General features: G+C 64.4%; 56 protein-coding genes and 1 pseudogene (1 of these 57 cut by a window edge). 29 read left to right on the forward strand and 28 right to left on the reverse strand.

Annotated features, from left to right (window positions below; genetic code table 11):
- Positions 1-190, forward strand: a pseudogene (locus AC25ND_RS10590) (IS256 family transposase); the annotation flags it as partial.
- A gap of 161 nt (positions 191-351) precedes the next feature.
- Here AC25ND_RS10590 and hisC read toward each other — a convergent pair.
- From hisC to AC25ND_RS10640, 10 genes are all read right to left on the reverse strand, one after another.
- Positions 352-1,401, reverse strand: coding sequence for a histidinol-phosphate transaminase (gene hisC, locus AC25ND_RS10595; protein WP_182322518.1), 1,050 nt, complete (start codon positions 1,399-1,401; stop codon positions 352-354).
- Between the two features lie 2 nt (positions 1,402-1,403).
- Positions 1,404-2,726: a histidinol dehydrogenase gene (hisD, locus tag AC25ND_RS10600; protein WP_028689668.1), complete on the reverse strand. Its 1,323-nt coding sequence runs from the start codon at positions 2,724-2,726 to the stop codon at positions 1,404-1,406.
- A gap of 126 nt (positions 2,727-2,852) precedes the next feature.
- On the reverse strand, positions 2,853-3,488 hold the full coding sequence (gene hisG, locus AC25ND_RS10605) for an ATP phosphoribosyltransferase (protein ID WP_011532429.1): 636 nt from the start codon (positions 3,486-3,488) through the stop codon (positions 2,853-2,855).
- Positions 3,489-3,573: 85 nt separating this feature from the next.
- Positions 3,574-4,839: a UDP-N-acetylglucosamine 1-carboxyvinyltransferase gene (gene murA / locus AC25ND_RS10610; protein ID WP_028689667.1), complete on the reverse strand. Its 1,266-nt coding sequence runs from the start codon at positions 4,837-4,839 to the stop codon at positions 3,574-3,576.
- Positions 4,840-4,862: 23 nt separating this feature from the next.
- The gene (locus AC25ND_RS10615; RefSeq protein ID WP_028689666.1) at positions 4,863-5,102 is read right to left on the reverse strand and encodes a BolA family protein; all 240 of its coding nucleotides are present in this window, start codon (positions 5,100-5,102) and stop codon (positions 4,863-4,865) included.
- A gap of 118 nt (positions 5,103-5,220) precedes the next feature.
- The gene (locus AC25ND_RS10620) at positions 5,221-5,523 is read right to left on the reverse strand and encodes an STAS domain-containing protein (protein WP_028689665.1); all 303 of its coding nucleotides are present in this window, start codon (positions 5,521-5,523) and stop codon (positions 5,221-5,223) included.
- Positions 5,520-6,173, reverse strand: a complete 654-nt coding sequence (locus tag AC25ND_RS10625) for an MlaC/ttg2D family ABC transporter substrate-binding protein (RefSeq protein WP_028689664.1) — start codon at positions 6,171-6,173, stop codon at positions 5,520-5,522. The genes AC25ND_RS10620 and AC25ND_RS10625 overlap by 4 nt, the downstream gene beginning before the upstream one ends.
- A gap of 9 nt (positions 6,174-6,182) precedes the next feature.
- A complete protein-coding gene (gene mlaD, locus AC25ND_RS10630) occupies positions 6,183-6,668 on the reverse strand; it encodes an outer membrane lipid asymmetry maintenance protein MlaD (protein ID WP_028689663.1) in 486 nt (161 codons plus the stop codon).
- A complete protein-coding gene (mlaE, locus tag AC25ND_RS10635) occupies positions 6,668-7,465 on the reverse strand; it encodes a lipid asymmetry maintenance ABC transporter permease subunit MlaE (RefSeq protein WP_028689662.1) in 798 nt (265 codons plus the stop codon). Before mlaE ends, mlaD begins: the two co-directional genes overlap by 1 nt.
- Positions 7,465-8,274 carry an ATP-binding cassette domain-containing protein gene (locus AC25ND_RS10640; RefSeq protein WP_028689661.1) on the reverse strand — a complete coding sequence of 270 codons (810 nt, stop codon included), beginning with the start codon at positions 8,272-8,274 and terminating at the stop codon, positions 7,465-7,467. Before AC25ND_RS10640 ends, mlaE begins: the two co-directional genes overlap by 1 nt.
- A 244-nt stretch (positions 8,275-8,518) precedes the next feature.
- Between AC25ND_RS10640 and AC25ND_RS10645 the strand changes: the two genes are divergently transcribed.
- The 10 genes from AC25ND_RS10645 to AC25ND_RS10690 all read left to right on the forward strand — a co-directional run bounded on the left by AC25ND_RS10645 (position 8,519) and on the right by AC25ND_RS10690 (position 15,523).
- Complete coding sequence (locus AC25ND_RS10645; protein WP_028689660.1) at positions 8,519-9,493, forward strand: KpsF/GutQ family sugar-phosphate isomerase; 975 nt, start codon at positions 8,519-8,521, stop codon at positions 9,491-9,493.
- Entirely contained in the window at positions 9,494-10,018 is a 525-nt protein-coding gene (locus AC25ND_RS10650) for a KdsC family phosphatase (protein ID WP_028689659.1), read from the forward strand.
- Between the two features lie 8 nt (positions 10,019-10,026).
- Entirely contained in the window at positions 10,027-10,599 is a 573-nt protein-coding gene (gene lptC / locus AC25ND_RS10655; RefSeq protein WP_028689658.1) for an LPS export ABC transporter periplasmic protein LptC, read from the forward strand.
- Entirely contained in the window at positions 10,586-11,110 is a 525-nt protein-coding gene (gene lptA / locus AC25ND_RS10660) for a lipopolysaccharide transport periplasmic protein LptA (RefSeq protein WP_011532418.1), read from the forward strand. The genes lptC and lptA overlap by 14 nt, the downstream gene beginning before the upstream one ends.
- The gene (gene lptB / locus AC25ND_RS10665; RefSeq protein ID WP_011532417.1) at positions 11,111-11,836 is read left to right on the forward strand and encodes an LPS export ABC transporter ATP-binding protein; all 726 of its coding nucleotides are present in this window, start codon (positions 11,111-11,113) and stop codon (positions 11,834-11,836) included. It begins immediately after the preceding gene.
- A 173-nt stretch (positions 11,837-12,009) separates the two neighbouring features.
- The gene (locus AC25ND_RS10670) at positions 12,010-13,509 is read left to right on the forward strand and encodes an RNA polymerase factor sigma-54 (protein WP_028689657.1); all 1,500 of its coding nucleotides are present in this window, start codon (positions 12,010-12,012) and stop codon (positions 13,507-13,509) included.
- 78 nt (positions 13,510-13,587) lie between these two features.
- A complete protein-coding gene (gene hpf, locus AC25ND_RS10675) occupies positions 13,588-13,896 on the forward strand; it encodes a ribosome hibernation-promoting factor, HPF/YfiA family (RefSeq protein WP_011532415.1) in 309 nt (102 codons plus the stop codon).
- A gap of 12 nt (positions 13,897-13,908) precedes the next feature.
- Positions 13,909-14,373 (forward strand): PTS IIA-like nitrogen regulatory protein PtsN, encoded by a 465-nt coding sequence (gene ptsN / locus AC25ND_RS10680; protein ID WP_028689656.1) that lies wholly within the window; start codon positions 13,909-13,911, stop codon positions 14,371-14,373.
- Positions 14,374-14,375: 2 nt separating this feature from the next.
- The gene (gene rapZ, locus AC25ND_RS10685; protein ID WP_028689655.1) at positions 14,376-15,230 is read left to right on the forward strand and encodes an RNase adapter RapZ; all 855 of its coding nucleotides are present in this window, start codon (positions 14,376-14,378) and stop codon (positions 15,228-15,230) included.
- 20 nt (positions 15,231-15,250) lie between these two features.
- Positions 15,251-15,523, forward strand: coding sequence for an HPr family phosphocarrier protein (locus AC25ND_RS10690; RefSeq protein WP_028689654.1), 273 nt, complete (start codon positions 15,251-15,253; stop codon positions 15,521-15,523).
- A 45-nt stretch (positions 15,524-15,568) separates the two neighbouring features.
- Here AC25ND_RS10690 and AC25ND_RS10695 read toward each other — a convergent pair whose 3' ends face one another.
- The 6 genes from AC25ND_RS10695 to pmbA form a co-directional block, all read right to left on the reverse strand.
- Positions 15,569-16,462 carry a ZIP family metal transporter gene (locus AC25ND_RS10695; protein ID WP_088852393.1) on the reverse strand — a complete coding sequence of 298 codons (894 nt, stop codon included), beginning with the start codon at positions 16,460-16,462 and terminating at the stop codon, positions 15,569-15,571.
- 11 nt (positions 16,463-16,473) lie between these two features.
- Complete coding sequence (locus AC25ND_RS10700) at positions 16,474-17,085, reverse strand: superoxide dismutase (protein ID WP_028689652.1); 612 nt, start codon at positions 17,083-17,085, stop codon at positions 16,474-16,476.
- Between the two features lies 1 nt (position 17,086).
- Positions 17,087-17,548, reverse strand: a complete 462-nt coding sequence (locus tag AC25ND_RS10705) for a DUF2753 family protein (protein WP_028689651.1) — start codon at positions 17,546-17,548, stop codon at positions 17,087-17,089.
- Positions 17,549-17,573: 25 nt separating this feature from the next.
- Positions 17,574-18,950, reverse strand: a complete 1,377-nt coding sequence (locus AC25ND_RS10710; protein ID WP_182322516.1) for a class II fumarate hydratase — start codon at positions 18,948-18,950, stop codon at positions 17,574-17,576.
- A complete protein-coding gene (locus AC25ND_RS10715) occupies positions 18,943-19,344 on the reverse strand; it encodes a hypothetical protein (RefSeq protein ID WP_028689649.1) in 402 nt (133 codons plus the stop codon). Before AC25ND_RS10715 ends, AC25ND_RS10710 begins: the two co-directional genes overlap by 8 nt.
- Before the next feature lie 219 nt (positions 19,345-19,563).
- Positions 19,564-20,910 (reverse strand): metalloprotease PmbA, encoded by a 1,347-nt coding sequence (gene pmbA, locus AC25ND_RS10720; protein ID WP_028689648.1) that lies wholly within the window; start codon positions 20,908-20,910, stop codon positions 19,564-19,566.
- A gap of 109 nt (positions 20,911-21,019) precedes the next feature.
- Between pmbA and yjgA the strand changes: the two genes are divergently transcribed.
- Complete coding sequence (yjgA, locus tag AC25ND_RS10725) at positions 21,020-21,541, forward strand: ribosome biogenesis factor YjgA (protein WP_028689647.1); 522 nt, start codon at positions 21,020-21,022, stop codon at positions 21,539-21,541.
- A gap of 77 nt (positions 21,542-21,618) precedes the next feature.
- Here the strand turns inward: yjgA and tldD are convergent, their stop codons facing one another.
- The 8 genes from tldD to mreB all read right to left on the reverse strand — a co-directional run bounded on the left by tldD (position 21,619) and on the right by mreB (position 32,718).
- Positions 21,619-23,058, reverse strand: coding sequence for a metalloprotease TldD (gene tldD / locus AC25ND_RS10730; protein WP_028689646.1), 1,440 nt, complete (start codon positions 23,056-23,058; stop codon positions 21,619-21,621).
- A gap of 2 nt (positions 23,059-23,060) precedes the next feature.
- Positions 23,061-23,912, reverse strand: a complete 852-nt coding sequence (locus AC25ND_RS10735; protein WP_028689645.1) for a carbon-nitrogen hydrolase family protein — start codon at positions 23,910-23,912, stop codon at positions 23,061-23,063.
- A gap of 12 nt (positions 23,913-23,924) precedes the next feature.
- Positions 23,925-27,740, reverse strand: a complete 3,816-nt coding sequence (locus AC25ND_RS10740; RefSeq protein ID WP_486976298.1) for a YhdP family protein — start codon at positions 27,738-27,740, stop codon at positions 23,925-23,927.
- Positions 27,741-27,822: 82 nt separating this feature from the next.
- Positions 27,823-29,280 carry a ribonuclease G gene (gene rng / locus AC25ND_RS10745; RefSeq protein ID WP_028689643.1) on the reverse strand — a complete coding sequence of 486 codons (1,458 nt, stop codon included), beginning with the start codon at positions 29,278-29,280 and terminating at the stop codon, positions 27,823-27,825.
- Positions 29,281-29,361: 81 nt separating this feature from the next.
- Positions 29,362-29,961, reverse strand: a complete 600-nt coding sequence (locus tag AC25ND_RS10750; RefSeq protein WP_028689642.1) for a Maf family protein — start codon at positions 29,959-29,961, stop codon at positions 29,362-29,364.
- 32 nt (positions 29,962-29,993) lie between these two features.
- Positions 29,994-30,482 carry a rod shape-determining protein MreD gene (gene mreD / locus AC25ND_RS10755; protein WP_028689641.1) on the reverse strand — a complete coding sequence of 163 codons (489 nt, stop codon included), beginning with the start codon at positions 30,480-30,482 and terminating at the stop codon, positions 29,994-29,996.
- Positions 30,482-31,459, reverse strand: a complete 978-nt coding sequence (mreC, locus tag AC25ND_RS10760) for a rod shape-determining protein MreC (RefSeq protein WP_028689640.1) — start codon at positions 31,457-31,459, stop codon at positions 30,482-30,484. The genes mreD and mreC overlap by 1 nt, the downstream gene beginning before the upstream one ends.
- 221 nt (positions 31,460-31,680) lie before the next feature.
- Positions 31,681-32,718 (reverse strand): rod shape-determining protein MreB, encoded by a 1,038-nt coding sequence (gene mreB / locus AC25ND_RS10765; RefSeq protein WP_003255163.1) that lies wholly within the window; start codon positions 32,716-32,718, stop codon positions 31,681-31,683.
- Between the two features lie 203 nt (positions 32,719-32,921).
- Here mreB and gatC point away from each other — a divergent pair, with 203 nt between their 5' ends.
- The 6 genes from gatC (at position 32,922) to AC25ND_RS10795 (ending at position 38,095) form a co-directional block, all read left to right on the forward strand.
- The gene (gene gatC, locus AC25ND_RS10770; protein WP_028689639.1) at positions 32,922-33,209 is read left to right on the forward strand and encodes an Asp-tRNA(Asn)/Glu-tRNA(Gln) amidotransferase subunit GatC; all 288 of its coding nucleotides are present in this window, start codon (positions 32,922-32,924) and stop codon (positions 33,207-33,209) included.
- Positions 33,210-33,224: 15 nt separating this feature from the next.
- On the forward strand, positions 33,225-34,676 hold the full coding sequence (gatA, locus tag AC25ND_RS10775) for an Asp-tRNA(Asn)/Glu-tRNA(Gln) amidotransferase subunit GatA (RefSeq protein WP_028689638.1): 1,452 nt from the start codon (positions 33,225-33,227) through the stop codon (positions 34,674-34,676).
- 11 nt (positions 34,677-34,687) lie between these two features.
- Positions 34,688-36,133, forward strand: a complete 1,446-nt coding sequence (gatB, locus tag AC25ND_RS10780) for an Asp-tRNA(Asn)/Glu-tRNA(Gln) amidotransferase subunit GatB (RefSeq protein ID WP_028689637.1) — start codon at positions 34,688-34,690, stop codon at positions 36,131-36,133.
- Between the two features lie 55 nt (positions 36,134-36,188).
- Positions 36,189-36,593: a septal ring lytic transglycosylase RlpA family protein gene (locus tag AC25ND_RS10785; protein ID WP_486976299.1), complete on the forward strand. Its 405-nt coding sequence runs from the start codon at positions 36,189-36,191 to the stop codon at positions 36,591-36,593.
- A gap of 61 nt (positions 36,594-36,654) precedes the next feature.
- The gene (locus tag AC25ND_RS10790; RefSeq protein WP_062364517.1) at positions 36,655-37,698 is read left to right on the forward strand and encodes a calcium/sodium antiporter; all 1,044 of its coding nucleotides are present in this window, start codon (positions 36,655-36,657) and stop codon (positions 37,696-37,698) included.
- Between the two features lie 10 nt (positions 37,699-37,708).
- Positions 37,709-38,095 (forward strand): carboxymuconolactone decarboxylase family protein, encoded by a 387-nt coding sequence (locus AC25ND_RS10795; protein WP_028689634.1) that lies wholly within the window; start codon positions 37,709-37,711, stop codon positions 38,093-38,095.
- Positions 38,096-38,488: 393 nt separating this feature from the next.
- Here AC25ND_RS10795 and AC25ND_RS10800 read toward each other — a convergent pair whose 3' ends face one another.
- Together AC25ND_RS10800 and AC25ND_RS10805 are read right to left on the reverse strand one after the other, a co-directional pair.
- Complete coding sequence (locus tag AC25ND_RS10800; protein WP_028689633.1) at positions 38,489-39,844, reverse strand: amino acid permease; 1,356 nt, start codon at positions 39,842-39,844, stop codon at positions 38,489-38,491.
- A 48-nt stretch (positions 39,845-39,892) separates the two neighbouring features.
- Positions 39,893-40,834 carry an AEC family transporter gene (locus tag AC25ND_RS10805; protein ID WP_028689632.1) on the reverse strand — a complete coding sequence of 314 codons (942 nt, stop codon included), beginning with the start codon at positions 40,832-40,834 and terminating at the stop codon, positions 39,893-39,895.
- Positions 40,835-41,023: 189 nt separating this feature from the next.
- Between AC25ND_RS10805 and AC25ND_RS10810 the strand changes: the two genes are divergently transcribed.
- The gene (locus AC25ND_RS10810; protein WP_486976300.1) at positions 41,024-42,658 is read left to right on the forward strand and encodes a phospholipase; all 1,635 of its coding nucleotides are present in this window, start codon (positions 41,024-41,026) and stop codon (positions 42,656-42,658) included.
- A 14-nt stretch (positions 42,659-42,672) separates the two neighbouring features.
- On the forward strand, positions 42,673-42,861 hold the full coding sequence (locus AC25ND_RS10815; RefSeq protein ID WP_062364522.1) for a hypothetical protein: 189 nt from the start codon (positions 42,673-42,675) through the stop codon (positions 42,859-42,861).
- A 119-nt stretch (positions 42,862-42,980) separates the two neighbouring features.
- On the opposite strand, the gene AC25ND_RS10820 is transcribed toward AC25ND_RS10815, so the two are convergent.
- Entirely contained in the window at positions 42,981-43,541 is a 561-nt protein-coding gene (locus AC25ND_RS10820) for a response regulator transcription factor (RefSeq protein ID WP_028689629.1), read from the reverse strand.
- The gene (locus AC25ND_RS10825; RefSeq protein WP_028689628.1) at positions 43,541-44,797 is read right to left on the reverse strand and encodes an ATP-binding protein; all 1,257 of its coding nucleotides are present in this window, start codon (positions 44,795-44,797) and stop codon (positions 43,541-43,543) included. Before AC25ND_RS10825 ends, AC25ND_RS10820 begins: the two co-directional genes overlap by 1 nt.
- Positions 44,798-44,998: 201 nt before the next feature.
- Between AC25ND_RS10825 and AC25ND_RS10830 the strand changes: the two genes are divergently transcribed.
- The 9 genes from AC25ND_RS10830 to AC25ND_RS10870 form a co-directional block, all read left to right on the forward strand.
- On the forward strand, positions 44,999-45,721 hold the full coding sequence (locus AC25ND_RS10830) for an SIMPL domain-containing protein (protein ID WP_028689627.1): 723 nt from the start codon (positions 44,999-45,001) through the stop codon (positions 45,719-45,721).
- Between the two features lie 311 nt (positions 45,722-46,032).
- Entirely contained in the window at positions 46,033-47,658 is a 1,626-nt protein-coding gene (locus AC25ND_RS10835; RefSeq protein WP_236247772.1) for an ABC transporter substrate-binding protein, read from the forward strand.
- A 213-nt stretch (positions 47,659-47,871) separates the two neighbouring features.
- Positions 47,872-49,464 (forward strand): ABC transporter substrate-binding protein, encoded by a 1,593-nt coding sequence (locus AC25ND_RS10840; RefSeq protein ID WP_062364526.1) that lies wholly within the window; start codon positions 47,872-47,874, stop codon positions 49,462-49,464.
- A 156-nt stretch (positions 49,465-49,620) separates the two neighbouring features.
- A complete protein-coding gene (locus AC25ND_RS10845) occupies positions 49,621-51,000 on the forward strand; it encodes an OprD family porin (RefSeq protein WP_036985906.1) in 1,380 nt (459 codons plus the stop codon).
- A 72-nt stretch (positions 51,001-51,072) separates the two neighbouring features.
- Positions 51,073-52,668, forward strand: coding sequence for an ABC transporter substrate-binding protein (locus AC25ND_RS10850; protein WP_028689624.1), 1,596 nt, complete (start codon positions 51,073-51,075; stop codon positions 52,666-52,668).
- Between the two features lie 76 nt (positions 52,669-52,744).
- On the forward strand, positions 52,745-53,755 hold the full coding sequence (locus AC25ND_RS10855) for an ABC transporter permease subunit (protein ID WP_028689623.1): 1,011 nt from the start codon (positions 52,745-52,747) through the stop codon (positions 53,753-53,755).
- A gap of 10 nt (positions 53,756-53,765) precedes the next feature.
- Positions 53,766-54,692, forward strand: coding sequence for an ABC transporter permease subunit (locus tag AC25ND_RS10860; protein ID WP_028689622.1), 927 nt, complete (start codon positions 53,766-53,768; stop codon positions 54,690-54,692).
- A gap of 10 nt (positions 54,693-54,702) precedes the next feature.
- The gene (locus AC25ND_RS10865; protein WP_028689621.1) at positions 54,703-55,671 is read left to right on the forward strand and encodes an ABC transporter ATP-binding protein; all 969 of its coding nucleotides are present in this window, start codon (positions 54,703-54,705) and stop codon (positions 55,669-55,671) included.
- A protein-coding gene (locus AC25ND_RS10870; RefSeq protein ID WP_028689620.1) for a peptide ABC transporter ATP-binding protein crosses the window boundary here: on the forward strand, positions 55,671-56,233 show its 5' portion. 406 nt of this gene lie beyond the right edge of the window; the window shows 563 of its 969 coding nt (coding positions 1-563); the start codon lies at positions 55,671-55,673; its stop codon lies beyond the right edge, outside the window. Before AC25ND_RS10865 ends, AC25ND_RS10870 begins: the two co-directional genes overlap by 1 nt.

Genomic DNA, 56,233 nt, shown 5'->3' on the forward strand with positions numbered 1-56,233 from the left:
CAATGCCCAGCTGCGCAAGATCATCAAGACCCGAGGCCATTTCCCGAACGATGATGCAGCTACCAAGCTGATCTGGCTGGGGCTGCGAAACATCACGGCGAACTGGGGCTCAGCGGCGCATGATTGGAAAAGTGCGATGAATCAATTCGCGATTTTGTACGGAGATCGGTTCATCAGGCCGACCTGGTGAAAGTCAGGGCCTGCCTGATGGCAGGCCGTTACCGGCCCGCACACAAAAAATCTGACACTTCCGAATGCGCATACAACTTCCAAAACCACCAAACAACAACAAGGGGCGAATCAGAAGTCAAAATAACCAACCCCAATCCGCCCCCAGTCAAACCCCTGAAATCAATTCAAAGCATCAAGCAAAGCCTGGTTCATCTCCGGCGTCCCAACGGTAATCCGCAGGAACTGCGCAATCCGCTCCTGTTTGAAGTGCCGAACAATCACCCCCTGCTCACGAAGGCGCGCCGCGATCCCGGCAGCATCCTGCCCGGGATGCCGGGCAAAGATGAAGTTCGCCGCCGAAGGCAACACCTCGAACCCACGCGCCACCAACTCGGCAACCAGCACGTCCCGGCTTTCGATAACCTTGCGGCAGGTCTCATCGAAATACTCACGGTCGTCGAACGCAGCCGCCGCCCCGACAATCGCCATGCGATCCAACGGATAGGAGTTGAAGCTGTTCTTGATCCGCTCCAACGCCTCGATCAGGTCAGGATGTCCCACCGCCAGGCCAACCCTGAGCCCCGCCAGCGACCGTGACTTGGACAAGGTCTGGGTCACCAGCAGGTTGTCGTAGCGATCGACCAGGCTGATAGCCGTCTCGCCACCGAAATCGATATAGGCCTCATCGACCACCACCACCGAATCCCGGTTGGCCTGCAGCAGTTGCTCGACCGCCTCAAGCGGCAACAGGCAACCGGTCGGCGCATTGGGGTTGGGGAAGATGACCCCGGCATTGGGCTTGCTGTAATCAGAAACCCGAATCTGGAACTGCTCATCCAGCGCCACCTGCTCGAACGCGATACCGTACAGGCCGCAATACACCGGGTAGAAGCTGTAGCTCACGTCCGGGAACAGCAGCGGCCCACGGTCATGCTGGAACAGGCCGTGGAAGATGTGCGCCAGCACCTCGTCCGATCCATTGCCAACGAACACCTGCGCCGGCGTCACGCCGTAATACTCGGCCACCGCCTGCTTGAGGCGGTCACCGTTCGGGTCCGGATACAGCCGCAGGTTGTCGTTAAGCTCGCCGCGCATGGCCTCCAGCGCCTTGGGCGACGGTCCATAAGGGTTCTCGTTGGTGTTCAGCTTGACCAGCCGCGCAAGCTTGGGCTGCTCGCCCGGCACGTAAGGCACCAAGTCCTTGACGAAGGGACTCCAGAAACGACTCATGCTCAGTTCCCCTTCTCGTTGAGGATGCGGTATTCGGCGCTGCGCGCATGAGCGGTCAGCGATTCGCCCCGGGCCAGCACCGAAGCGGTGTGACCCAGCTCGGACGCGCCCTGCTCGGAGCAGAAGATGATCGACGAACGCTTCTGGAAGTCATACACGCCCAGTGGCGAAGAGAAGCGCGCAGTGCCGGAAGTCGGCAGCACGTGGTTGGGGCCGGCGCAGTAGTCGCCTAGCGCCTCGCTGGTGTGGCGGCCCATGAAGATCGCGCCGGCGTGGCGGATCTGCGGCAACCAGGCCTGTGGATCAGCCACCGACAGCTCCAGGTGCTCGGGGGCGATGCGGTTTGCCACCTCGATGGCCTGCTGCATGTCACGCACCTGGATCAGCGCGCCTCGGCCGTTGATCGACTTCTCGATGATCTCGGCGCGCTCCATGGTCGGCAGCAGCTTGTCGATGCTGGCGGCCACCCGATCGAGGAACTCGGCATCCGGGCTAACCAGGATGGCCTGGGCGTCCTCGTCGTGCTCGGCCTGGGAGAACAGGTCCATGGCGATCCAGTCCGGATCGGTCTGGCCGTCGCACACCACCAGGATCTCCGAAGGGCCGGCGATCATGTCGATGCCGACCTGGCCGAACACATGGCGCTTGGCGGTGGCCACGTAGATATTGCCCGGACCGACGATCTTGTCGACTTGCGGCACGCTTTCGGTGCCGTAGGCCAAGGCCGCGACCGCCTGGGCGCCACCGAGGGTGAACACCCGGTCGACCCCGGCGATGCAGGCCGCGGCCAGCACCAGCTCGTTGACCTCGCCACGCGGGGTCGGCACGACCATCACCACCTCGGCCACACCGGCGACCTTGGCCGGAATCGCGTTCATCAGCACCGACGACGGGTACGATGCTTTTCCGCCCGGCACGTACAGGCCGGCGCGGTCAAGCGGGGTAACTTTCTGGCCGAGCACAGTGCCGTCGGCCTCGGTGTACTGCCAGGAATCCTGCTTTTGCCGTTCGTGGTAGATACGCACACGGTTGGCGGCTTTTTCCAGGGCTTCGCGCTGCACCGGGGTAATGCGGGTCAGGGCCAGCTCCAGGCGTGCGCGGTCCAGGATCAGATCATTGATCGATGTGGCATCGACACCGTCGAAACGCTGGGTGAACTCCACCAACGCCGCGTCGCCGCGCTCGCGCACGGCCTTGATGATGTCGAGCACGCGCTGGTTGACCGCGTCATCGGACACGCTTTCCCAGCTCAGCAGATGATCCAGATGTCGGGCGAAATCCTGGTCAGCGGCGTTGAGACGGGCAATTGCAGTGGACACGGTCATGGCGAGGGCCTCGTTATTAGCGGATGTTCAGGCGCCCTAAAGCTACCACTCCATCCGCGCGGGCACCTGAGAAAATTGGCTATGACGCGGATAGACGGGCGCGACAGCGGAGGTCGCGCGCAGAGGTCAGCCGCGGTGTCGCGATTCGACGGCGTTGCGCAGGGTGTCGATCAGGCTCTGGATACGGGCGTGCTGCATTTTCATGGAAGCCTTGTTGACCACCAGGCGCGAGCTGATCGTGGCGATCAGTTCCTGGGGCTCGAGGCCGTTGGCGCGCAGGGTGTTGCCGGTGTCGACCACGTCGATGATCTTATCGGCGAGGTTGATCAGCGGGGCCAGCTCCATGGAGCCGTACAGCTTGATGATGTCGACCTGGCGGCCCTGCTCGGCGTAGTAGCGCTTGGCTACGTTGACGAACTTGGTGGCCACGCGCAGGCGGCCCTTGGGCTCGGGCGCGCCGGTCACGCCGGCGGTCATCAGCTTGCACTGGGCGATCTGCAGGTCCAGGGGCTCGTACAGGCCCTGGCCGCCGTATTCCATCAGCACATCCTTGCCGGCCACACCGAGGTCGGCGGCGCCATGCTCGACATAGGTCGGCACGTCGGTGGCACGCACGATGAGCAGGCGGACATCATCCTGGGTGGTCGGGATGATCAGCTTGCGGCTCTTGTCCGGATTCTCGGTCGGCACAATACCGGCTTCGGCCAGCAGTGGCAGGGTATCGTCGAGAATCCGGCCTTTGGATAGCGCGATGGTCAACATTGGAACGTCGGTCCTTAAGCAGCTATAGCCAGCCGGGCACTGCCCGGCCGCATAAAATTCGGGGCGCGTCCCTGCGCCATGCAGACTAGCCCGGTACGCGACGGATCTTCGCGCCCAGCATCTGCAGTTTTTCCTCGATGCACTCGTAGCCACGGTCAATGTGGTAGATGCGGTCGATCAGGGTGTCGCCTTCAGCGACCAGCGCCGACAGTACCAGGCTGGCGGAAGCGCGCAAGTCGGTGGCCATCACCGGAGCACCTTTGAGCGCCTTGACGCCAGTGACGATGGCGGTGTTGCCCTCGACCTGGATCTGCGCGCCCATGCGGTGCATCTCGTAGACGTGCATGAAGCGGTTTTCGAAGATGGTCTCGATCACCGCGCCGGTGCCTTCGGCGATGGCATTGAGCGAGATGAACTGCGCCTGCATGTCGGTCGGGAACGCTGGGTACGGGGCGGTACGCAGGTTCACGGCCTTCGGACGCTTGCCGTGCATGTCCAGCTCGATCCAATCTTCACCGGTGGTGATATCGGCGCCGGCTTCCTTGAGTTTCTCGAGGACGGCTTCGAGGATGGTCGGATCGGTGTCCTTGACCTTGACGCGGCCGCCGGTCACGGCAGCGGCGACCAGGTAGGTGCCGGTTTCGATACGGTCAGGCATGACCCGGTAGTTGGCCGAGTGCAGGCGCTCGACGCCATCGATGGTGATGGTGTCGGTGCCAGCGCCCTGAATCTTCGCACCCATGGCGATCAGGAAGTTGGCCAGGTCGACCACCTCCGGCTCGCGGGCGGCGTTCTGCAGCACGCTGCGGCCCTTGGCCAGGGCGGCGGCCATCATGATGTTCTCGGTACCGGTGACGCTGACGGTGTCGAAGAAGAAGTGTGCGCCGCGCAGGCCGCCCTCGGGTGCCTTGGCTTTGATGTAGCCGCCTTCAACGTCGATTTTCGCACCCATAGCCTCCAGGCCACGGATGTGCAGGTCCACCGGACGCGAACCGATGGCGCAACCGCCCGGCAGCGCCACTTCGGCCTCACCGAAGCGGGCGACCATCGGACCGAGCACCAGGATCGAGGCGCGCATGGTCTTGACCAGCTCATAGGGCGCGACGAGGGTCTTGATGGTGCGCGGATCGATTTCCACCGAGAGCTTCTCGTCGATCACAGGCTCGATGCCCATGCGACCGAACAGCTCGATCATGGTGGTGATGTCGTGCAGGTGCGGCAGGTTGCCGACCGTAACCGGACCATCGGCCAGCAGGGTGGCCGAGAGAATCGGCAGGGCAGCGTTCTTCGCGCCGGAAATGCGGATCTCGCCGTCGAGGCGCGGGCCGCCAGTGATAATCAGTTTGTCCATACGTATCTCGCCGCCAAGTTGGCTCAGGTGCGCTCAGCCCAGGCTGCGCTGCTGAAGAATTTCATGGTTACCGCGTGAATGCTGCCGTTGGCGATCCACGGATTGAGGTGAGCATAGATCGCCTGCTGGCGCTTGACCGGGCTCTGGCCGGCCAGCTCATCGCTGATCACGTTCAACTGGAAGTTGCAGCCTTCGCCTTCAACTTCGACCCGGGTTCCCGGCAATTTCTCTTCCAGAAAGCTTTTGACTTCTACGGCCTGCATGCTCAACCTCGATCGGCGCCCAACGCGCGCGGGTCGGCCATCATACAAAAAAGCCCCTCGCCTGCGAAGCCCATGAGTGGGCGCGCTGACCGAGGGGCCTTTCGCGAACGGCAGGGCATCAGCCTGCCAGCACTTCATCAAGGTCATAGACCCCGGCGATTTCCCGCATATCCTCCGGGATACCGCGCAGTTCCCAGGTCTTGCCGGCCGCCTGCGCATCGCGCATGAAGCCCAGCAGCAACGACAGGCCGACGCTGCTGGACTTCTCCACCGCGGAGCAGTCGAGCACCAGGCGTGGTTCGCGGCACGCCGTGACCAGCGCCTTGCCCTGCTTGCGCAGGGCCGGACCGCTGCGATAGTCCAGCACGCCTGCCAGGGAGAGGACGCCCGGCTCGGCCATGCTCACGGCGGCGTCACTCATTTGACTTCCTTATCCGGCGAGCTGTCCGCCGCTTCCTTGGCCTTGGCCACTTCGCCGGCCCAGCCGTCGATGGTCTTGTCCAGGTTGTTGCCGTTGCGCTGCATGGCGTCCTGGAACTGGTCGCGGAACAGCTTGCCGATGTTGATGCCGTTGACGATGACGTTACGCACCTTCCACTCGCCGTCCAGCTTGACCATGGTGTATTGCACCGGATAGACCGCGCCGTTGGTGCCGGTGATCTTCATGCCGACGCTGGTTCGATCATCACCCTCGGCCTTGGCCGGATCGACGGTGATGCCCTGGTTGTTGTACTCCAGCAAGGCGTTGCCGTAGAACTGCATCAGGCTGCGCTTGAAGTTCTCCTGGAAGCGCTGCATCTGCGCAGGGGTCGCCTTGCGCGAGTACTTGACGGTCATGATGCTCTTGGAAATACCGTCGGCATCGACCACCGGGCCAAGGTTGCTGTTAAGCGCGCTGTAAAAGGCCTCGGGGTTGGCCTTGTACTGCTCCTTGTTGGCCTTCAGGTCGCTGAGCAACTGCGTGGTGGTGCCCTGGATCACATCACGGGCGGATTGCCCCGGCGCCGCCAGGGCCAGCAGGGGGAAGGCCGCCAGCAGAACCAGCAAGCCACGTCGCAGGATCGAAATCATGGAAACTCCTTAATTAGCCGGTTGCGCTTCTTTCGGTTCCTTGCCCACCGAGTTGAGCAGGAACTTGCCGATCAGGTCTTCCAGCACCAGTGCCGACTGGGTGTCGTGGATGGTGCTGCCATCCTTGAGTACCGCGTCCTCGCCGCCCACGCTGATACCGATGTACTTCTCGCCCAGCAGGCCTGCGGTCAGGATCGAGGCAGTGGAGTCGGTCGGCAGGTTGTCGACATGCTTGTCCAGCTGCAGCGTAACCCGGCCAGTGTAGGAATCGCGGTCCAGATCGATGGCCGTGACCTTGCCGATGGTCACACCGGCCATGGTCACCTTAGCTCTGACCGTCAAACCGGCGATATTGTCAAAATAAGCATAAACTTTATACGTGTCGCTGCTCGGGCTGGCCGACAGCCCGCTGACACGCAGGGCCAGCAGCAGCAGCGCCAGGATCCCGGCCAGGAGGAACAGGCCGACACCGATTTCCAGGGTGCGGTTTTGCATCAGAAATCTCCAAACATCAAGGCGGTCAGAATAAAGTCCAGACCCAGGACTGCCAGCGAGGCATAGACCACGGTCTTGGTGGTGGCACGGCTGATCCCTTCTGAGGTGGGCTCACAGTCGTACCCCTGGAATACGGCGATCCAGGTGACGACGAAAGCGAACACCAGGCTCTTGATCAGCCCGTTGATCACGTCGTCGCTGAACGAAACGCTGTTCTGCATGTTGGCCCAGAACGAACCTTCATAGACGCCCAGCCAGTCCACGGCGACCCACGAGCCACCCCAGATGCCGACCACGCTGAAGATAAGCGCCAGCAGCGGCAGCGAGATGAAACCGGCCCACAGCCTGGGGGCGACGATGTACTTGAGCGGGTCGACGCCGATCATCTCCAGGCTCGACAGCTGCTCGGTGGACTTCATGTTGCCGATCTCGGCGGTTAGCGCGGAGCCCGCGCGGCCGGCGAACAGCAAGGCGGTGACCACCGGCCCCAGCTCGCGCAGCAGGGTCAGGGCGACCATTTGCCCCACAGCCTGCTCCGAGCCGTACTTGGTGAGGATGCTGTAGCCCTGCAGGGCCAGTACCATGCCGATGAACACGCCGGACACGACGATGATTGCCAGCGACAATACGCCCACCGAGTACAGTTGCTTGACCAGCAGCTGGAAACCGCCGCCGATGCCGCTGCGTCCACCCAGCGAATGGCCGAGGAACAGGCACGAGCGTCCCAGCACGGCCAGTACATCGATGGCCGAACGGCCGAACAGACGGATACGTTCGAGTAAGGATTTTCTGCGCATCAACGCGTCCCCAACAGATCGGCGCGGTAGTCAGGCGCAGGGAAGTGGAAAGGTACCGGGCCGTCCGGGTCGCCTTTCATGAACTGGCGGATGCGCGGGTTGTCCGAGCCCATCAGTTCGTCCGGCGTGCCCTGCCCCAGCACCTGGCCGTCGCCAACCACATAGATGTAGTCGGCGATGCTCGCGGTTTCCGCGAGATCGTGGGAAACCACGATACTAGTGATGCCCAGGGCGTCGTTGAGCAGGCGGATAAGGCGCACCAACACGCCCATGGCGATGGGGTCCTGCCCGACGAACGGCTCGTCGTACATGAGGATCTGCGGATCGAGGGCGATCGCCCGTGCCAGCGCCACGCGGCGCTTCATGCCGCCGGACAACTCGTCGGGCATCAGGTCGATGGCGCCGCGCAAGCCCACGGCCTGCAACTTCATCAACACGATGTCACGGATCATCTCGTCCGACAGCTGCGTATGAACCCGCAGCGGGAAGGCCACGTTCTCGAACACATCCAGGTCGGTGAACAGCGCACCACTCTGAAAGAGCACGCCCATCTGCTTACGCGCGTCGAACAGGTCGCTGCGCGACAGCGCGGGAAGGTTCTGCCCGTTGACCCAGACCTCGCCACCGGACGGGCGCAACTGCGCGCCCATCAGGCGCAGCAAGGTGGTCTTGCCGCATCCCGAAGGCCCCATGATGCCGGTGACCTTGCCGCGGGGAATGCGTATGTCCACGTTGCTGAAAATGCTGCGCGAACCGCGCTTGAAGGTGACACCCTTCAACTCGACCGCGTAGGCGCTATCCACACTCATCTAGACTCCTTGCTAGTGCAGCCTCGTCATGTGGACGCCTGCCTTCATCTTGAAGGCACACAGGTCCCCTGCGGGCCGAATAGCGGCGAACTATAGCACCGCTGATAGGCCCGCCCCAAGGGCGTCCCCCCACTCGTTCAGGCCGCAGACAGGCTGGTGTGGCATCCATATGACATTCGAAGGATGAGCCTTTCACACATTACGGCTATAATCGCCGCCTTTTCATCAGGCATTGCGTTTCAACATGACCCAATCCAGCGAGCTGATCCAATCCGCCCAGCGCACCCTGCGCCTCGAACTCGAGGCCGTGGAGGCCCTGCTGGCCCGCATCGACGGTGACTTCGTCAAGGCCTGCGAGCTGATCCTGGCCAGCAAGGGACGGGTCGTGGTGGTGGGCATGGGCAAGTCGGGGCATATCGGCAACAAGATCGCCGCCACCCTGGCCAGCACGGGCACCCCGGCGTTCTTCGTGCACCCGGCCGAGGCCAGCCACGGCGACATGGGCATGATCACCCGGGACGATGTCATTCTTGCCCTGTCCAACTCCGGCAGCACCGCCGAGATCGTCACCCTGCTGCCGCTGATCAAGCGCCTGGGCATCCAGATGATCAGCCTGACCGGCAACCCGGGCTCGCCCCTGGCCCAGGCCGCCGAGGTCAATCTCGACGCCAGCGTCGCCCAGGAGGCCTGCCCGCTCAACCTGGCGCCGACCTCCTCCACCACCGCCGCGCTGGCGCTGGGCGACGCCCTGGCCATCGCCCTGCTCGAGGCCCGCGGCTTCACCGCCGAGGATTTCGCCTTCTCCCACCCCGGGGGCGCGTTGGGTCGTCGCCTGCTGCTGAAGGTCGAGAACGTCATGCATGCCGGCGAGGAGCTGCCCCTGGTGAAGCGCGGCACCCTGCTCAAGGACGCGCTGCTTGAAATGTCTCGTAAGGGTCTGGGCATGACCGTGGTCCTGGGTGACGACGGCAAGCTCGCCGGCGTGTTCACCGACGGTGACCTGCGCCGCAGCCTGGACCGCAACATCGACGTGCACAAGACCCTCATCGACGAGGTCATGACCGTGCACGGCAAGACCGCCCGCGCCGAGATGCTCGCCGCCGAGGCGCTGAAGATCATGGAAGACCACAAGATCAGCGCGCTGGTGGTCGTCGATCAGGAAGACCGCCCGACCGGCGCCCTGAACATGCACGACCTGCTGCGCGCCGGAGTGATGTAAATGAACCAGGACCTGATGCAACGCGCCAAGGCCATCAAGCTGGCGGTGTTCGACGTCGACGGCGTGCTCACCGACGGCCGCCTGTACTTCCTCGAGGACGGCAGCGAGTTCAAGACCTTCAACACCCTCGACGGCCACGGCATCAAGATGCTCATGGCCGCGGGCGTGACCACCGCGATCATCAGCGGGCGCAAGACCCCGGTGGTCGAGCGCCGGGCGAAGAACCTCGGCATCCCGCACCTGTTCCAGGGCCGCGAGGACAAACTGGTGGTGCTCGACGGCCTGCTCGCCGAACTCAATCTAAGCTATGAACAGGTCGCCTACCTCGGCGACGACCTGCCCGACCTGCCGGTGATCCGCCGCGTCGGCCTGGGCATGGCGGTGCACAACGCCGCGGCATTCGTTCGCCAGCACGCCCATGGCGTTACCCAGGCTCGCGGCGGCGAAGGCGCCGCCCGCGAGTTCTGCGAACTGATCATGCAGGCCCAGGGCACCCTGGACGCTGCCAACGCCCATTACCTGTAAGGCTGCCCATGCTCAGCAAGAAGATCAGAAATGTCGCGCTGCTAGGCGGGATCGCCGCCGTGCTCGTTGCAGTAGGCTATTGGAATATCAGCCCGGAGAGCTTCCTCGACCAGCCGCAGGCCCAGGTCGACCAGAGCGCCATCGACTACTATGCGATCAACGCCCACAGCCTGCAGTTCCTGCCCGACGGCAAGCTGCAGTACGAGATGACCGCCGCCAAGGTCGAGCATTTGAAGGCCAGCGAGGTCACCCTGGTGACCACGCCCGACCTGCACATGTACCGTGGCACCGAGTATCCCTGGCACGTGCAGAGCAAGCGCGCCGAGGTCAATCCGGACGGCACCGAGGTCGAGCTGATCGACGATGTGCGCGTGGCGCGCACCGACGAGAAGCAACGTGAAACCATCATCACCAGCACACGCATGACCGTGTTCCCGCAGAAGCAATATGCGCAGACCGAGCAAGCCGTTAGAATCGACGGCGCCGGTGGCACGACTACGGGCAAAGGAATGAAAGCGTATTTGAAAGAAGGCAGGATGGACCTGCTCTCTAACGTAAGAGGACAGTATGAGGCTCGTTAAAACCATCCCCCTTCTGCTCAGCCTGGGCGTAGCACTGGGAAGCGCGAGCGCCTTCGCCCTGCCGAACGACCGTGACCAGCCGATCCGCATCCAGGCGGACAACGCCCACCTGGACGACAAGCAGGGCGTTGCCACCTATACCGGCGACGTGATCATCACCCAGGGTTCGATGATGATCAAAGGCAACACCGTGACCATGACCCGCGCCGCCTCCGGCGACATCGACGTGGTCACCTCGGTGGGCAACCTGGCCTACTTCGAGCAACAGCAGAGCGCCGCCAAGCCCGACAAGATGAAAGGCTGGGCCGTGACCATCCAGTACCAGGCGCAGAAAGACATGGTGATCCTCACCGATCGCGCCAAGGTCGAGAACGAAGGCAACACCACCGAAGGCGAGAAGATCGTCTACAACACCAAGACCCAGGTGGCTACCGCCGGTCGCGGTGGCAACGTGACTGCACCACGTCAGCGCATCGACATGGTCATTCAACCGAAGAAAAAGGCCGAGTAAATGGCAACCCTCAAAGCCCAGCACCTGGCCAAGAGCTACAAGGGCCGGCAGGTCGTTCGCGACGTCAGCCTGTCCATCGACAGCGGCCAGATCGTCGGCCTGCTAGGCCCCAACGGCGCCGGCAAGACCACCTGTTTCTACATGATCGTCGGCCTGGTCCAGGCCGACCAAGGTCGCGTGCTGATCGACAGCCTCGACGTCAGCCACCAACCCATGCACGGGCGCGCCCAGGCCGGTATCGGCTACCTGCCGCAGGAAGCCTCGATCTTCCGCAAGCTGTCGGTGGCCGACAACATCATGGCCATCCTCGAGACACGCAAGGACCTCGACCGTGACGGTCGGCGCAAGGAGCTGGAAAGCCTGCTGCAGGAGTTCCACATCAGCCATATCCGCGACAACCTCGGCATGAGCCTCTCCGGCGGCGAACGCCGCCGCGTCGAGATCGCCCGTGCCCTGGCCACCGCGCCCAAGTTCATCCTGCTGGACGAACCTTTTGCCGGTGTCGACCCGATCTCTGTCGGCGACATCAAGCAGATCATCCACCACCTCAAGAACAAGGGTATCGGCGTACTGATCACCGACCACAACGTTCGCGAGACCCTGGACATCTGCGAGACCGCCTACATCGTCAACGATGGCCAGCTGATCGCCGAAGGCGACGCCGAGACCATCCTGGCCAACCAGCTGGTCAAGGAAGTATACCTGGGGCACGAGTTCCGACTCTGACCCTGGCCTGCCCGGAGCACTGGCGCAGGCGCCTGTTCGAGGCTTAAGTTGTTACAGTGCTCTAGGCAAACGCTGCAATTTCAGGCATATAACTTGCTTAAAATCGGCGCCCAGGCGCCCTCCGTGTAGTGGATGGCGCATGCGCGCCGGCAACAAGGTATCAAGCCCCAGCCATGAAACCATCGCTCGTCCTAAAAATGGGCCAGCAACTGACGATGACCCCGCAGTTGCAACAGGCCATCCGTCTGCTTCAGCTCTCCACCCTGGACCTCCAGCAGGAAATCCAGGAAGCGCTGGAGTCCAATCCGATGCTCGAACGTCAGGAAGACGGCGAGGACTTCGACAACAGCGACCCGATGGCGGACAACGCCGAGAACAAGCCGGCCGCCGAAGTCCAGGACAACAGCTTCCAGGAAACCAGTACCAGCAGCACCGCGGAAAACCTCGAAGACGGCGAATGGGCCGAGCGCATCCCCAACGAACTGCCGGTCGACACCGCCTGGGAGGACATCTACCAGACCAGCGCCAGTAGCCTGCCGAGCAATGATGACGACGAGTGGGACTTCACCACCCGCACCTCGGTCGGCGAGAGCCTGCAGAGTCACCTGCTGTGGCAGCTCAACCTGGCGCCGATGTCCGACACCGACCGCCTGATCGCCGTCACCCTGATCGACAGCATCAACGGCCAGGGCTACCTGGAGGACTCCCTCGAAGAAATCTGCGCAGGCTTCGACCCGGAACTCGACATCGAGCTGGACGAGGTCGAGGCGGTGCTGCACCGCATCCAGCAGTTCGAACCCGCCGGCATCGGCGCCCGCTCCCTGGGCGAATGCCTGCTGCTGCAACTGCGCCAACTGCCGGCCTCGACGCCTTGGATGGGTGAGGCCCAGCGCCTGGTCACCGACTTCATCGACCTGCTCGGCAGCCGCGACTACAGCCAGCTGATGCGCCGCATGAAGCTCAAGGAAGACGAGCTGCGCCAGGTCATCGAACTGGTGCAGACCCTCAACCCGCGCCCCGGCTCGCAGATCGAGTCCAGCGAGCCCGAGTACGTCGTGCCCGACGTCATCGTGCGCAAGGACAGCGAGCGCTGGCTGGTCGAGCTCAACCAGGAAGCGGTACCGCGCCTGCGGGTCAACCCGCAGTACGCCGGCTTCGTTCGCCGCGCCGACACCAGCGCCGACAACACCTTCATGCGCAACCAGCTGCAGGAAGCGCGCTGGTTCATCAAGAGCCTGCAGAGCCGCAACGAGACGCTGATGAAGGTGGCGACACAGATCGTCGAGCACCAGCGCGGCTTCCTCGACCATGGCGACGAGGCCATGAAGCCGCTGGTGCTGCACGATATCGCCGAGGCGGTGGGCATGCACGAGTCGACCATTTCCCGGGTGACCACGCAGAAATACATGCACACCCCGCGCGGCATCTACGAACTGAAATACTTTTTCTCCAGCCACGTGAGCACCGCCGAAGGCGGCGAATGCTCGTCCACGGCGATTCGCGCGATCATCAAGAAACTGGTGGCGGCGGAAAATCAGAAAAAGCCATTGAGTGACAGCAAGATCGCTGGTTTACTGGAGGCACAAGGCATCCAGGTAGCCCGTCGCACCGTCGCCAAGTACCGCGAATCGTTGGGCATCGCCCCATCAAGCGAGCGCAAGCGACTGATGTAGCCCCAGGATGTGCCACAGCGTTTCAGTGGCAGGTGCAAGACCTGCCTCTTTATGCACGGGCAACAAAGGAGAAGCTGTATGCAAGTCAACATCAGTGGACAGCATGTAGAAGTCACCCAACCACTGCGCGATTACGTGCTCGAGAAGCTCGCCCGCGTGGAGGGTCATTTCGACAAGATCACCAATGCGACGGTGATCATGAAGGTCGAGAAGCTGCAGCAGAAGGTGGAAGCCACACTCCAGATTCCCGGTGGCGAAGTCGTCGCCAACGCCGAACACCAAGACATGTACGCGGCGATCGACGCCCTGGCCGACAAACTCGATCGCCAACTGAAAAAACACAAGGAAAAACAGCAAAGCCTGCTGCAAGGCGCAGCCGCCCGCTGATCCCCCTCATCCATGATCCGACTTGAAACCATCCTGACCCCCGGCCGTTCACTCGTGAACGTGCCGGGCGGCAGCAAGAAGCGCGCCCTGGAAAAGGTCGCCACCCTGATCGCCGAGCAAGTACCCGAGCTGGAGATGCAAGATGTCTTCGACAAGCTCATCGCTCGGGAAAAACTCGGCTCCACCGGTTTTGGCAATGGCATCGCCATTCCGCACTGCCGGCTTGTGGGTTGCAGCGCGCCAGTAAGCGCCCTGCTGCACCTGGATGCCCCCATTGATTATGACGCCATCGATGGTGCCCCGGTCGACCTGCTGTTCGTCCTGCTGGTCCCGGAAGCTGCCACCGATGCCCACCTTGAACTGCTGCGTCAGATCGCCAGCATGCTAGATCGCAAGGAGGTCCGCGATCGCCTACGTGCCGCCGACAGCAGCGAGACCCTTTACCAGGTCGTCCTGGACGTACAGAACGAGCACTGAACATGCGCCTGATCATCGTCAGCGGCCGCTCCGGCTCCGGTAAGAGTACCGCCCTCGACGTGCTGGAAGACAACGGCTACTACTGCATCGACAACCTGCCCGCCGGGCTGCTGCCGCAGCTGGCGGAAAACGCGCTGCTCAACACCGAGCTGCTGCAACCGAAGGTCGCTGTGTCCATTGATGCGCGCAACCTGCCCAGCCACCTGTCACGCTTCCCCGAACTGCTGACAGATGCACGTTCGCGCCATATCCAGTGCGACGTGCTGTACCTGGACGCCGACGAAGACACCCTGCTCAAGCGCTTCTCGGAAACCCGCCGCCGCCACCCGCTGACCAACGACAGCCGTTCGCTGGCCGAGGCGATCCGCGTGGAAAGCGAGCTGCTCGGCCCGATCGCCGACCTCGCCGACCTGAAGATCGACACCACCAGCCTGAACCTCTATCAACTGCGCGATTCGATCAAGCTGCGCCTGCTCAACCAGCCCGAGCCAGGCACCGCGTTCCTGGTCGAGTCATTCGGTTTCAAGCGTGGCATGCCGGTGGACGCCGACCTGGTGTTCGACGTGCGCTGCCTACCCAATCCGTACTGGAAGCCGGAACTTCGTGAGCATTCCGGCCTCGAACAGCCGGTAATTGATTACCTGGCCGCCCAGCCGGACGTCGAGGAAATGTTCCAGGACATCTCCGGCTACCTGCTCAAGTGGCTGCCGCGCTTCGCCGCCAGCAACCGCGCTTACGTCACCATCGCCATCGGCTGTACCGGCGGCCACCACCGCTCGGTGTACATCACCGAACGGCTTGGCCAACTGCTCCAGCAATCCCTGAAAAACGTCCAGGTCCGCCACCGCGACCTCTAGCCCACAGGATCCGCCCCACGATGCCCGCCCGCGAAATCACCATCATCAACAAGCTGGGCCTGCATGCGCGGGCGGCCGCCAAGTTCGTCGGCGTGGCCGGTCGCTTTCCCTGCCAGGTACGGGTCGGCCGCGCACCGGACAAGCTGGTGGACGGCAAGAGCATCATGGCGGTGATGATGCTCGCCGCCGGCAAGGGCACGCCGGTGCACCTGCACACCGAGGGCGAACAGGACGGTGAGGCCATGGATGCACTGGTCGCGTTGATCGAGAACTTCTTCGACGAAGGCGAGTAAGCGCCGTTAACGACTGCGCACGCTCCTACAGGGAATGTGCCGGGCTCAAGACAGCGCCGTGTCCATCACCATCATCAGGCAGAACCCGGCACACAGCCCCAGGCTCGCCAGGCGGTGATGCCCGTTGCTGCGCGATTCGGGAATGATCTCCTGGGTCACCACCAGCAGCATCGCCCCCGCCGCACAGGCCAAGCCCAGCGGTAGCAACAGTTCGGCGATGTTCACCAGCCAGGCGCAGATCACCGCGGCCAGCGGTTCGACCAACCCGGACGCCGCGCCGATCAGGAACGCCTTGAACCGCGACATGCCGGCCCCGGCCAGCACCAGCGCGATTACCAGACCCTCCGGCACATCCTGAAGCGCGATGCCCATGGCCAGGCTGTCGGCATCGGGCATGCCACCGCCAGCAGACACGCCAATGGCCATGCCTTCGGGGATGTTATGGGCAATGATGGCGATGACGAACAACCAGATTCGCGCCGCGATCACCGGTTGCTGATCGCTGCCGACCAGGGCTTCTGGCGAAGCACCAGAGACCTTGAGGTCGACCAGGAACAGGCACAGCGCGCCGAACAGCAGGCCGCCGCTGATCAGGCCACCGGCGCCCCACGGGCTGAAACCGATGGATTGGGCCGCATCCAGCCCGGGCATGATCAGCGAGAACGCGGTGGCCGCCAGCATCACGCCGGCACCGAAGCCAAGCAAGGTATCGGCCACGGCCACCGGCATGTTGCGGATCACCAGCACCGGTACCGCGCCCAACGCCGTCCCCAGTGCGCACAATGCGCCGCCCTCAAGGGCACGCAACATGCGCGGTTCCAGGTCCAGCCAGGCGATGCCGCGTGCCACCAACAATGCGGTGCCAACCAGCAACAGCATGGTCCCAAGCGCCAGGCGGAACAGGCGCACACTGCTGACAGACATCACCTCGGCACGCATACCGGTCAGGCTCACTTCAGGGCTTCAAGGTAGCGACGTTCCACTTCGGCCCAGTCGACCACGTTGTAGAAAGCGCCAATGTATTCCGGACGACGGTTCTGATACTTCAGGTAGTAGGCGTGCTCCCACACGTCCAGGCCAAGGATCGGCGTGTTGCCGTGCATCAGCGGGCTGTCCTGGTTGCCGCTGCTCTCAACTACCAGCGTGTTCTGCGGGGTCACGCTCAACCAGGCCCAGCCGCTGCCGAAACGGGTCAGCGCGGCCTTGGTGAAGGCCTCCTTGAACGCCTCGAAACCGCCGAGCTGCGCATCGATGGCCTTGGCCACCTGCCCTGCCGGCTGGCCGCCGCCCTTGGGCGACATGACGGTCCAGAACAGGGTGTGGTTGGCATGCCCACCGCCCTGGTTGATCACCGCGCCCTGGAGCTTCTCGGGCAGTTGCCTGACCGCGCCCACCAACTGCTCCACGGGCCACTCGGCCCACTCGGTGCCCTCGATGGCGGCGTTGAGATTGTTGATATAGGTCTGGTGATGCTTGCTGTGGTGAATCTCCATGGTCTGGGTGTCGATGTGCGGCTCCAGCGCATCGTAGGCATAGGGCAACGCAGGCAAGGTATGCGGCATGTCAGTGGATTCCGTAGGCAGGTGTGCGATCAGTGATATCCGTATATACGACCAGCTCGCTGGTCACCGGAGCCTGCCGATTGAGCAGGCGCTCGGTACGCGGGTATTGGCCGTATTCGGCGATGAAGCTCAGCAACTCGGTGTAGGTGCGCCCGCTATGGCGTAACGCGGCGTCGCGCAGGGCCTGGGGCAGGCGCGGGTCCTGACTGGCCTGGAGCAGCCGCTGGTGCGCCGCGCACAGATAGTCGGCGCTTTCCTGCGGCTGGTTCAGGCGCAGGTGCAGGTCGGCCAGGTTGTGATGGGCGATGACCAGTGCGGCCACCGCCTCGTCGACGTCATGCCAGCGCTCGAACAGCACCTGGGCCAGGGCCAGGGCTTGCAGGTAGTGTTCTCGGGCATCGACCAGCTCGCCCTGCTCGAACAGGCGGTTGGCGTCTTGCGTGGTGTGTTTCCAGTGCTGCATGACGTGTCTCCTGGGCGGCCCGGGCTCAGATGCCGCCGGCAGTGAGTTTTTCCGGATCCAGCAGCGCCTCGAGCTGGTCACGCGACAAGTCGGTGTGCTCCAGCGCCACGTCGATGATCGGGCGCCCCTGCTTGTAGGCGGTCTTGGCGATCTCGGCGGCCTTGAGGTAGCCGATGATCGGGTTCAACGCAGTGACCAGGATCGGGTTGCGCGACAGCGCCTCCTTGAGCTTGGTTTCGTTGACCTTGAAGCTGGCGATGGCCTTGTCGGCCAGCAGGCGGCTGACGTTGGCCATCAGCTCGATGCTTTCCAGCAGGTTGCGGGCGATCACCGGCAGCATCACGTTGAGCTCGAAGTTGCCCGACTGCCCGGCCACGGCGATGGTGGCATCGTTGCCGATCACCTGGGCCGCGACCATGGCGGTGGCCTCCGGGATCACCGGGTTGACCTTGCCCGGCATGATCGACGAGCCCGGCTGCAGACCCTGCAACTCGATTTCACCGAGGCCGGCGAGCGGGCCGGAGTTCATCCAGCGCAGGTCGTTGGCGATCTTCATCAGCGCCACGGCGGCGGTCTTGAGCTGGCCGGACAGGGCCACGGCGGTGTCCTGGGAGCCGATCAGGGCGAACAGGTTCTCGCCGGGGGTGAACTTGACCTGGGTCAGGCCACTTAACTGGCGGGCAAAGCCTGCGGCGAACTGCGGGTGGGCGTTGATGCCGGTGCCCACGGCAGTACCGCCCTGAGCCAAGGCCTGCAGGCTCGGCAGGGTGGCTTCGATATGCGCCTGGGCGCCCTTGACCTGCGCGGCCCAGCCTTCGAGCACCTGGCTCATGCGCACCGGCATGGCATCCATCAGGTGGGTGCGGCCGGTCTTCACGTGCTTGTGCACTTCGACCGCCTTGGCCTCGATCACCTGGGTGAGGTGGCGCAGGGCCGGTAACAATTGCTCGTGCAGGGCCAGGGCGGCGCTGACGTGGATGGTGGTGGGGATGATGTCGTTGCTGCTCTGGCCACAGTTGACGTGGTCGTTGGCATTGACCGGCTCGCCCAGCACGCGGCTGGCCAGGGTGGCGATGACCTCGTTGGCGTTCATGTTCGAACTGGTGCCGGAACCGGTCTGGAACACATCCACCGGGAAGTGCTGGATGAAGTCGCCGGCCAGCAGTTGCTCCACCGCCCTGACGATGGCCTCGCCCTGCCCCGCGCTCAGCTGGGACAGCTCGACGTTGGCCTTGGCCGCAGCCGCCTTGGCCAGCAGCAAGGCACGGATGAACTGGGCCGGCATCGGCTTGCCGCTGACCGGGAAGTTGTCGACCGCGCGCTGGGTCTGGGCACCGTACAGGGCCTGGGCCGGCACCTGCAGTTCGCCCATGCTGTCACGCTCGATACGGGTATCACTCATCTTCAAGTCCTTGCATCAGTTCTTCGGGAGAAATCGACGGCAGCAGCACGCTGTTGGCGAGCTGCATCGCGTAGGGCTGCCAGCGCAGGTTTTGTTCGCGGCGATCGAGGTTGCGCAGGTCGAGCAAGGGCCGCCAGGCCTGGTCCAGGCACAGGCAGCGCCAATGCCACGGCAGCATGCGATCGTTGGCGGTATCCAACAGCAGGCGGAAGGCGGTCAGCGCCACGGTCCAGGGCGAGGTTTCGGTGCAGCACACCAGGTAGCGGCCTTCGGCCAGGTAATGCTCGATCAGACGCGGCTCGTCGGGTTCGAGCGCGCAGCGGATGCGCCGGCTGAGCCAGCGCCAGTTTTCCAGGTAAGGCAGTTCGTGGAGGACGGATTTCATGAACATCATCGCCGGGTTACTGGATAATGATATTCATTATTATGTGATAACTAGAATCAGTTCAAGTCGAGCAATGGGCAAAAGAAACCCGGCGCGATGGCCGGGTCTTTTACAAGGTATGAGCAGGGCAGCGTGGGAGCGAGCTTGCCTCGCGATTGCAGGTAAGATTACCGCGGGACAAGCCCGCTCGCACGCACCGCTAATTCCCTGCTGATGACAGAGCGCCGATCAGCTGCCTGCCACCGTCATCCGTTCGATCAGCACCGAGCCACTGTGGATATTGCTGCGGGTCTCGATATCGCTGCCGATCGCCACGATCTGCTGGAACATATCCTTCATATTGCCGGCGATGGTCACTTCCTGGACCGGGAACTGGATCTCGCCGTTTTCGACCCAGAAGCCCGCCGCACCACGAGAATAGTCACCGGTCACCATGTTCAGGCCATGCCCCATCAGCTCGGTCACCAGCAGGCCGCGACCCATGCGGCGAATCAATGCCGCCTGGTCTTCCACACCGTGGGTGACGAACAGGTTATGCACGCCCCCGGCGTTGGCGGTGCTCGGCAGGCTCAGCTTGCGCCCGGAATAGGTGCCCAGGATGTAGGACACCAGCTCGCCCTTGTCGACGAACGGCTTGGCGTAGGTGGCCAGGCCATCGCCGTCGAACGCCGCGCTGCCCAGCGCACGCGGGATGTGTGGACGCTCATCAAGGGTCAGCCAGGTGGGGAACAGGCGCTGGCCGAGGGTGCCTTCGAGGAACGACGACTTGCGGTACAGGTTGCCGCCGGAAATCGCCGACAGGAAGCTGCCGAACAGGCCGCCGGCAAGCTCCGCCGAGAACAGCACCGGCACCTCGCAGGTCGGCACCGGACGCGCGCCCAGACGGCTGGCGGCGCGTTGCGCGGCGCGCTGGCCGATGCTGCGCGGGTCGGCCAGCAGGTTGCCCTGGCGATTGACGTCGTACCAGTAGTCGCGCTGCATCTGCCCTTCGGCCTCGGCGATCATCACGCAGCTCAGGCTGTGCCGGGTGGACGCGTAGCCGCCGATGAAGCCGTGGCTGTTGCCATAGACCCGCACGCCCTGATGGGTATTGAGGGTGGTGCCATCAGCGTTGAGGATGCGCTTGTCGGCGTCGAACGCCGCCGCCTCGCAGGCCAGCGCCATCTCGATGGCCTTCTCCGGCTCGATGTCCCAGTCGTGGTACAGGTCCAGATCAGGGATCTCGCGGGCCATCAAGGCGGCATCGGCCAGCCCCGAACACGCGTCCTCGGAGGTATGCTTGGCGATTGCCAGGGCCGCCGCGACGGTCTCGCGGATCGCCTCAGGGCCGCTGGCCGAGGTGCTGGCCGAACCCTTGCGCTGGCCAACGTAGAGGGTGATGCCGAAGCCCTGGTCGCGGTTGAACTCGACCGTCTCGACTTCGCGCTGGCGCACCGTGGTGGACAGGCCCTGCTCCAGCGACACCGCCACTTCGCACGCGCTGGCGCCCTGGCGGCGCGCCTCGGCGACGATCGCCTCGACCTGTTCCTGCAACGCCGGCAGGTCCTTGGGGCCTACGCTCTGGACTGCACTCATGGTTCTCTCCACTGAAAATTCTGCGTACGGCGTGGGTCATTCTACGACCGGGCCGGACAAGCGGCCCCCGACTGGTTATCATGGCGGCGATTTCCTGCGGACTGCCCCCATGGTTGATTCTTACGACGACGCCTTCGACGGCGAAAAAAGCAAAACCCAGATCAAGCGCGAGCTGCATGCGCTGGTCGAGCTCGGTGAGCGCCTCACCACCCTCAAGGCCGACACCCTGGCCCGCCTGCCGTTGACCGACGAGCTGCGCAAGGCGCTGGAAGAGGCCAGCAAGCACACCGCCCACGGCGCCCGCAAACGCCACATGTCGTTCGTCGGCAAGCTGATGCGCGTGCAGGACCTTGACGCCATCCATGCCGTGCTCGAGCAGGTCGACAGCTCGACCCGCCAGTACAACGAGCGCTTTCACGGCCTCGAGCGCTGGCGCGATCGCCTGATCGACGGCAACGACGAGGACCTCGAACGCTTCGTCAACGAGTTCCCCGACACCGATCGCCAGCACCTGCGCTCGCTGATCCGTCATGCCCAGCACGAGAAGGCGCGGAACAAGCCGCCTGCGGCTGCGCGTAAAGTGTTCAAGTACATCCGCGACCTCGACGAGGTCCAGCGCGGTCTGCGTTGAGGCCATCGCGGGGCAAGCCCGCTCCCACGCTGCCTTTGCAGGCATCTGTGGGAGCGGGCTTGCCCCGCGATTGATCATCAAGCCCCTGTACCACCGACAGTGATCGCATCCAGCTTCAGGGTCGGCTGGCCAACGCCTACCGGCACCGACTGCCCATCCTTGCCGCACGTACCCACGCCGCTGTCCAGCGCCAGGTCGTTGCCGACCATCGACACACCCCTCATCGCCTCCGGACCATTGCCGATCAGCGTCGCGCCCTTCACCGGCGCGGTAATCTTGCCGTCCTCGATCAGGTAGGCCTCGCTGGTGGAGAACACGAACTTGCCGCTGGTGATGTCCACCTGGCCACCGCCAAGGTTGGCGCAATAGATGCCCTTCTTCACCGAGCGGATGATTTCCTCCGGGTCGCTGTCGCCAGCACGCATGTAGGTGTTGGTCATGCGCGGCATCGGCAGGTGGGCGTAGGATTCACGCCGGCCGTTGCCCGTCACCGCCATGCCCATCAGGCGGGCGTTGAGCTTGTCCTGCATGTAGCCCTTGAGGATGCCGTTCTCGATCAGCGTGGTGCATTCGGTCGGGGTGCCTTCGTCGTCGATGCTGAGCGAGCCGCGGCGGCCCTCCAGGGTACCGTCGTCGACAATGGTGCACAGCTTCGAGGCCACTTGCTCGCCGATACGCCCACTGAACGCCGAACTGCCCTTGCGGTTGAAGTCGCCTTCCAAACCGTGACCGACCGCCTCGTGCAGCAGCACCCCGGACCAGCCCGGGCCAAGCACCACCGGCAGCGTGCCGGCCGGCGCCGGAATGGCCTCGAGGTTGACCAGCGCCTGGCGCAACGCCTCGCGGGCATAGCCCATCACCCGCTCCTCGGTGAAGTAGCGGTAGTCGGTACGCCCGCCACCGCCCTGCCCGCCGCGCTCGCGACGACCGTTCTGCTCGACGATCACGCTGACGTTGAAACGCACCAGCGGACGTACATCGGCGGCCAGGCTGCCATCGGCGGCGGCGACCAGGATCCGCTCCCAGACCCCGGCCATGCTCACGCTGACCTGCTGGATGCGCGGATCGAGGGCGCGGGTGGCGGCATCGACGCGCTTGAGCAGGTCGACCTTCTCGGCGCGGCTCAGCACATCCAGGGGATTGTCAGACGCATACAGGGCAGTCACATCCTGGCTGCGGAACGCCTGCACCTTGCCATCCTGCCCGGCACGGGAGATCGAACGGGCGGCGCGGGCCGCCGAGGTCAGGGCTTCGAGGTTGATCGCGTTGCTGTAGGCGAAGCCGGTCTTCTCGCCGGACTGGGCGCGCACGCCCACGCCCTGGTCGAGGTTGAAGCTGCCCTCTTTGACGATGCCGTCCTCCAGCGCCCAGGTTTCCGAGATCTGGCCCTGGAAATACAAGTCGGCGGCATCGATGCCGGGGCCGGCCAGCTCGCCCAGCACCGTCTGCAGGCTGTCGAGGGTCAGGCCGCCCGGGACCAGGAGCTGCTCGCTGACGGTGGATAAAATCTCGCTCATAGTCACTCCGAGGTGTGCGCAGGCCGCAAGGCGTCCTGCGAGAAAAAGCGCCGGTGCGTAACCACCGGCATGCGCGCCCGGATGGACGCCTGTTCTTCACTGTCGCGCGTGGCGAGCAATACCGCTTCGCCCCGCGCCTGTTGCGCGACGATCCGCCCCCAGGGGTCGACGATCGCCGCCTGGCCGTGGGTTTCCCGCGGCCCCGGATGCAGGCCGCCCTGGGCGGCCGCCAATACATAGCACTGGGTCTCGATGGCCCGTGCGCGAATCAGTACTTCCCAATGCGCCGCTCCGGTCACCGCGGTGAACGCCGCCGGCGCGCTGATCAGTTCGGCCCCGGCGGCACGCAAGGCGCTGTACAGCTCAGGGAAGCGCAGGTCGTAGCACACCGACAGGCCCAGCCGGCCCACGGGCGTGTCGGCCACCACCACCTGGCTGCCGTGGGCGTAGTCGTCCGACTCGCGGTAACGACCGCGGTTGTCGGCCACATCCACATCGAACAGGTGCAGCTTGTCGTAGCGGGCGGCGATCTCGCCGTGCTCATCGACCAGCAGCGAACAGGCGTGGGCCTTGGCTTGCGGCTGGCCGACCGGGGGCAGCGGCAAGGTACCGGCGACTATCCATAACCTGAGGTCGCGGGCGGTGCGTTTCAACCAGGGCAGGATCGGCCCCTCGCCCAGCGCTTCGGCCCGACCGATGGCCGCCGCGTCGCGACGGCCCATGGCGGCGAAGTTCTCCGGCAGCACCGCCAGGCGCGCGCCACCTGCGGCGGCCTGCTCGAGCAGTGCCGTGGCACGTTGCAGGTTGGCCAGCACATCGTCCTGGCTGACCATCTGGATCACAGCTGACGTCATGACCACCCCAGGTTATTTGTCGAAAGGTTTCACAAAGGTGATTTTAGGCTCTTTGACCGGACCTTCGACGCGATAGTGCACACTGGCGAAACGCGCCACCCGGTCACCGATCAGGCGGTCGACCAGGAACAACGCGCCACCGATCGCCGGCGCGCCGACGATCAGCGCGGCCAGCGGCAAGTTGTTGGTCACCGGCAGCGTCACCAACAGCTTGGCATCGATCCGATCACGGACAAAATCCATGGTGCCGTCGAGCTCGAAGTTGCTCGACGGCCCGGTGACGGTGATCGGCTCACGGGTCACGTAGACCCCTTCGCTGGCCACCAGCAACCCCTTGACCCGGTCATAGGCCAGGCCCTTGCTGAACAGGTCGGAGAAGTCCAGGCGCAGGCGCCGGCCGATGGAGTTGAAGTTGAGCAGCCCGAACACCCGCAAGGCCTGGGCGCTGCCCTCGACCTCGACGAACTGGCCACTGCGCAACGCCGCGTCGAGGCTGCCGGAGTAACGGTTGAGGCTGACCCAGGCCGGCGAGCCCGGCCAGCGGCCGTCCACGTCCATGCGGAAGTCGCGGCTGGTGACGGTAGGCGCGAAGCCCCAGGCCTTGAGCACATCCCCCAGGTTCTTGCCATCCAGCCGGCCCTTGTACCAGCTCGAACTGCTGCCCGGCTCCCCTTCCCAGCCACCGCTGCCATCGATGTGCAGGCCCTTGAGGTCCAGGTCGATATCGTTCATGGCCATGCCTTTGGGCGTCTGGCGCAGCTTCAGGTTGGCGCTGCCGAACAGGTCGTCACCGCGGTACAGCTTGTCGATGGTCAGGTCCAGCGGCGGCACCTTGCGCGGGTCGACCCCGGCCAACGGATCCGGCGCATGTTCGTCCTGGGCTTCGTTCGGGTCGGCGGGCGGCAGACGCAGGCTCTGCAGGCGGATGGTCATGGGCGTGACCTTGGCATCGGGAATGCGCGCGTTGCCGATGACTTCCTTGCTGTCCAGGCGCAGGTCCCAGGCCGGACCGCCGCGCATCAGGCGGATCACCGCCTGGTTGAGGTCCATGCCGAAGGCCTTGAGCTGGCCGATGCTCAGGTCCACGCTCTGCAGGTTCTGCCGGGCGCTGCCGCCCGGGTCCTTGCCGGCCAGGCGCTCCATCTGTTGCTGCCAGGGCGCCAGGTCCAGGGTCTCGAGCCGGCCACGCACACGCAGGCCCTGGCCACTTGGGAGGCTGGCGTCGCCCGTACCCAGCAACAGTTCGCCACGCCCCTGGGCCAGCTTGTCGGCGGGCGCGGCGTAGGCGAAGCGGGCAAGGTCGGCGTAGCTGGCGTCGATGCGCCGCTCGGGGCCTTGCAGGGTCAGGCCGAAGCGGCTGTCACGGGTTTCCCCGGCGGCCTTGCCAAAGGGGGCCGGCAAGTCGATGGCCAGGCCCTTGAGCGAGGAGCTGACACTCAAGCGGTTGTCTCGGCCGCCGAATGTCACCTGCAACTGATAGGGCAACTCGCCCGAGGCCGGCAGCGGCTGCTGGTACTGCAACCAGTCAGTCAGGACCTTGAGGCCGACCTGGCCGTTGGCGTTGATGCGGGTCTGGATCTGCCCGCCCTGTCCTTCGGCGGTGATCTGCGCGGTCACCGGCTTGCCGAAGGCATGCAGGCTAATGCCGTTGCCGCTAAGGCCCTTGTCGAAATCGAACGTGAAATCGCCTTTGAGCTGAGTCAGTTCCAGGCTTGGCGGCGCCACTTTCAGGGTTGCGTCGCTGGTCGAGAAGTCCACCAGCACCTTGGGCCGTTGCCCATGGGCCAGGGGGATATCGAGCTTGACCTTGCCTTTGAGCGGGCCTTCACCCTCCCAACCTGCAAAGATCTCTCCCGTGCCGATGGGCGCCTCCTTGAGGATCTTCAGGCCATCGCCAAGGCTGCCGTCGAAGTCTCCGTCGAGGAACAGGTGGCTGTGCTGGTCGCCCTCGACATGGGGAATGTCGACACTGACATCGCTGACCCGGGTGTCCAGCAGCAGCCCTTTGCGGGCGTGGATGCGCACGCCGGTGTCTTCGATGTAGACATTGCCGTCGACCTGCTGCACCTGCGGCCAACCCGGCTGGAAATCCAGCGCGGCGTCGTGGACCTTGAAGAACAGGCTGATATCGCGGGCATGGGGCGGCGCATTGTGGTGCAGCGAGCCCTGGTACTGGAAGTAGCCCTCGTCGACATTGCCCTTGACGATGGCGCTGCGCAGCCATTCGTCCAGGGCCGGGCTGAGCACCTCGGGCAGGTACTTGGCGGTGTAGCGACCGTCGCCCTCGGTGAGGCCGACGCGCAGGTCCATGTAGTCTTCATGGCCCGGTTGCAGATGGATGCGAATCAGGAAGTCCGCGGCGATCTTGCCCTCGTCACCCAGCACCTTGATGTAGGGGGCGACCAGGGTGAAGGCTTCCTTGTCCAGGGTCCAGGTCAGCCGCGCGTTGGCTTTCGGGTAATGCCAGGGTTTGCCGAAGATCGGATACAGATGCAGCATGAAGGCCTGGGTATCCAGGCGCAGTTCGCCGTGCCCGAGATCACCGCTGATGGCGCCGCTGACGTTGCCGGCGGCCGGCGCGCCGTGATAGGCGTCGAAGCCGACTTTCTCCAGGTTGGCGGCGAACTGCAACCGCTGGTCGCCCTCGGCCTTGGGGCGGATGTCCAAGCGCACGTTGCGCAGGGCGCCGGTCACCTTGAGCGCGTCGACCACCGTCATCAGCTTGTCCGGCAACGGCGCCAGGGCGTCGATCACCGAGGTCAGCGGGGTCAGGTCGAGGCGATCGGCCTGCACCTGCCAGCTTTCCTCGGCCGGGCTCTGGCCAGGACGCTGCGCCAGCTGCAGGTGCGACTCCCAGCGGGTCTTGCCCAGGCTCATGGCCAGGGAGTCGACGACGACGTCAAAGCCCTGGTCCTGGCGCTGGAACCAGGCCGACAGAGCCAGGTTGTCCAGGGTAATGGCCTTGCGCCCGGTGTAGGCGCCCTTGAGCTGTGGGGCGTTGAGGCGAACCATCGCCTGCTGCAACTGCCCCTTGCTCCAGTCGATCCAGAACTCGCCACCGGCACGCAGGGTGTCGGCCTGCCACTGGCCCAGCAGCTGCGGCGGCAGCCAGCGCGCCCAATCGCTTTGTGGCAGGCTCAGGTAGGCCTGCACGCGGCCGTCGCGCCAGGTCTTGGCGGTGGCACGACTGTTCAGGCTAAGGGCCAGGGGCTGGCCATCGGGCAGCGTGGCGCGCAGGTCGACGCTCTGGCGCGACGCTCCGGCCTGCAATCCCAGGCTGACATAGGTGAGGGTCAGAGGATCGCGCTGCCAGGGATGCAGGGTGACCTGGCTGTCGAATACATCGATCCGCCCCAGTTGGCGCAGGCGCTTGAGCACATCGGCCGGGTCGAGCGGCGCATCATCCTGCTGCGGCAGGCCTTCGAGGGTCCAGGCGCCCTGCTCGCGTTCGCGCAGGATCAGTTGCAGCCCACTGAGCTGGATGCGCGCCAGGCGCACTTCGCGGGCCTTGAGGCTGGCCCACAGGTCGGGCACCAGCTTGACGTCGTCCAGGCGCAAGGCCGCCTTGCCTTCGCCCAGCTGCAGGTCGCGCACGCGCAACACCGGCGCCAGGCCACTCCAGCGCCCTTCCAGGGCACCGACGTGCACGGGCATGCCCAAGGCCTGTTCGGCCTTGAGTTCGGCGTCGGCACGGTATTCGGCGACCAGGGGTACCAGTTGCCGACCGAGGCTGACATACAGCGCCACCAGCACCGCCAGCAGGGCGCAGATCCCCAGCCCCCAGCGGGTCAAGGCGCCCAGAACGCGGGTCAGACGTTCCATGGCCATGGCCCTCCAAGTCGTCCCTTAACTATGGCCGGTGAATAGCGATTTGCCAGCCCGTCCATGGGGCGACCGCCTTTAGCGAAGGTCAGAGCAGCACCACATCATATTGTTCCTGGGAATACATGGACTCCACCTGGAAGCGGATGGTTCGCCCGATGAACGCTTCCAGCTCGGCGACGTTGCCCGACTCTTCATCGAGCAGGCGGTCCACCACTTTCTGGTTGGCCAGTACCCGATAGCCCTCGGCCTGATAGGCGCGGGCCTCGCGCAGGATCTCGCGGAAAATTTCGTAACAGATCGTCTCGGGGGTTTTCAGCTTGCCGCGCCCCTGGCACGCCGCGCAGGGCTCGCACAGCACCTGCTCGAGGCTTTCGCGGGTGCGCTTGCGGGTCATCTGCACCAGGCCCAACTCGGTGATGCCGATGATGTTGGTCTTGGCATGGTCGCGTTCGAGCTGCTTTTCCAGGGTGCGCAGGACCTGACGCTGGTGCTCCTCGTCCTCCATGTCGATGAAGTCGATGATGATGATCCCGCCGATATTGCGCAGGCGCAGTTGTCGGGCAATGGCGGTAGCAGCCTCGAGGTTGGTCTTGAAGATGGTCTCTTCGAGGTTGCGATGGCCGACGAACGCCCCGGTATTGACGTCGATGGTGGTCATCGCCTCGGCCGGGTCGACCACCAGGTAGCCGCCCGACTTGAGCGGCACCTTGCGCTCGAGGGCGCGCTGGATCTCGTCTTCCACGCCATACAGGTCGAAGATCGGCCGCTCGCCGGGGTAATGCTCCAGGCGATCAGCGATCTCCGGCATCAGCTCGGCGACGAACTGCGTGGTCTTCTGGAAGGTTTCCCGCGAGTCGATGCGGATCTTCTCGATCTTGGGGTTGACCAGGTCACGCAGGGTGCGCAGGGCCAGGCCAAGGTCCTCGTAGATGACCACGGGCGCCCCGCAGGTCTTGATCTGCGAACCGATCTGCTCCCACAGGCGGCGCAGGTAGCGGATGTCCTGGAGGATGTCCTCGGCGCGGGCGCCCTCGGCGGCGGTGCGCAGGATGAAACCACCGGCGTCCTTCATGTCTTCCTGGGCCATGCAGTCGGTGACCACCTGCTTGAGGCGCTCGCGCTCGGCTTCTTCCTCGATCTTCAGGGAAATGCCGACATGGCTGCTGCGTGGCATGTACACCAGGTAGCGCGACGGAATCGACAGCTGGGTGGTCAGGCGCGCGCCCTTGCTGCCGATGGGGTCCTTGGTGACTTGCACCACCAGCGCCTGGCCTTCGTGCACCAGCGCGGTGATGTTCTCCACCGCCGAGCCTTCGCGCTGGGAGATCTCCGAGGCATGGATGAACGCCGCCCGCTCCAGGCCGATGTCGACGAATGCCGCCTGCATGCCCGGCAGGACCCGCACCACCTTGCCCTTGTAGATGTTGCCGACGATGCCACGGCGTTGGGTGCGCTCAACGTGCACCTCCTGCAGGACGCCGTTCTCCACCACCGCCACGCGTGACTCCATCGGGGTGATGTTGATCAGGATCTCTTCACTCATGGCAGGCTCTCGTCAAAGGTCTTGGGTAATGATGGATCGCTGCGGGATGGCTGGCTAGGCTCGGTACGAAATGTAAAGGCCCTAACGCGGTGTCGTGTCCTCTTGCTGCTGCCAACAGGGGATGGCGAACTGTTCGAGCAGCTCGGCAGTCTCGCTCAGGGGCAGGCCGACCACGGCCGAGTAGCTGCCTTCGATAGCGCTGACGAACACCGCGCCCAGGCCCTGGATGGCATAGCCGCCGGCCTTGTCGACCGGTTCGCCGCTGTCCCAGTAGCGCAGTGCTTCCTCGAAGGAGATGGTGCGAAAACGCACGGTGGTGCTGACGCAGCGGCTGATGCTGCGCTGGCCGTCGGTCAGCGCCACGGCGGTGAGCACCTGGTGCTCGCGCTTGGACAGGTCGCCAAGCATGGCCAGCGCCTGCTCGCGGTTCTCCGGCTTGCCGAGGATCTGGCCATCGAGCACCACGGTAGTGTCGGCGCCCAATACCACCCCGGCGCCGTCGGTGTGGGCGAAGCCCGCCACGGCCTTGGCCTGGGCCAGGCGCTCGACATAGGCCGCCGGGGCTTCGCCCGGCAGCGGGGTTTCATCGATGGGCGCGCTGACGACGGTGAACGGCACGCCGATCTGGGTCAGCAGTTCACGCCGGCGCGGCGAACCGGAGGCCAGGTACAGCTGAGTCATATGGACATCTCCCTGTCAGTGGCGGCGGGCCGTCAATGAATGTGCAGGCGAACGCGCAGGCCGCGCAGGGCGAAACTCACCCAGGGCCAGAGCAGGGCACTGATCACCGCCGACCAGACCAGGGCCAGGGTCGGCAGGCGATTGCCGGTGAGCGCGCTCAGCCACAGCTGGATCAGCTGGGCGATGCCGAAGATCACCAGGATCACCAGGCTCTGCTGCCACATGGGGAACATGCGCAGGCGCTGCTGCAACGACAGCACCAGGAAGGTGATCAGGGTGAGAATCAGGGCATTCTGGCCAAGCAGGGTGCCGTACAGCACGTCCTCGGCCAGGCCGAGCAGGAATGCCGTGGTCATGCCGACCTTGCCGGGCACGGCGAGGGTCCAGAAGGCCAGCAGCAGGGCCAGCCACATGGGCCGGAATACTTCCATGAACTGCGGCATGGGCGAGACGCTGAGCAACAGGCCGATGGCGAAGGTCAGCCAGATGGCCCAGCCGTTTCTGCTACGGGTGCTGGCCATTATTGTCTCCGGGGTTGAGCCGGCGCGGCGGCCGGTTGGGCCGACGCCGGGCTGGCCGTCGTTGGCGCAGCCGCAGGCGCCGTACCTGGCGCGGGCTGCGCGGCATGGGCCGGCGCGGGTGTCGCGGGCGTGGCCGCTGGCGGAGTGTGGCCGGCGCCTTGGCGGTCGGCCTCTTCCTGGGCAATCGCCGCCTCGGTAGCGCGCTCTTCCGGGGTGCGTCGGTCGCTGAACACCAACAGCATGTAGCGGCTGCGGTTGAGCGCGGCGGTCGGAATGGCACGGACGATGGCGAACGGCTGGCCGGAGTCGTGGATCACTTCGTTGACCGTAGCCACCGGGTAACCGGCCGGGAAACGCTGGCCCATGCCGGAGCTGACCAGCAGGTCGCCTTCCTTGATGTCGGCGGTGTCGGCCACATGGCGCAGCTCGAGGCGCTCCGGGTTGCCGGTGCCGCTGGCGATAGCGCGCAGACCGTTGCGGTTGACCTGTACCGGAATGCTGTGGGTAGTGTCGGTGAGCAGCAGCACCCGCGAGGTGTACGGCATCAGCTCTACCACCTGGCCCATCAGGCCGCGGGCATCGAGCACCGGCTGGCCGAGGAACACGCCGTCGCGCTCGCCCTTGTTGATCAGGATGCGGTGGGTGAAGGGATTGGGGTCTACACCGATCAGCTCGGCGACCTCGACCTTCTCGTTGACCAGCGCCGAGGAGTTGAGCAACTCGCGCAGGCGCACGTTCTGCTCGGTCAGGGCCGCCAGCTTCTGCAGGCGCCCCTGCAACAGCAGGGCCTCGGTCTTGAGTTTCTCGTTCTCGGCGATCAGCTCGGTGCGGCTGCCGAACTGGCCGGCCACGCCTTGCCACATGCGCTGCGGCAGATCGGTGATCCAGTAGGATTCCATCAGCACCAGGCCCATCTGGCTGCGCACCGGCTTGAGCAGGTCGAAACGCGAATCGACCACCATCAGCGCGACCGACATCACCACCAGCACGAGCAGGCGAACGCCCAGCGAGGGGCCCTTGGAGAAAAGCGGTTTAATGGGCCGTTCCTCGTGGACGACTCAGAAGGTCATGGGACATGGAGCAATGCACCGGCCTGCTGCGGGTTGACGGAAACGGCGCCCGGGCGGGCGCCAGCACAGCGCATACAGGTAGCACTGTGCGTGCCACCTGTAAACCTGAGGATGCTACTGCGCAGCGATCACTCGCTGGAGAGCAGGTCCATGGCGTGCTTGTCCATCATCTCCAGGGCACGACCACCGCCGCGGGCGACACAGGTCAGCGGGTCTTCGGCGACGATCACCGGCAGGCCGGTTTCCTGAGCCAGCAGCTTGTCGAGGTCGCGCAGCAGCGCGCCACCACCGGTCAGCACCAGGCCACGCTCGGCGATGTCCGAGGCCAGCTCGGGCGGCGATTGCTCCAGGGCGCTCTTGACCGCCTGGACGATGGTCGCCAGGGACTCCTGCAGCGCTTCGAGCACTTCGTTGGAGTTCAGGGTGAAGGCACGCGGTACGCCTTCGGCCAGGTTGCGGCCACGGACGTCGACTTCGCGCACTTCGCCGCCTGGGTAGGCAGTACCGATTTCCTGCTTGATGCGCTCGGCGGTGGATTCGCCGATCAGGCTGCCGTAGTTGCGGCGCACGTAGGTGACGATGGCTTCGTCGAAGCGGTCGCCGCCGACGCGCACGGATTCGGCGTAGACCACGCCGTTGAGCGAGATCAGGGCGATCTCGGTGGTACCGCCACCGATATCGACGACCATCGAGCCGCGAGCCTCTTCGACCGGCAGGCCGGCACCAATGGCAGCGGCCATCGGCTCTTCGATCAGGAACACTTCGCGGGCACCGGCACCGAGAGCCGATTCACGGATAGCACGACGCTCGACCTGGGTCGACTTGCACGGCACGCAGATCAGCACGCGAGGGCTAGGCTGCAGGAAGCTGTTTTCGTGCACTTTGTTGATGAAGTACTGCAACATTTTTTCACAAACGCTGAAGTCGGCGATCACGCCATCTTTCATCGGGCGGATGGCCGCGATGTTGCCAGGCGTACGGCCCAGCATGCGCTTGGCTTCGGTCCCGACTGCGACGACGCTTTTCTGGTTGCCGTGGGTACGGATGGCAACCACCGAGGGCTCATTCAGGACGATACCGCGCTCACGCACGTAAATAAGGGTGTTGGCAGTACCCAGGTCGATGGACAGATCGCTGGAAAACATGCCACGCAGTTTCTTGAACATGGGAAAGTGACCCTGGGGAAAGCGTGGGTAAAAAAGTGCGGCAAACTCTAACAATGGCAGGGATTTTGGGCAAGGAGCCAATATGTTAAATTGGCTGTTTTTCCGAGCATGCCTGCCGATGATCGCGGCCCTTTGACCGCCAGAATCCCAGCATGTTCCTCATTTGCGGACTCATTCCGTCTGTCGTTTTCCTGGAGATCCCCATGGCGCTTCAACGCTCCGACGTGGAAAAGATCGCCCATCTGGCCCGCCTGGGCCTGAATGAAGGCGAATTGCCACGCACCACCGATGCCTTGAACAGTATTCTCGGGCTGGTCGACCAGATGCAAGCCGTCGACACCACCGGCGTGGAACCCCTCGCCCACCCGCTGGAGACCACCCAGCGCCTGCGTCCCGACCAGGTCACCGAAAGCAACCAGCGCGACCGCTACCAGGCCGTTGCTCCGTCGACCGAGAACGGTCTGTACCTGGTTCCGAAAGTCATCGATTAAGGGATAGCGCCTGCCATGCATCAACTCACTCTGGCCGAGATCGCCCGTGGCCTCGCCGACAAGTCGTTCTCCTCGCAAGAACTGACCGGCGCCCTGCTGTCGCGTATCAAGCAGCTCGACCCGCAGCTCAACAGCTTCATCACCGTCACCGAGACCCAGGCCCTGGAGCAGGCGCGCGCCGCCGACGCCCGTCGCGCCGCCGGTGAAACCGGTGCGCTGCTCGGCGCGCCGATCGCCCACAAAGACCTGTTCTGCACCAACGGCGTGCGTACCAGTTGCGGCTCGAAGATGCTCGACAACTTCACCGCCCCGTATGACGCCACCGTGGTCGCCAAGCTGGCCGAGGCTGGCATGGTCACCCTGGGCAAGACCAACATGGACGAATTCGCCATGGGCTCGGCCAACGAGTCCAGCCACTACGGCGCGGTTAAGAACCCGTGGAACCTCGAGCACGTGCCGGGCGGCTCGTCCGGCGGCTCGGCCGCCGCCGTGGCCGCGCGCCTGCTGCCGGCCACCACTGGCACCGACACCGGCGGCTCGATCCGCCAGCCGGCGGCGCTGACCAACCTCACCGGCCTGAAGCCGACCTACGGCCGCGTGTCGCGCTGGGGCATGATCGCCTACGCCTCGAGCCTCGACCAGGGCGGCCCGCTGGCCCGCACCGCCGAGGACTGCGCCCTTCTGCTGCAAGGCATGGCCGGCTTCGACGCCAAGGACTCGACCTCGGTCGACGAGCCGGTGCCGGACTTCAGCGCCAACCTGAACGCCTCGCTGCAAGGCCTGCGCATCGGCCTGCCGAAGGAATACTTCGGCGCCGGCCTCGACCCGCGCATCGCCGACCTGGTCCAGGCCAGCGTCAAGGAGCTGGAGAAGCTCGGCGCGGTGGTCAAGGAAATCAGCCTGCCGAACATGCAGCACGCCATCCCGGCGTACTACGTGATCGCCCCGGCGGAAGCCTCCTCCAACCTGTCGCGTTTCGACGGCGTGCGCTTCGGCTACCGCTGCGAGGCCCCCAAGGACCTCACCGACCTGTACAAGCGATCCCGTGGCGAAGGCTTCGGCGCCGAAGTGCAGCGCCGCATCATGGTCGGTACCTACGCCCTGTCGGCCGGCTACTACGACGCCTACTACGTCAAGGCGCAGCAGGTCCGCCGCCTGATCAAGAACGACTTCATGAGCGCCTTCGAAGAAGTCGACGTGATCATCGGCCCGACCACGCCGAACCCGGCGTGGAAGATCGGCGCCAAGGCCGGCGACCCGGTCGCCGAGTACCTTGAAGACCTCTACACCATCACCGCCAACCTGGCGGGCCTGCCGGGCCTGTCGATGCCGGCCGGCTTCGTCGACGGCCTGCCGGTGGGCGTGCAACTGCTGGCCCCGTACTTCCAGGAAGGCCGCCTGCTCAATATCGCGCACCGTTACCAGCAAGTCACCGACTGGCACACCCGCGCCCCCAACGGCTTCTGAGGAGTTCACACATGCAATGGGAAGTTGTGATCGGGCTGGAGATTCATACCCAGCTCGCCACCCAGTCGAAGATCTTCTCCGGCAGCGCCACCACCTTCGGCTCCGAGCCGAACACCCAGGCCAGCCTGGTCGACCTGGGCATGCCCGGCGTGCTGCCGGTGCTCAACCAGGAAGCCGTGCGCATGGCGTGCATGTTCGGCCTGGCGATCAATGCCGAGATCGGCCCGCGCAACGTGTTCGCGCGCAAGAACTACTTCTACCCCGACCTGCCCAAGGGCTACCAGATCAGCCAGATGGACCTGCCGATCGTCGGCAAGGGCCACCTGGACATCGCCCTGGAAGACGGCACCATCAAGCGCATCGGCGTGACCCGCGCGCACCTTGAAGAAGACGCCGGCAAGAGCCTGCACGAAGACTTCAACGGCGCCACCGGCATTGACCTGAACCGCGCCGGCACCCCGCTGCTGGAAATCGTCTCCGAGCCGGACATGCGCAGCGCCAAAGAGGCGGTGGCCTACGTCAAAGCCATCCACGCCCTGGTGCGCTACTTGGGCATCTGCGACGGCAACATGGCCGAAGGCTCGCTGCGCTGCGACTGCAACGTCTCGATCCGCCCGAAAGGCCAGACCGAGTTCGGCACCCGCTGCGAGATCAAGAACGTCAACTCGTTCCGCTTCATCGAGCGGGCGATCAACAGCGAGATCCAGCGCCAGATTGACCTGATCGAGGACGGCGGCAAGGTGGTGCAGGAAACCCGCCTGTACGACCCGAACAAGGACGAGACCCGTTCCATGCGCAGCAAGGAGGAAGCCAACGACTACCGTTACTTCCCCGACCCGGACCTGCTGCCGGTGGTCATCGAGCCGAGCTTCCTCGACAGCGTGCGCGCCGCCCTGCCGGAGCTGCCGCCGCAGAAGGTCGAGCGCTTCCAGAGCCAGTACGGTCTGTCGGCCTACGACGCCAACGTGCTGGCCTCCAGCCGCGAGCAGGCCGACTACTTCGAGCAAGTGGTGAAGATTGGCGGCGACGCCAAGCTGGCCGCCAACTGGGTCATGGTCGAACTGGGCAGCCTGCTGAACAAGCTGGGCGTCGAGATCGACCAGTCGCCGGTCAGCGCCGAGCACCTCGGCGGTATGCTGCTGCGCATTCGCGACAACACCATCAGCGGCAAAATCGCCAAGACCGTGTTCGAGGCCATGGCCGCCGGTGAAGGCGATGCCGACGGCATCATCGCAAGCAAAGGTCTCAAGCAGGTCACCGACACCGGCGCGATCGACAAGATGCTCGACGAGATGCTCGCCGCCAATGCCGAACAGGTCGAACAGTACCGCGCCGCCGACGAGGCCAAGCGCGGCAAGATGTTCGGTTTCTTCGTCGGCCAGGCGATGAAAGCCTCGAAAGGCAAGGCCAACCCGGGGCAAGTGAACCAATTGCTCAAGGCCAAGCTCGAAGGGTGATCCCGATCGCGGGGCAAGCCCGCTCCCACGCCAGTGGGAGCGGGCTTGCCCCGCGATGATCAGCGGCAACAGCGGAGCATCCGACTTGCTAAGACGCGCCATCACCTCCCTCACCCTCTTCTCGCTCCTGGCCGGCTGCGCCAGCCATGACATCGACCCTCGCGGTTACGACCAGACCGGCACCGCCTCCTACTACGGCGCCCGCCACCACGGCAAACGCACCGCCAGCGGCGAACCCTTCAACCAGCATGGCCTCACCGCCGCCCACCGTAGCCTGCCCTTCGGCAGCCAGGTGCTGGTCACCAACCTTGCCAACCAGCGCAGCGTCGTGGTGCGCATCAACGACCGCGGCCCGCATACCCGAGGCCGGCTGATCGACCTGTCACGCGCCGCCGCAGAAAAAATCGGCATGCTCCGTAGCGGAACCGCGCGAGTCCGGGTACAAGGTCTGAACGATTGACCTGACTGGAGCCCTCGCCATTTTCGACCTGGCCACCCTTCCCGCCTTCAGCCTGCTGCAACTGGGCCTGGGCCTCGTGCTGCTGATCATCGGCGCCGAACTGCTGGTGCGCGCCGCCCTGCGCCTGGCCGGTCGCCTGCATGTGCGCCCGCTGATCATCGGCCTGAGCCTGGTGGCCTTCGGCAGCACCGCGCCACAGCTGACCGTGAGCCTGCAGGCCGCCTACCAGGGCGCACCGGACGTGGCGGTGGGCAGTGTCGTGGGCAGCAACATCTTCAACGTGCTGGTGATTCTCGGCCTGGCGGCGTTGATCATTCCGCTGCGCGTGTCGCGCCAACTGGTGCGCCTGGACATCCCGCTGATGATCCTGGCCAGCGCCCTGGTGTACCTGCTCGCGCTCAACGGCCAGCTGGGGCGCCTGGAAGGTGGCCTGCTGCTGCTCGGCCTGCTGGCTTACCTGGCCATGCTCTGGCATCAGTCGCGCCACTACGCCCGCACCTACCCCGCGCCGAGCACCCTGCATGCCAGCCCGCTGCGCTTCTGGAGCGCTGCGGTGTTGCAGATCGTCGTGGGCCTGGTCCTTCTGAGCCTGGCTGGCCACCTGTTGCTCGAGGCGGTGGTGGAGGTGGCCACCGACCTGGGCCTGTCCGAACGCATCATCGGCCTGACCGTGGTGGCCGTATGCACCTCGCTGCCGGAGCTGGCCGCCGCGCTGATCGCGGCCCTGCGTGGCGAACGGGAGATCGCCGTGGGCACGGTGATCGGCAGCAACCTGTTCAACCTGCTGGCGGTGCTGGGGCTCACGGCGGTGATCACCCCCGAGCCCTTGTCGATCTCACCCAACGCTCTGGACTTCGACCTGCCGGTAATGCTCGGCGTCGCCGCCCTGTCCCTGCCGGTGTTCTATTCCGGCTACCGGGTCACCCGCGCCGAAGGCCTGGTGTTCCTGTGCCTGTACCTGGTCTACGGCCTGCATGTGGTGGCCTTCACCACTGGCATGCCGCTGGCCGGACGCCTTGAACGACTGATGCTGTTCTATGTGATGCCCGTGCTCGGGGTCGTGCTGCTGTACACCACGGCCCGCGCCTGGCGCCGCCAACACTAAGGAAAACAACATGGCTGACACGAAACAGACCGGCGAAGGCATTCGCCGCCAGGTGATGGGCGATGCCTTCGTCGATCGCGCCCTGGGCAACGCGACTGCGTTCACTCAACCGCTGCAGGACTTCGTCAACGAGCATGCCTGGGGGAGTGTCTGGGCCCGTGACGGGTTGCCGCTGAAGACCCGCAGCCTGATCACCCTGGCGGCCCTGACCGCGCTCAAGTGCCCGCAGGAGCTCAAGGGGCACGTACGCGGGGCGCTTAACAACGGTTGCACCGTTGAGGAGATCCGCGAGGCGCTGCTGCATTGCGCGGTGTATGCCGGGGTGCCGGCGGCGATTGATGCGTTTCGGGCGGCGCAGGAAGTAATTGATAGCTATCAGGCGAGTTCTAGCGATTAAGGGCAGGCGCCCTGGCCTCGTGACTGTTACCTATGTGGGTGAACTACTGTGTAACCCATGTGGGTGATCCATACAGCTTGGCGATCAGAAGATTAACCACCCCGTCCACTAGCGACAGCTGCGCCAGTCCAGGCGCCGCCCGTACCTTCGCGACTTCAGGAGGCCTGCGTTCGGCCTCCTGAAGTCGCAATTGGCGTCGCCTGAACTATCGCGCATTTAGAAGCAAGATCAAGATCAAATGATGCGAATTCGGAGATTAGACAGTTGGCAATATTTTGACTGCCTGTGATGGCAACCGAAAGATTGAAAACAGACTTGAATGACGATATTACGTCATCCAAGCCTGCTCGGCTTCAGGACACCATAAGCCTCCCGAAACCGAACTAGATAAAATCAGGCCTGCCGCGCCTTCTTGATCCGGAACGCTACCCACAACACAGCAATCCACGCCGGAATCAACATCACCGAAATACGAATCGGCGGCGTCAGGTACATCACCACCAGGATCAGCACGATGAACGCCAGGCACAGGTAGTTGGTCAGCGGATGCCCCAGGCTACGGTAGAACGGCTGGATACCTGCCGCCAGCTTGGCCTTGCGGAATTTCAAGTGGGTGATACTGATGCTCGCCCAGTTGATCACCAACGCCGACACCGCCAAAGCCATGAGCAGGCCGAAGGCCTCACCCGGCATCAGGTAGTTGATCACCACGCACAGGCCGGTGGCGAAGGCCGACACGCCCAGCGCGGTGAGCGGCACGCCACGACGGCTGACCTTGAGCAGTTGGCGCGGCGCGTCACCCTGCGTGGCCAGGCCGAACAGCATGCGACTGTTGGCGTACACGCAGCTGTTGTAGACCGACAGCGCGGCGGTCAGCACCACGACGTTGAGGATCGTCGCCACCAGGTCGCTGTCCAGCTCGTGGAAGATCATCACGAACGGACTGCCGCCCTGCACCACCTTCTGCCACGGATACAGCGACAGCAGCACGGCCAGCGCGCCGATGTAGAAGATCAGGATGCGATAGACCACCTGGTTGGTGGCCTTCGGAATGCTCTCACGCGGGTTGGCCGCCTCGGCGGCGGTGATACCCACCAGCTCTAGGCCACCGAACGAGAACATGATCACCGCCAGCGCCATGATCAGCCCGGTGACGCCATTGGGGAAGAAGCCACCGTACTGCCACAGGTTGGCGACGCTGGCATCCGGTCCGCCGTGGCCACTGGTCAGCAGCCAGGCACCGAAACCGATCATGCTGACGATCGCCACCACCTTGACCAGGGCGAACCAGAACTCCATTTCGCCGTATACCTTCACCTGAGTCAGGTTGATGGCGTTGATCACCACGAAGAAGATCGCCGCCGTAGCCCAGGTGGGGAAGTCCGGCCACCAGTACTGCACGTAGATGCCCACCGCGGTGAGTTCGGCCATGCCGACCAACACGTAGACCACCCAGTAGTTCCAGCCCGAGACGAAACCGGCGAACTCGCTCCAGTACTGGTGGGCAAAGTGGCTGAAGCTGCCGGCGACCGGCTCCTCGACCACCATCTCGCCCAGCTGGCGCATGATCAGGAAGGCCATCAGGCCGGCGATCGCGTAGCCCAGCAACACCGACGGGCCGGCCAGCTGGATGGTCTGGGCGATGCCCAGGAACAGCCCGGTGCCGATGGCCCCGCCCAGCGCGATCAGCTGGATATGGCGATTCTTCAGCCCGCGCTGCAAGCGCTCGGGCGTGCTCTGGTCTTGCATGAAGTGTCCTTTAGGTGAGGCAGTGTTATTGGTTTTGCTTGCAATGGACTAGATCCATCCACCCCATTGCAAGAAGAAAATCCCGATGTTCGTGGTGACGGCGGCCATCAGCGTGGTGATCACGATGATCGACGCCGCCAGCTCATGGTTGCCGTTGGCTTCCCGCGCCATCACATAACTGGCCGCCGCGGTGGGGCTGCCGATGTAGAGGAACAGGATGCCAAGCTCGGCACCGCGAAAACCGCACAACCAGGCGCCAAGCGTTCCCAGCACCGGCAGCCAGACCATCTTCACCAGGCTGACATCGATGGCCAACCGGCCACTGTCGCGCAGCGCCGTCAGTGACAGGGTGCCGCCGATGCAGATCAACGCCAGCGGCAAGGTCATCTGTGCCAGGTAGTCCCCCGAGGTCAGCAGCCAGTTGGGCAGCGGCACCTGACCGTAGGCCATGGGCGTGGCCAGCAGCACGCTGATGATCAACGGGTTGCTGAGGATGCTCTTGCAGATGCTCCACGGGTCGGACTTCAGGTCCGGGCTGTACACCGCCAGGACCACGGTCGACAGCGAGTTGTACAGCAGGATCACCAGCCCGGCCAGCAGCGCGCCGAGGGATATACCGTAGTCGCCATACAGGCTGGCCGCCAGTGCCAGGCCGATCACGCCGTTGTTGCCGCGAAATGCGCCCTGCGTGTAGACGCCCCGGTCCGCCCGCGGACAGCGCCAGATCGCCAAGCCCCAGGCCAGGCCGAAACACGCCAGCGTCGCAACAACGAAGTAGAGGATCACCCCAGGTTTCACCGCAGACGCCAGGTCGGCATGGTAGATGCCGAGGAACAGCAGCGCCGGCATGCACACGTTGAACACCAGCTTCGAGGCGACCCGGTTGAAGTTGTCGTCGATCAAGCGGATGCGCTTGAGCAGCACGCCCATGAACAGCATGGCGAACACAGGGGCCGTGATGTTCAGTGTCTGGATAAGAAGGGCAAGCATGCAACGTGTTCCCGGGAATTACCGTCAGGGGCGCAATCATACGTGAGTGCAGGGGAGTTGCGCCCGCCACAGTAGCCAGATGCCCGCACAAAGAGATCTTGACGTAGGAATTTTCCTGAATATAGTAAGAATCACTGTATATATATACAGTATAAAAATGGACGATCCAGACATTGCAAGGAGCAAATCATGTCAGGAATGCACACTCTGCCTGTCGCCGCGAAGGCCCAGGTAACGCTGGTGGTCGCCGACCTCGAGCAGTTGTTCGAGGAACAGGGCGTCGCCCTGCCCGGCCCCGACAGCCATCTGATGTTGGTCATGCATGGCCACCATACCGTCAAGTATCACCGCCTTGCGCCGCCACCGGCACGCGGCCCATCCGCACGGCGCGGGCCGGAGCTGTTCTTCGAAGGCGGCGAACACACCGCCATCGGCGACAACACCCTGCTGCGCTTTGAAGCGGGTCAACCGGGTATCCCCGCCCATCAGTCGCCGCTGCCGTTGCCCAACGGCCTGAGCCTGACCTATGGCCAGGTGATTGCCTTGGGCGGCGACTTCTACGGTTTGCCCGAGCGCCCGATCGCCGATGGCGTCAACCACGCCGAACGGGTCGAGCGCTTCACCCAGGCCTTCGACTCCCTGGCGCGCCTGCCAGCGGCCAAGGCGGAAGCCGAACAGATCCTTGCGGTCATGCAGGAAGAAATCGGTGCCGCCAACCAGGCTATCAAGGACGGCCGTCAGCCCCACGAGGCCTATGACGCGCTGGGTGACAGCCTGTCGGCGCGCTGGAACCGCATCACCGGGGGCGGCAGCTTCGCCTCCGACCTGTTCCCCCTGGGCCGCTACCTGAAACTGGCCGCCAGCAACTGGGACCACTTCGGCCCCTGGGCGCTGGCGGCCTACCAGGCAGGCCACGCCGCCGCCCTGCAGCAGGCGCTCAAAGCCCGCGCCAGCGGCGAGGAGCGCGACCTGCAACTGGCCTATGCGATGAACGCCTTCGCCGACCACTTCCTCACCGACCTGTTCTCCGCCGGCCACCTGCGGGTGCCGCGCAAGGCCCTGGCCAATACCGTCACGCCGAGTGACGTCGGCTCGCTGATCTCGCGCTTCATGCACGACGAGGACAGCAAGTACGGCCTGGCCGTGCGCAATGCCGAAGGCGAGCAATGGCGCGCCTACGGCGACAAGCGCTACTTCGACAGCGTCGATGTGGCCAACCGTCGCCAGGTGGGCCGCGTCGTGCAACGGTCGGCCGACGAGGTGTTCCAGGCCTTCGCCGAAGGCCGCGCGCCGGCGGCGAAGGACTTCGCGGCGCTGCGCCTGGCGCCCGACCTGCGGGCCGCCGAGCAGGACCTGGTGCCCGGCAACTTCGCACCGCTGTACTTCCAAGACGGCAAGACCGTACTGCGGCGCAAGGATGTCAACGACCTCAACGATCGCACCCGCATCGGCGACTGGTGGGGCTGGAGCACCTACCTGCTGCTCAAGGACTACAAGCCGAACAAGCCCACCGGCTTCATCGATGCCCCGGGCACCTCGCCAGCGATCACCGGCTGGGAGCGCCGCGAGCCCGATGGCCTGAACTGGCAACGGGTCAACGCGGTGCGCTACGCCTTCAGCGTCACCGACCAGCTCAATGAGTCGTACATCGGCCCGTGGAGTGCCTATGTCGAGTTGACCGACCAGTTCCACCCGAGCGTGCAAGTGCCGGCGGACGGCAAGCAACGCGGGCGCAACCTGTTCCGCCAGTTCCGCGGCGGTTCACCGGAACTGATTGCCAGCCTGGACGGCAAGACCACGCTCTATATCGATCGCAACGCGTGACAAGGAGGTCACCGATGAATATCAAGGTCAAACTGGAACTGGCTTCGGGCCAGTCGATGGAGGGCATGCCGCTGGAGTTGCTGCGTGCCGGCAAGGTGATTGGCCGGGCGAAAGTGCCGGCAGGGGGACAGGTGGCGTTCGAGGCGCCATCGGGGGCTGGGCAGCTGGCGGTGCGGGTTGACCGCTCGGGAGGGAAAGCCTGACAAAACGCTGGGGGCCACTACGTGGCCCTTTCGCCGGCAAGCCGACTTCCACAGGGCACCGGTGATCCTTGTGGGAGCCGGCTTGCCGGCGATGGGGCGCGCAGCGTCCCCAGTGGACTTCAGCGCCGTACCGGGCGCTTCTGCAACTTGCGCTGCAGCGTGCGCCGGTGCATCCCCAGCGCCCGCGCCGTGGCGGAGATGTTGCCTTCGTGTTCGCTCAGCACCCGCTGGATATGCTCCCACTGCAGGCGATCCACCGACATCGGGTTTTCCGGCACCAGGGTGTCCAGGTCGGTGTGCTCCGAGAGCAGCGCCGCCAGTACATCGTCGGCGTCCGCCGGCTTGCACAGGTAGTTGCAGGCCCCGCGCTTGACCGCCTCGACCGCCGTGGCGATGCTCGAGTAGCCGGTCAGGATCACCACGCGCATCTCCGGGTCCAGCTCCAGCAGCTTGGGCAGCAGCACCAGGCCCGAGTCGCCTTCCATCTTCAGGTCCAGCGTGGCGTAGTCCGGCAGGTCCTGCTCAGCCAGCTTCAAGCCCTCTTCAGCAGAACCCGCGGTGCTCACGCGGAACCCGCGACGGGCCATGGCTCGCGCCATCACTCGGGTAAAGGTGGCGTCGTCGTCCACCAGCAGCAGGTGCGGCAGCTCTTCGCCTTCAACCTGGTTTTCTTCGCTCATCATGCATCTCCTCGCTTGCCATGGGGCAGGCGCAATTCGGTCAGGGTGCCACCCTGCTCATGACTATAGAGTTTCACCGAACCGCCCGCACGCGTCACGCTGGCCTTGCTCAAGAACAGGCCCAGGCCAAAGCCTTTGCCCTTGGTGGTAATGAAGGGTTTGCCGATGGCTTCGGCGATGGCCGGCGGTACGCCCGGGCCATGGTCGCGGATGCTGATGACGATGTCCTGGGCGTTCCAGTCCAGGCGCACTTCCAGGTCATCCGGGCAGGCATCGGCGGCGTTGTTCAACAGGTTCAGCAGCGCCTGGGTCAGGTCCGGCGGCGGTGTCAGCCGCGGCACCACGCCATCGCGCAGGCGCTGGAAGCGATAGCTGGCCTCCGGGCGCATCAGGTGCCAGCGGTTGAGTGCCTCGTCGAGCCAGGCGGTGACATCCTGCTCGATGATCGCCAGGCGCCGGTTGGCCTCGGCGGCGCGCACCAGTTGCTGCAGGGTCTCCTTGCACAGCTTGACCTGGTCCTGGAGGATCTGCAGGTCCTCCTGCAGCAGAGGATCGGCATGATCCTGGCGCATCTCGTTGAGCAGCACGCTCATGGTCGCCAGCGGCGTGCCCAGCTCATGGGCGGCGCCGGCGGCCTGGGTGGCCACGGCCAGCAGTTGCTCGTCGCGCAGGCTTTCTTCACGGCGTTCGGCGCGCAGGTTCTCCTGGCGGCGCAGCTCCTCGGCCATGCGCGCGGCGAAGAAGGTGATCACCCCGGCGGCCAGGGCGATGCTCAGCCACATGCCATAGACCTGCATGGTGTCGCGGGCCAGCGGCAGCGTTTCCAGCGGGTAGTACTGCACCAGCAGCAGGCTGTAGGCCACCAGGGCGATGCCCGAAAGCACCAACGAGTAGAGCCACGGCAGCGTGACCGCGGCGATCGCCAGCGGCACCAGATAATAGGAGACGAAGGGGTTGGTCGAACCGCCCGAGTAATAAAGCAGCGCACTGTGGATCAGCAGGTCGCAGGCCAGCTGCAGCGCGTATTCGAGCTCGGTGACCGGCAGCGACAGGCGCAGGCGCAGGGCGGTGAACGCACAGAGCAGCGATGACAGGGCCAGCGTCACCGCCAGCGAGAACCACGGCAACGGCAGCAGCTCGGTCCAGTAGGCAACGCCCACGGAGCCGGCCTGGGCCGCCAGCACGAGAATGCGAATAAAGGTCAGGCGCCAGAGGTTCTGGCGTGTAGCGGACAACGGTTGTGCGACGGCGAGCATGAGCTCTCCCAATGAGTGCTCCAGGAAAATCGGCTGGAGTATACCGAAGCCGGGCGCCTCGCTGCAGCGATGCGGCAAAGCGCCACACTTTGTCACAGACTCATGATGGCATTTTTGAACCCACTACACTGTTGCCGGTCTGATCGGCCATGCGTGGAACGGATGTCCTCATCCACGCCTTATCTTGCCAAGGAGCTCCACATGCACATTTCCCGTCGCGGCGCCGCCGCTGTTGCCCTGTCCTGCGGCATGCTCGCCAACCTGCCGGCCCTGGCGGCCGACGAGCCGCGCTACAACCAGGTGTCGCTGCGCGCCGAAGTCAGCAAGGAAGTGGCGCGCGACCTGATGGTCGTGACGCTGTACAGCGAAGCCCAGAACAGCGACCCGGGCAAGCTCGCCAAGGAGATCACCGAGACCATGAACAAGGCCGTGCAGCAGGCCCGCCAGGTCAAGGATGTGAAGATCAGCCAGGGCAGCCGCAACAGCTACCCGATCTACGACACCAAGGGCCAGAAGATCACCGGCTGGCGCGAGCGCGCCGAGCTGCGCCTGGAGGGAGCCGACTTCCCGGCCCTGTCCAAGCTCACTGGCGAGCTGCTGCAGGACCTGAAAATGGGCGGCATGGACTTCTCCATCGCCCCGGCCACGCGTAAGAGCAACGAGGACGAGCTGCTCAAGGATGCCGTCGCCGCCTTCAAGGCACGCGCTCAGTTAGCCACCGAGGCCTTGGGCGGCAAAGGCTACAAGGTGGTCAGCCTGAACCTCAACAGCAGCGGCTACCCGCGTCCGTACCTGCGCAGCGCGCCGATGGCGATGATGGCCAAGGGCGCCGCCGACGAGGCTGCGCCGGCACCGGATATCGAAGCCGGCACCAGCGAAGTCAGCATGAGCGCCGATGGCCTGATCGAAGTTCAGGTCCCTTGACCCACCCAACCGGATGTTCGAGGCGTGCAGAACGTCTCGGACAACGGTTTCAGACCTTTCCTACGCACCAAACGGGTGCATCTGCTTGCCGCATAAAGTGCGAAACATCCTGAAATTTTCGCCCTTTTCACCCACGCAAACGATCAACATTCGCCAAAGTTATATGGATGCGACATCCATGTACGTCCGTACCACAATTTTGGCGCCAACCATCCTGCTGAGTGTTGCATTGGGAACACCCCCTGCATAAGTATCCGCAGGTCGGCTCACGAGGCCGCCTCAATTCGAAAAATGACAACAATGAGGCCACCATGCTCAAACACGCAGTCATTCCGTTCCTGTTAGGCGCAGGCTTGCTAGCCGGCGCTCCTTCTGCCCTCGCCGCATCCAACCTGGTGTTCTGCTCCGAAGGCAGCCCAGCCGGTTTCGACCCCGGGCAGTACACCACCGGAACTGACTTTGACGCCTCCGCCGAAACCATCTTCAACCGCCTGACTCAATTCGAGCGAGGCGGCACCGCGGTGATTCCGGGCCTGGCCACCAAGTGGGAGGTTTCCGACGATGGCAAGACCTACACCTTCCACCTGCGCGAAGGCGTGAAGTTCCATACCACCGAATATTTCAAGCCCACCCGCGAATTCAACGCCGATGACGTGCTGTTCACCTTCGAACGCATGCTCGACAAGAACCAGCCGTTCCGCAAGGCCTACCCCACCGAGTTCCCTTACTTCACCGACATGGGCATGGACAAGAACATTGCCAAGGTGGAGAAGATCGACGATCACACGGTGAAGTTCACCCTCGCCCAGGTCGACGCCGCGTTCATCCAGAACATCGCCATGCACTTCGCCTCGATCCAGTCAGCCGAGTACGCTGACCAGTTGCTCAAGCAGGGCAAACCCGCCGACATCAACCAGAAGCCCATCGGCACCGGCCCGTTCGTGTTCAGCAAATACCAGAAGGACGCGCAGATCCGCTTCAAGGGCAACAAGGACTACTGGAATCCCGAGGAAGTGAAGATCGACAACCTGATCTTCGCCATCAGCACTGACGCCTCGGTGCGCATGCAAAAACTGAAGAAGAACGAGTGCCAGGTGACGCTGTTCCCACGGCCGGCCGACATCGAGCCGCTGAAGGCGGACAAGAACCTGCAGATGCCCCACCAGGCTGGCTTCAACCTCGGCTACATCGCCTACAACGTGATGGACAAGGTCAAGGGCAGCAACGAAGCGAACCCCCTGTCCCAACTCAAGGTCCGCCAGGCGCTGGACATGGCGGTCAACAAGCAGCAGATCATCGAGTCGGTGTATCAGGGTGCCGGCCAGCTGGCGGTCAACGCCATGCCGCCGACCCAGTGGTCCTATGACGACACCATCAAGGACGCCGCATACGACCCAGAGAAGGCCAAGCAACTGCTCAAGGAAGCCGGCATCAAGGAAGGTACCGAGATCACCCTGTGGGCCATGCCGGTGCAACGCCCCTACAACCCCAACGCCAAGCTGATGGCCGAAATGCTCCAGTCCGACTGGAAGAAGATCGGTATCAACGCCAAGATCGTCAGCTACGAGTGGGGTGAGTACATCAAACGCTCCAAGGCTGGCGAGCAGGGCGCCATGCTGATCGGCTGGAGCGGCGACAATGGTGACCCGGACAACTGGCTGGGCACCCTGTTCGGCTGCGACGCCATGGACGGCAACAACTTCTCCAAGTGGTGCTACAAGCCCTACGACGACCTGATCAAGCAAGCCAAGGCGACCTCCGATCAGGCCAAGCGCACCGAGCTCTACAAGCAGGCGCAACACATCCTCAAGGAGCAGGTGCCGATGACCCCCATCGCCCACTCCACCGTGTATCAGCCCATGAGCGCGAAAGTGAAGGACTTCAAGATCAGCCCCTTCGGCCTGAATTCCTTCTACGGGGTCAGCGTAGACAAGTAACGGCCGTGATCGTCCTGCCGGTTTTTCCGGCGGGACGATGACACGACCGGGCGATACGTAGGGCAATTCCCTCACGCTCGCCGGAACGCTCCCACTCCCAAATCAGTAGCGAAGCCCTGGCTCCCACATTCTGGCGCACCTATCGTCAGGACCGGGATGTTGCAGCCGCGTTTTGCCTGTCGCGGCCCGAAAAAGACGGACAAAGGATCTGCCATGCGCCTGACCACACTGTGTTCCACCCTGCTTGCCCTCGGCCTGCTGAGCCAGGCCCCGCTGAGCTTCGCCAACAACCTGGTGTTCTGCTCAGAGGGCAGCCCGGCGGGCTTCGACACCGCCCAGTACACCGCCGCCACCGACAACGACGCCGCCGAACCGATCTACAACCGCCTGGTCGAGTTCGAGCGTGGCGGCACCGCCGTGCAGCCGGGCCTGGCGACTGACTGGCAAGTGTCCGACGACGGCCTGAAGTACACCTTTCACCTGCGCCCCGGGGTGAAGTTCCATGCCAACAAGGACTTCAAGCCCTCCCGCGACTTCAACGCCGACGACGTGCTGTTCACCTTCAACCGCATGCTCGACAAGAGCCACCCCTTCCGCCAGGCCTACCCCACCGAGTTCCCGTACTTCATCAGCATGGGCCTGGACAAGAACATCGCCAAGGTCGAGAAGACCGACCCGCTGACCGTGGTCTTCACCCTCAACAAGGTCGATGCCGCCTTCCTGCAGAACATCGCCATGGCCTTCGCCTCGATCCTCTCCGCCGAGTACGCCGAGCACCTGCTGGCCGGCGGCAAGGCCAGCGACATCAACCAGAAGCCGATCGGCACCGGCCCGTTCGTGTTCCAGCGCTACCAGAAGGATTCGCAGATCCGCTTCAAGGGCAACAAGGACTATTGGGCACCGGACCGGGTGAAGCTCGACAACCTGGTGTTCTCGATCAACGTCGACCCTTCGGTGCGCATCCAGAAGCTGCGCCGCAACGAGTGCCAGATCACCCTGCACCCACGTCCGGCCGACCTGCCAGCGCTCAAGCAGGACGGCCAGTTGCAGGTGATGACCCAGCCCGGCTTCAACCTCGGCTACATCGCCTACAACACCCAGCACCCGCCGTTCGACCGGCTGGAGGTGCGCCAAGCCATGGACATGGCGGTGAACAAGAAAGCCATCATCGAGGCGGTCTACCAGGACGCCGGCCAGGCCGCGTCGAACGCCATGCCGCCGACCCAGTGGTCCTACGACAAATCGATCAAGGACGCGCCCTTCAATCCGGACAAAGCCAAGCAGTTGCTCAAGCAGGCCGGGGTCAAGGAAGGTACCGAGATCACCCTGTGGGCCATGCCGGTGCAGCGCCCCTACAACCCCAATGCCAAGCTGATGGCCGAAATGCTCCAGGCCGACTGGAGCAAGCTCGGCTTCAAGGTGCGCATCGTCAGCTACGAGTGGGGTGAATACCTCAAGCGCATGAAGAACGGCGAACACGACATCGCCCTGATCGGCTGGACCGGCGACAACGGCGACCCGGACAACTGGCTGGGCACGCTGTTCAGTTGCGACGCCATCGGCAGCAACAACTACTCGCTGTGGTGCGACCCGCAGTACGACGCCCTGGTCAAGAAAGCCAAGCAGGTCACCGACCGCGACCAGCGCACCAGCCTCTACGAACAAGCCCAGCAACGCCTCAAGCAACAAGTGCCGATCACTCCGGTCGCGCACTCCACGGTCAACCAGCCGCTGAGCATCAGCGTGAAAGACTTCAAGGTCAGCCCCTTCGGACGCAACGTTTTCTCCGGCGTCAGCATCGATTGACCCTTCACGCGGGCGTGGGAGTGCAACCCACTCCCACGCCCGCGTGCAGCCCGGATTTGCCTGGCAACCCCAAGGCAGACACTGCAGTACCGCGTCACCGTGACAAGCCCGGCTCACAAGGTCGGGTGATAACTAAAAAAATATCAGGGAGCTTTCATGTTGATTCGTACCACAACCACCGCACTGGCCTTGTCCGTCGGCGCCTTCTGCGCCCTCGCCCAGGCCGAACCCGTGAGCCAGGACTTCGTGCCGTTCGCGCTCAAGTCCAGCAGTGAGCAGGCCGAAGCCAAAGGCTTCATCGATGGCCAGAGCCTGTCCGGCAGCACCCGCAACTGGTATGCCCGCGAACGCGCCACCCGTGCGCCGCTGTGGAAGTACACCAAGGGTGACGGCACCCGCCACGACACCCACAGCCGTGACAACTGGGTGCAGGGCACCATCCTCAACTACAGCTCGGGCTTCACCGAAGGCACCGTGGGCTTCGCCGTCGAGGCCGCGGCCTACAACGCCATCGCCCTCGAGCAGGGCCGCGCCGCCGTGGCCGGCCCGAACAACCGTACGCTGACCCACAGCGACGGCGACCCGATCGGCCAGTGGAGCAAGATGGGCCTGGGCAATGTCAAGGCCCGCATCTCCAACACCACGCTGACCGTGGGCCGCCAGTCGGTCGACACGCCGATGATCGCCTATATCGGCAACCGCGCATTGCCGTCGAGCTTCCAGGGTGCGTTCCTGCATAGCGCCGAGTTCGAGAACCTGTCGTTCGACGTGGGTACCTTCGACCGCGTCTCGCCGCGTACCGAGCAGAGCCTGAGCAAGTTCCGCAGCGAATACGGCAACGGCAGGGAAACCGACCGCGCCAGCACCGTCGGCCTCAACTACCAGCCGCTCAAGAGCCTGACCACCAGCCTCTACGCCACCAAGGTCGAGGACTTCTGGAACCAGTACTACTTCGGCGCCAACCACGTGCTGGGCGACAGCGCGGTGCTGAGCCTGACCACCGGTCTGAACTACTACAAGACCGTGGACGAAGGCAGCAAGAAGATGGGCGAGATCGACAACGACACCTACAGCCTGTCGTTCGGCCTGACCCACCAGGCCCATACCCTCAGCGCCTCCTGGCAGCAGGTCAACGGCAACGAATACTTCGACTACCTGCACGAAACCAACGGCATCTACCTGGCCAACTCCCTGCTGTCGGACTTCAACGGTCCGAACGAAAAGTCCCTGCAGATCAGCTATGTGCTGAACATGGCGCCGTATGGCGTGCCGGGCCTGAAGTTCAACGTCTACAACGCCCGCGGCTGGGGCATCGACGGCACCCACTACAAGGGCACCGCCTATGACGTCCGTGGCCAGGACGGCGAAAACCACTACGAGTGGGGCATCGGCACCAGCTACGCGGTGCAAAGCGGCATGCTGAAGGACACCACCATCCGCGCCACCTATACCGCCCACCGTGCCAGCAAGGCCCAGGCCGACGGCAGCCTCGACGAGCTCCGCGTCGTGACCACCATTCCGTTCAACATCCTCTGACCGTTGGCGCCACGGCCCGACTCCCCACGGGCCGTGGCGGCTACGCTGGAACTAGCACTGCAGGGAGGTTCCATGAAAATGCTACCGCTACGTGCTGCCTTGGCAGCCGTCATCCTGGGCGCCGCATCGAATCTGGCGGCCAAGCCGCTGGTGGTGTGCACCGAAGCCAGCCCGGAAGGCTTCGACATCGTCCAGTACACCACCGCCGTGACCGCCGACGCCACGGCCGAGGCCATCTTCAACCGCCTGGTCGACTTCAAGCCCGGCACCACCGAGATCCAGCCGGCCCTGGCCACCAGCTGGGACGTCAGCCCCGACGGGCTGGTCTATACCTTCCACCTGCGCGAAGGCGTCAAGTTCCACACCACCGACTACTTCACCCCCACCCGCGACTTCAACGCCGATGACGTGCTGTGGAGCCTGAACCGCCAGTTGAAGAAAGACCACCCATGGCACGACAAGACCAGCGTCGGCTACCCCTATTTCGAGAGCATGGCCTTCAAGGACCTGCTCAAGTCGGTCGAAAAGACCGACGACCACACCGTGGTGATTACCCTGACCCGCCCGGAAGCACCCTTCCTGCGCGACCTGGCCATGGCCTTCACCTCGATCTACTCCGCCGAGTACGGCGACCAGTTGCTCAAGGCCGGCAAGACCGGCGATCTCAACAGCAAGCCGATCGGCACCGGCCCGTTCGTGTTCCAGCGCTACAGCAAGGACGCCCAGGTTCGCTACAAGGCCAACCCGGACTACTTCCGCGGCAAGCCGCCAGCCGACGGGCTGATCTTCGCCATCGCCACCGACAGTAACGTGCGCCTGCAAAAGTTGCGTGCCAACGAGTGCCAGATCGCCCTGTACCCCAAGCCTGACGACGTGCCGGGGATCAAGACCGATCCAAAACTCAAGGTTGCCGAGATCGAGGCGCTGGTCACCGGCTACATCTCGATGAACACCCAGCACAAGTACCTGAGCGACGTGCGCGTGCGCAAGGCGATCAACATGGCCTTCGACCGCCAGACCCACGTCGACCAGCTGTTCGGCAAGGGCAACGCGCTACCGGGGGTCAACCCGTACCCGCCGACCATGATCGGCTACAACACCGACAACAAGAACCCGCCCCACGACCTCGACAAGGCCCGTGCCCTGCTCAAGGAAGCCGGCGTGCCGGAAGGCACGGTGATCACCCTGTTCACCCGCAACGGCGGCGGCCCGACCAACCCCAACCCGCGTCTGTCGGCCGAAATGCTTCAATCCGACCTGGCCAAGATCGGCATCAAGCTCGACATCCGCGTGATGGAATGGGCCGAAATGCTGCGTCGCGCCAAGAAGGGCGAGGCCGACCTGGTGTCGGCGGGCTGGGCCGGCGACAACGGCGACCCGGACAACTTCCTCACGCCGATGCTCAGCTGCGATGCGGCCAAGAGTGGCGAGAACTACGCGCGCTGGTGCAACCAGAAATTCCAGGACCTGATCACCCGCGCCCGCGAAGTGATCGACAACGACGAGCGCGCCAAGCTCTATAACGAGGCTTTGGCGGTGTACGATGAAGACCAGCCGTGGATCAGCATGGCCCACCCGAAAATGTTCACCGCCATGCGCGCGAACGTCGAAGGCTATGTGATCAACCCACTGACCAACAACAACTTCGCCACCACCCGGGTGAAGTAGAACAACAACAGCCGCCGGACCTTGTGCAAGAGGCCCCGGCGGCGCGCCGTTACCGGCTGATGAGGTACCCCTGACAATGTTGAGTTTTATTGCCCGACGCCTGGGTCTGCTGATCCCGACCTTCTTCGGTATCACCCTGCTGACCTTCGCGCTCATACGCCTGATCCCCGGCGACCCGGTCGAAGTGATGATGGGCGAACGCCGGGTCGACCCTGAAATGCACGCCCAGGCCATGGAGCGCCTGGGCCTGAACAAACCGCTGCCGGCCCAGTACCTGGACTATGTCGGCAAGCTCGCCCAGGGCGACCTCGGCGAATCCCTGCGCACCCGTGAAAGCGTATGGAACGAGTTCCTCACCTTATTCCCGGCAACCCTGGAGCTGGCCATGGCCGCCCTGCTGTTCGCCGGGGTCATAGGCCTGCTGGCCGGGGTGATCGCCGCGCTCAAGCGCGGCTCGCTGTTCGACCACGGGGTGATGGGTATCTCCCTGGCCGGCTACTCGATGCCGATCTTCTGGTGGGGCCTGATCCTGATCATGTTCTTCTCGGTAAGCCTGGGCTGGACGCCGGTCTCCGGACGCATCGACCTGCTCTACGACATCGAACCGAAAACCGGCTTCATGCTCATCGACACGCTGCTCAGCGACGAGGAAGGCGCGTTCAAGGATGCAGTGATGCACCTGATCCTGCCGGCCATAGTGCTGGGCACCATCCCGCTGGCGGTGATCGCCCGCATGACCCGTTCGTCGATGCTCGAGGTGCTGCGCGAGGACTACATCCGTACCGCCCGCGCCAAGGGCCTTTCGCCGTCGCGCGTGGTGTTCATCCACGGCCTGCGCAACGCGCTGATCCCGGTGCTGACCGTGTTCGGCCTGCAGGTCGGCACGCTGCTCGCGGGCGCCGTGCTCACCGAAACCATCTTCTCCTGGCCGGGCATCGGCAAATGGCTGATCGAGGCCATCGGTGCCCGTGACTACCCCGTGGTCCAGAACGGCATCCTGTTGATCGCCTGCCTGGTGATCCTGGTCAACTTCGTCGTGGACATCCTCTACGGCCTGGCCAACCCACGCATCCGTCATCAGCGCTGAGGACTCCGCCATGACCAGCCCGATTCCAAAATCCGTCACCCCGCCCAGCGTGGTCGACCAAAGCTTGCTCTACCCCTCGCCATACAAAGAGTTCTGGCAGGCCTTCTCGCGCAACAAGGGCGCGGTGGCCGGCCTGGCCTTCATGACCCTGGTGGTGTTCTGCGCCCTGTTTGCCCCCTGGGTCGCGCCGCACAACCCCAGCGAGCAGTACCGCGACTTCCTGCTCACCCCACCGGTGTGGCTCGAAGGCGGCACCTGGCAGTTCATCCTCGGCACCGACGAACTGGGCCGCGACCTGCTCTCGCGCCTGATCCAGGGCGCCCGCCTGTCGCTGCTGATCGGCCTGTCATCGGTGGTGATGTCGCTGATCCCGGGCATCCTGCTGGGCCTGCTGGCCGGCTTCTTCCCGCAGATCCTCGGCCCCTCGATCATGCGCCTGATGGACGTGATGCTGGCCCTGCCATCGCTGCTGCTGGCCGTGGCCATCGTCGCCATCCTCGGCCCAGGCTTGATCAACACGGTGATCGCCATCGCCATCGTCTCGCTGCCCTCCTACGTGCGCCTGACCCGCGCCGCGGTGATGGGCGAGCTGAACCGCGACTATGTCACCGCCGCGCGCCTGGCCGGCGCCGGCCTGCCACGCCTGATGTTCGTCACCGTGCTGCCCAACTGCATGGCGCCGCTGATCGTCCAGGCAACGCTGAGCTTCTCCTCGGCCATTCTGGATGCCGCCGCCCTGGGCTTCCTCGGCCTCGGCGTCCAGCCGCCGACCCCCGAGTGGGGCACCATGCTGGCCTCGGCCCGCGACTACATCGAGCGCGCCTGGTGGGTGGTGAGCCTGCCCGGCCTGACCATCTTGCTCAGTGTGCTGGCAATCAACCTGATGGGCGACGGCCTGCGCGATGCGCTGGACCCGAAACTCAAGAACGCCGCCTGAGGAGAACGCCATGTCACTGTTGCAGATCAACAACCTGAACGTGCGCTTCGGCGACGCCAATGCCGTGCCCGTGGTGGATGGCCTCGAACTGAGCGTGGACGCCGGCGAGATCCTCGCCATCGTTGGCGAGTCCGGCTCCGGCAAGTCCGTCACCATGATGGCCCTGATGGGCCTGATCGACGCCCCTGGGCGCATCACCGCCGACGTGCTCAACTTCGACGGCATCGACATGCTCAAGCTCAGCGGCCGCCAGCGCCGCAAAGTGGTGGGCAAGGACATCGCCATGGTCTTCCAGGACCCGATGACCGCGCTCAACCCCAGCTACACCGTGGGCTACCAGATCGAGGAAGTGCTGCGCCAGCACCTCGGCCTGAAAGGCAAGGCCGCGCGCCAGCGTGCCCTTGAGCTGCTGAAGAAGGTCGAGATCCCGGCCGCCGAAAGCCGCCTGGACGCCTACCCGCACCAGCTGTCCGGCGGCATGAGTCAACGGGTGGCGATCGCCATGGCCATCGCCGGCGAGCCGAAGCTGCTGATCGCCGACGAACCGACCACTGCCCTGGATGTGACCATCCAGGCGCAGATCATGGAGCTGTTGGTCAACCTGCAGAAGGAGCGCAACATGGCGCTCATTCTCATCACCCACGACCTGGCGGTGGTCGCCGAGACCGCCAAGCGCGTATGCGTGATGTACGCGGGCCAGGCCGTCGAAGTCGGCCAGGTGCCGGAGCTGTTCGACATCCCCGCCCACCCGTACAGCGAAGCGCTGCTGGCGGCCATCCCCGAGCACAGCATCGGCGCCGAGCGCCTGGCCACCCTGCCCGGCATCGTCCCCGGCCGCTATGACCGCCCGCAAGGCTGCCTGCTGTCGCCGCGCTGCCCCTATGTCCAGGAAAACTGCCGCCGGCAGCGCCCGGCCCTCGATCCCCAGGCCCACAGCCTGGTGCGTTGCTTCTATCCGCTGAACCAGGAGGTGGCGTGATGGCCGTCGTTCTTTCCGCTCGTGAGCTGACCCGCCACTACGAAGTCTCCCGCGGCATGTTCAAGGGGCATGCGCTGGTCCGCGCGCTCAACGGCGTGTCGTTCGAACTGGAGGCCGGCAAGACCCTGGCCGTGGTCGGTGAGTCCGGCTGTGGCAAATCGACCCTGGCCCGGGCCCTGACCCTGATCGAGGAACCCTCCTCCGGCTCGCTGCAAATCGCCGGCCACGAGGTCAAGGGCGCCAGCAAGGACCAGCGCAAGCAACTGCGTCGCGACGTGCAGATGGTGTTCCAGAGCCCCTACGCCTCGCTCAACCCACGGCAGAAGATCGGCGACCAGCTCGCCGAGCCATTGCTGATCAACACCTCGCTGAGCAAGACCGAGCGTCGCGAGAAAGTGCAGAAGATGATGGAGCAGGTGGGCCTGCGCCCCGAGCACTACCAGCGTTATCCGCACATGTTCTCCGGCGGACAGCGCCAGCGCATCGCCCTGGCCCGGGCAATGATGCTGCAGCCCAAGGTGCTGGTGGCCGACGAGCCGACCTCGGCCCTCGACGTGTCGAT

It is taken from the genome of Pseudomonas sp. P110(2024) (genome assembly GCF_057480795.1).

Coding starts and splice junctions, on each gene's coding strand:
- hisC (WP_182322518.1), bottom strand. CDS start 1,401: ATGAGTCGTTTCTGGAGTCCCTTCGTCAAGGACTTGGTGCCTTACGTG.
- hisD (WP_028689668.1), bottom strand. CDS start 2,726: ATGACCGTGTCCACTGCAATTGCCCGTCTCAACGCCGCTGACCAGGAT.
- hisG (WP_011532429.1), bottom strand. CDS start 3,488: ATGTTGACCATCGCGCTATCCAAAGGCCGGATTCTCGACGATACCCTG.
- murA (WP_028689667.1), bottom strand. CDS start 4,839: ATGGACAAACTGATTATCACTGGCGGCCCGCGCCTCGACGGCGAGATC.
- AC25ND_RS10615 (WP_028689666.1), bottom strand. CDS start 5,102: ATGCAGGCCGTAGAAGTCAAAAGCTTTCTGGAAGAGAAATTGCCGGGA.
- AC25ND_RS10620 (WP_028689665.1), bottom strand. CDS start 5,523: ATGAGTGACGCCGCCGTGAGCATGGCCGAGCCGGGCGTCCTCTCCCTG.
- AC25ND_RS10625 (WP_028689664.1), bottom strand. CDS start 6,173: ATGATTTCGATCCTGCGACGTGGCTTGCTGGTTCTGCTGGCGGCCTTC.
- mlaD (WP_028689663.1), bottom strand. CDS start 6,668: ATGCAAAACCGCACCCTGGAAATCGGTGTCGGCCTGTTCCTCCTGGCC.
- mlaE (WP_028689662.1), bottom strand. CDS start 7,465: ATGCGCAGAAAATCCTTACTCGAACGTATCCGTCTGTTCGGCCGTTCG.
- AC25ND_RS10640 (WP_028689661.1), bottom strand. CDS start 8,274: ATGAGTGTGGATAGCGCCTACGCGGTCGAGTTGAAGGGTGTCACCTTC.
- AC25ND_RS10645 (WP_028689660.1), top strand. CDS start 8,519: ATGACCCAATCCAGCGAGCTGATCCAATCCGCCCAGCGCACCCTGCGC.
- AC25ND_RS10650 (WP_028689659.1), top strand. CDS start 9,494: ATGAACCAGGACCTGATGCAACGCGCCAAGGCCATCAAGCTGGCGGTG.
- lptC (WP_028689658.1), top strand. CDS start 10,027: ATGCTCAGCAAGAAGATCAGAAATGTCGCGCTGCTAGGCGGGATCGCC.
- lptA (WP_011532418.1), top strand. CDS start 10,586: ATGAGGCTCGTTAAAACCATCCCCCTTCTGCTCAGCCTGGGCGTAGCA.
- lptB (WP_011532417.1), top strand. CDS start 11,111: ATGGCAACCCTCAAAGCCCAGCACCTGGCCAAGAGCTACAAGGGCCGG.
- AC25ND_RS10670 (WP_028689657.1), top strand. CDS start 12,010: ATGAAACCATCGCTCGTCCTAAAAATGGGCCAGCAACTGACGATGACC.
- hpf (WP_011532415.1), top strand. CDS start 13,588: ATGCAAGTCAACATCAGTGGACAGCATGTAGAAGTCACCCAACCACTG.
- ptsN (WP_028689656.1), top strand. CDS start 13,909: ATGATCCGACTTGAAACCATCCTGACCCCCGGCCGTTCACTCGTGAAC.
- rapZ (WP_028689655.1), top strand. CDS start 14,376: ATGCGCCTGATCATCGTCAGCGGCCGCTCCGGCTCCGGTAAGAGTACC.
- AC25ND_RS10690 (WP_028689654.1), top strand. CDS start 15,251: ATGCCCGCCCGCGAAATCACCATCATCAACAAGCTGGGCCTGCATGCG.
- AC25ND_RS10695 (WP_088852393.1), bottom strand. CDS start 16,462: ATGCGTGCCGAGGTGATGTCTGTCAGCAGTGTGCGCCTGTTCCGCCTG.
- AC25ND_RS10700 (WP_028689652.1), bottom strand. CDS start 17,085: ATGCCGCATACCTTGCCTGCGTTGCCCTATGCCTACGATGCGCTGGAG.
- AC25ND_RS10705 (WP_028689651.1), bottom strand. CDS start 17,548: ATGCAGCACTGGAAACACACCACGCAAGACGCCAACCGCCTGTTCGAG.
- AC25ND_RS10710 (WP_182322516.1), bottom strand. CDS start 18,950: ATGAGTGATACCCGTATCGAGCGTGACAGCATGGGCGAACTGCAGGTG.
- AC25ND_RS10715 (WP_028689649.1), bottom strand. CDS start 19,344: ATGATGTTCATGAAATCCGTCCTCCACGAACTGCCTTACCTGGAAAAC.
- pmbA (WP_028689648.1), bottom strand. CDS start 20,910: ATGAGTGCAGTCCAGAGCGTAGGCCCCAAGGACCTGCCGGCGTTGCAG.
- yjgA (WP_028689647.1), top strand. CDS start 21,020: ATGGTTGATTCTTACGACGACGCCTTCGACGGCGAAAAAAGCAAAACC.
- tldD (WP_028689646.1), bottom strand. CDS start 23,058: ATGAGCGAGATTTTATCCACCGTCAGCGAGCAGCTCCTGGTCCCGGGC.
- AC25ND_RS10735 (WP_028689645.1), bottom strand. CDS start 23,912: ATGACGTCAGCTGTGATCCAGATGGTCAGCCAGGACGATGTGCTGGCC.
- AC25ND_RS10740 (WP_486976298.1), bottom strand. CDS start 27,740: ATGGCCATGGAACGTCTGACCCGCGTTCTGGGCGCCTTGACCCGCTGG.
- rng (WP_028689643.1), bottom strand. CDS start 29,280: ATGAGTGAAGAGATCCTGATCAACATCACCCCGATGGAGTCACGCGTG.
- AC25ND_RS10750 (WP_028689642.1), bottom strand. CDS start 29,961: ATGACTCAGCTGTACCTGGCCTCCGGTTCGCCGCGCCGGCGTGAACTG.
- mreD (WP_028689641.1), bottom strand. CDS start 30,482: ATGGCCAGCACCCGTAGCAGAAACGGCTGGGCCATCTGGCTGACCTTC.
- mreC (WP_028689640.1), bottom strand. CDS start 31,459: ATGTCGGTCGCGCTGATGGTGGTCGATTCGCGTTTCGACCTGCTCAAG.
- mreB (WP_003255163.1), bottom strand. CDS start 32,718: ATGTTCAAGAAACTGCGTGGCATGTTTTCCAGCGATCTGTCCATCGAC.
- gatC (WP_028689639.1), top strand. CDS start 32,922: ATGGCGCTTCAACGCTCCGACGTGGAAAAGATCGCCCATCTGGCCCGC.
- gatA (WP_028689638.1), top strand. CDS start 33,225: ATGCATCAACTCACTCTGGCCGAGATCGCCCGTGGCCTCGCCGACAAG.
- gatB (WP_028689637.1), top strand. CDS start 34,688: ATGCAATGGGAAGTTGTGATCGGGCTGGAGATTCATACCCAGCTCGCC.
- AC25ND_RS10785 (WP_486976299.1), top strand. CDS start 36,189: ATGATCAGCGGCAACAGCGGAGCATCCGACTTGCTAAGACGCGCCATC.
- AC25ND_RS10795 (WP_028689634.1), top strand. CDS start 37,709: ATGGCTGACACGAAACAGACCGGCGAAGGCATTCGCCGCCAGGTGATG.
- AC25ND_RS10800 (WP_028689633.1), bottom strand. CDS start 39,844: ATGCAAGACCAGAGCACGCCCGAGCGCTTGCAGCGCGGGCTGAAGAAT.
- AC25ND_RS10805 (WP_028689632.1), bottom strand. CDS start 40,834: ATGCTTGCCCTTCTTATCCAGACACTGAACATCACGGCCCCTGTGTTC.
- AC25ND_RS10810 (WP_486976300.1), top strand. CDS start 41,024: ATGTCAGGAATGCACACTCTGCCTGTCGCCGCGAAGGCCCAGGTAACG.
- AC25ND_RS10815 (WP_062364522.1), top strand. CDS start 42,673: ATGAATATCAAGGTCAAACTGGAACTGGCTTCGGGCCAGTCGATGGAG.
- AC25ND_RS10820 (WP_028689629.1), bottom strand. CDS start 43,541: ATGAGCGAAGAAAACCAGGTTGAAGGCGAAGAGCTGCCGCACCTGCTG.
- AC25ND_RS10825 (WP_028689628.1), bottom strand. CDS start 44,797: ATGCTCGCCGTCGCACAACCGTTGTCCGCTACACGCCAGAACCTCTGG.
- AC25ND_RS10830 (WP_028689627.1), top strand. CDS start 44,999: ATGCACATTTCCCGTCGCGGCGCCGCCGCTGTTGCCCTGTCCTGCGGC.
- AC25ND_RS10835 (WP_236247772.1), top strand. CDS start 46,033: ATGCTCAAACACGCAGTCATTCCGTTCCTGTTAGGCGCAGGCTTGCTA.
- AC25ND_RS10840 (WP_062364526.1), top strand. CDS start 47,872: ATGCGCCTGACCACACTGTGTTCCACCCTGCTTGCCCTCGGCCTGCTG.
- AC25ND_RS10845 (WP_036985906.1), top strand. CDS start 49,621: ATGTTGATTCGTACCACAACCACCGCACTGGCCTTGTCCGTCGGCGCC.
- AC25ND_RS10850 (WP_028689624.1), top strand. CDS start 51,073: ATGAAAATGCTACCGCTACGTGCTGCCTTGGCAGCCGTCATCCTGGGC.
- AC25ND_RS10855 (WP_028689623.1), top strand. CDS start 52,745: ATGTTGAGTTTTATTGCCCGACGCCTGGGTCTGCTGATCCCGACCTTC.
- AC25ND_RS10860 (WP_028689622.1), top strand. CDS start 53,766: ATGACCAGCCCGATTCCAAAATCCGTCACCCCGCCCAGCGTGGTCGAC.
- AC25ND_RS10865 (WP_028689621.1), top strand. CDS start 54,703: ATGTCACTGTTGCAGATCAACAACCTGAACGTGCGCTTCGGCGACGCC.